Annotated in this window: 38 protein-coding genes (1 of these 38 only partly in view); 8 read left to right on the top strand and 30 right to left on the bottom strand. The window is 69.6% G+C overall.

What is annotated here, in order from left to right; all coding sequences use genetic code 11:
• Nucleotides 1–162: 162 nt before the first annotated feature.
• The 10 genes from ACFU9P_RS14420 to ACFU9P_RS14375 form a co-directional block, all read right to left on the bottom strand.
• On the bottom strand, nucleotides 163–1,455 hold the full coding sequence (locus ACFU9P_RS14420; protein WP_376387005.1) for an Ig-like domain repeat protein: 1,293 nt from the start codon (nucleotides 1,453–1,455) through the stop codon (nucleotides 163–165).
• Nucleotides 1,452–3,581 carry a hypothetical protein gene (locus ACFU9P_RS14415; protein WP_376387007.1) on the bottom strand — a complete coding sequence of 710 codons (2,130 nt, stop codon included), beginning with the start codon at nucleotides 3,579–3,581 and terminating at the stop codon, nucleotides 1,452–1,454. The genes ACFU9P_RS14420 and ACFU9P_RS14415 overlap by 4 nt, the downstream gene beginning before the upstream one ends.
• Before the next feature lie 161 nt (nucleotides 3,582–3,742).
• Nucleotides 3,743–5,317: an Ig-like domain-containing protein gene (locus tag ACFU9P_RS14410; RefSeq protein WP_384080266.1), complete on the bottom strand. Its 1,575-nt coding sequence runs from the start codon at nucleotides 5,315–5,317 to the stop codon at nucleotides 3,743–3,745.
• A 44-nt stretch (nucleotides 5,318–5,361) separates the two neighbouring features.
• The gene (locus ACFU9P_RS14405; RefSeq protein ID WP_376382210.1) at nucleotides 5,362–6,354 is read right to left on the bottom strand and encodes a hypothetical protein; all 993 of its coding nucleotides are present in this window, start codon (nucleotides 6,352–6,354) and stop codon (nucleotides 5,362–5,364) included.
• Between the two features lie 132 nt (nucleotides 6,355–6,486).
• Complete coding sequence (locus ACFU9P_RS14400; protein WP_384080263.1) at nucleotides 6,487–9,081, bottom strand: hypothetical protein; 2,595 nt, start codon at nucleotides 9,079–9,081, stop codon at nucleotides 6,487–6,489.
• Nucleotides 9,078–10,865 (bottom strand): phosphate ABC transporter substrate-binding protein PstS, encoded by a 1,788-nt coding sequence (locus ACFU9P_RS14395; protein ID WP_384080260.1) that lies wholly within the window; start codon nucleotides 10,863–10,865, stop codon nucleotides 9,078–9,080. The genes ACFU9P_RS14400 and ACFU9P_RS14395 overlap by 4 nt, the downstream gene beginning before the upstream one ends.
• A gap of 114 nt (nucleotides 10,866–10,979) precedes the next feature.
• A complete protein-coding gene (gene pstA, locus ACFU9P_RS14390) occupies nucleotides 10,980–12,332 on the bottom strand; it encodes a phosphate ABC transporter permease PstA (protein WP_376382204.1) in 1,353 nt (450 codons plus the stop codon).
• 1 nt (nucleotide 12,333) lies between these two features.
• The gene (gene pstC, locus ACFU9P_RS14385; RefSeq protein ID WP_384080257.1) at nucleotides 12,334–13,353 is read right to left on the bottom strand and encodes a phosphate ABC transporter permease subunit PstC; all 1,020 of its coding nucleotides are present in this window, start codon (nucleotides 13,351–13,353) and stop codon (nucleotides 12,334–12,336) included.
• Nucleotides 13,350–13,820 carry a hypothetical protein gene (locus ACFU9P_RS14380; RefSeq protein WP_376382201.1) on the bottom strand — a complete coding sequence of 157 codons (471 nt, stop codon included), beginning with the start codon at nucleotides 13,818–13,820 and terminating at the stop codon, nucleotides 13,350–13,352. The genes pstC and ACFU9P_RS14380 overlap by 4 nt, the downstream gene beginning before the upstream one ends.
• A gap of 377 nt (nucleotides 13,821–14,197) precedes the next feature.
• The gene (locus ACFU9P_RS14375; protein WP_384080252.1) at nucleotides 14,198–16,918 is read right to left on the bottom strand and encodes a carbohydrate-binding protein; all 2,721 of its coding nucleotides are present in this window, start codon (nucleotides 16,916–16,918) and stop codon (nucleotides 14,198–14,200) included.
• Between the two features lie 223 nt (nucleotides 16,919–17,141).
• On the opposite strand from ACFU9P_RS14375, the gene ACFU9P_RS14370 reads away from it, so the two are divergent.
• Nucleotides 17,142–17,711: an AAA family ATPase gene (locus tag ACFU9P_RS14370; protein WP_384080249.1), complete on the top strand. Its 570-nt coding sequence runs from the start codon at nucleotides 17,142–17,144 to the stop codon at nucleotides 17,709–17,711.
• A gap of 73 nt (nucleotides 17,712–17,784) precedes the next feature.
• Here the strand turns inward: ACFU9P_RS14370 and ACFU9P_RS14365 are convergent, their stop codons facing one another.
• From ACFU9P_RS14365 to ACFU9P_RS14350, 4 genes are all read right to left on the bottom strand, one after another.
• On the bottom strand, nucleotides 17,785–19,410 hold the full coding sequence (locus tag ACFU9P_RS14365) for a hypothetical protein (protein WP_384080246.1): 1,626 nt from the start codon (nucleotides 19,408–19,410) through the stop codon (nucleotides 17,785–17,787).
• Nucleotides 19,407–21,254, bottom strand: a complete 1,848-nt coding sequence (locus ACFU9P_RS14360) for a flavin-containing monooxygenase (protein ID WP_384080244.1) — start codon at nucleotides 21,252–21,254, stop codon at nucleotides 19,407–19,409. The genes ACFU9P_RS14365 and ACFU9P_RS14360 overlap by 4 nt, the downstream gene beginning before the upstream one ends.
• A 177-nt stretch (nucleotides 21,255–21,431) precedes the next feature.
• The gene (locus tag ACFU9P_RS14355; protein WP_384080241.1) at nucleotides 21,432–22,157 is read right to left on the bottom strand and encodes a response regulator transcription factor; all 726 of its coding nucleotides are present in this window, start codon (nucleotides 22,155–22,157) and stop codon (nucleotides 21,432–21,434) included.
• A 110-nt stretch (nucleotides 22,158–22,267) separates the two neighbouring features.
• Nucleotides 22,268–22,801: a MarR family winged helix-turn-helix transcriptional regulator gene (locus ACFU9P_RS14350; RefSeq protein WP_384080238.1), complete on the bottom strand. Its 534-nt coding sequence runs from the start codon at nucleotides 22,799–22,801 to the stop codon at nucleotides 22,268–22,270.
• Nucleotides 22,802–22,961: 160 nt separating this feature from the next.
• On the opposite strand from ACFU9P_RS14350, the gene ACFU9P_RS14345 reads away from it, so the two are divergent.
• Nucleotides 22,962–23,741 carry an SDR family NAD(P)-dependent oxidoreductase gene (locus ACFU9P_RS14345; RefSeq protein ID WP_384080234.1) on the top strand — a complete coding sequence of 260 codons (780 nt, stop codon included), beginning with the start codon at nucleotides 22,962–22,964 and terminating at the stop codon, nucleotides 23,739–23,741.
• A gap of 112 nt (nucleotides 23,742–23,853) precedes the next feature.
• Complete coding sequence (locus ACFU9P_RS14340) at nucleotides 23,854–24,309, top strand: MarR family winged helix-turn-helix transcriptional regulator (RefSeq protein ID WP_376382190.1); 456 nt, start codon at nucleotides 23,854–23,856, stop codon at nucleotides 24,307–24,309.
• 181 nt (nucleotides 24,310–24,490) lie between these two features.
• Here ACFU9P_RS14340 and ACFU9P_RS14335 read toward each other — a convergent pair whose 3' ends face one another.
• Nucleotides 24,491–25,924, bottom strand: coding sequence for an aldehyde dehydrogenase (locus ACFU9P_RS14335; protein WP_384080230.1), 1,434 nt, complete (start codon nucleotides 25,922–25,924; stop codon nucleotides 24,491–24,493).
• A gap of 195 nt (nucleotides 25,925–26,119) precedes the next feature.
• Nucleotides 26,120–26,710 (bottom strand): TetR family transcriptional regulator, encoded by a 591-nt coding sequence (locus tag ACFU9P_RS14330; protein ID WP_376382186.1) that lies wholly within the window; start codon nucleotides 26,708–26,710, stop codon nucleotides 26,120–26,122.
• A 131-nt stretch (nucleotides 26,711–26,841) separates the two neighbouring features.
• On the opposite strand from ACFU9P_RS14330, the gene ACFU9P_RS14325 reads away from it, so the two are divergent.
• Complete coding sequence (locus tag ACFU9P_RS14325; RefSeq protein WP_384080226.1) at nucleotides 26,842–27,531, top strand: NAD-dependent epimerase/dehydratase family protein; 690 nt, start codon at nucleotides 26,842–26,844, stop codon at nucleotides 27,529–27,531.
• Between the two features lie 61 nt (nucleotides 27,532–27,592).
• Here ACFU9P_RS14325 and ACFU9P_RS14320 read toward each other — a convergent pair whose 3' ends face one another.
• The 5 genes from ACFU9P_RS14320 to ACFU9P_RS14300 all read right to left on the bottom strand — a co-directional run bounded on the left by ACFU9P_RS14320 (nucleotide 27,593) and on the right by ACFU9P_RS14300 (nucleotide 34,809).
• A complete protein-coding gene (locus tag ACFU9P_RS14320; RefSeq protein ID WP_384080223.1) occupies nucleotides 27,593–28,672 on the bottom strand; it encodes a C40 family peptidase in 1,080 nt (359 codons plus the stop codon).
• Nucleotides 28,673–28,700: 28 nt separating this feature from the next.
• Nucleotides 28,701–29,183 carry a poly-gamma-glutamate biosynthesis protein PgsC/CapC gene (locus ACFU9P_RS14315; protein ID WP_376382180.1) on the bottom strand — a complete coding sequence of 161 codons (483 nt, stop codon included), beginning with the start codon at nucleotides 29,181–29,183 and terminating at the stop codon, nucleotides 28,701–28,703.
• On the bottom strand, nucleotides 29,180–30,991 hold the full coding sequence (gene pgsB / locus ACFU9P_RS14310; RefSeq protein ID WP_384080220.1) for a poly-gamma-glutamate synthase PgsB: 1,812 nt from the start codon (nucleotides 30,989–30,991) through the stop codon (nucleotides 29,180–29,182). Before pgsB ends, ACFU9P_RS14315 begins: the two co-directional genes overlap by 4 nt.
• 6 nt (nucleotides 30,992–30,997) lie before the next feature.
• Complete coding sequence (locus ACFU9P_RS14305) at nucleotides 30,998–33,295, bottom strand: HAMP domain-containing protein (RefSeq protein WP_384080217.1); 2,298 nt, start codon at nucleotides 33,293–33,295, stop codon at nucleotides 30,998–31,000.
• A gap of 317 nt (nucleotides 33,296–33,612) precedes the next feature.
• Complete coding sequence (locus ACFU9P_RS14300; protein ID WP_384080214.1) at nucleotides 33,613–34,809, bottom strand: CapA family protein; 1,197 nt, start codon at nucleotides 34,807–34,809, stop codon at nucleotides 33,613–33,615.
• 137 nt (nucleotides 34,810–34,946) lie between these two features.
• Here ACFU9P_RS14300 and ACFU9P_RS14295 point away from each other — a divergent pair, with 137 nt between their 5' ends.
• Complete coding sequence (locus ACFU9P_RS14295; RefSeq protein WP_384080212.1) at nucleotides 34,947–35,915, top strand: hypothetical protein; 969 nt, start codon at nucleotides 34,947–34,949, stop codon at nucleotides 35,913–35,915.
• 29 nt (nucleotides 35,916–35,944) lie between these two features.
• Here ACFU9P_RS14295 and ACFU9P_RS14290 read toward each other — a convergent pair whose 3' ends face one another.
• Nucleotides 35,945–37,561 (bottom strand): phosphodiester glycosidase family protein, encoded by a 1,617-nt coding sequence (locus tag ACFU9P_RS14290; RefSeq protein WP_384080209.1) that lies wholly within the window; start codon nucleotides 37,559–37,561, stop codon nucleotides 35,945–35,947.
• 268 nt (nucleotides 37,562–37,829) lie between these two features.
• Between ACFU9P_RS14290 and bla the strand changes: the two genes are divergently transcribed.
• Nucleotides 37,830–38,813: a class A beta-lactamase gene (bla, locus tag ACFU9P_RS14285; protein WP_384080206.1), complete on the top strand. Its 984-nt coding sequence runs from the start codon at nucleotides 37,830–37,832 to the stop codon at nucleotides 38,811–38,813.
• A 10-nt stretch (nucleotides 38,814–38,823) separates the two neighbouring features.
• Here bla and cmcH read toward each other — a convergent pair whose 3' ends face one another.
• The 4 genes from cmcH to ACFU9P_RS14265 all read right to left on the bottom strand — a co-directional run bounded on the left by cmcH (nucleotide 38,824) and on the right by ACFU9P_RS14265 (nucleotide 43,076).
• A complete protein-coding gene (gene cmcH / locus ACFU9P_RS14280) occupies nucleotides 38,824–40,389 on the bottom strand; it encodes a 3'-hydroxymethylcephem-O-carbamoyltransferase (RefSeq protein ID WP_384080203.1) in 1,566 nt (521 codons plus the stop codon).
• A gap of 72 nt (nucleotides 40,390–40,461) precedes the next feature.
• Nucleotides 40,462–41,400: a 2OG-Fe(II) oxygenase family protein gene (locus tag ACFU9P_RS14275; RefSeq protein ID WP_384080200.1), complete on the bottom strand. Its 939-nt coding sequence runs from the start codon at nucleotides 41,398–41,400 to the stop codon at nucleotides 40,462–40,464.
• A 74-nt stretch (nucleotides 41,401–41,474) separates the two neighbouring features.
• Nucleotides 41,475–42,356: a CmcJ/NvfI family oxidoreductase gene (locus ACFU9P_RS14270; protein WP_384080197.1), complete on the bottom strand. Its 882-nt coding sequence runs from the start codon at nucleotides 42,354–42,356 to the stop codon at nucleotides 41,475–41,477.
• A 9-nt stretch (nucleotides 42,357–42,365) separates the two neighbouring features.
• The gene (locus tag ACFU9P_RS14265; RefSeq protein WP_384080194.1) at nucleotides 42,366–43,076 is read right to left on the bottom strand and encodes a CmcI family methyltransferase; all 711 of its coding nucleotides are present in this window, start codon (nucleotides 43,074–43,076) and stop codon (nucleotides 42,366–42,368) included.
• A gap of 240 nt (nucleotides 43,077–43,316) precedes the next feature.
• Here ACFU9P_RS14265 and ACFU9P_RS14260 point away from each other — a divergent pair, with 240 nt between their 5' ends.
• Nucleotides 43,317–44,519: an aminotransferase class V-fold PLP-dependent enzyme gene (locus ACFU9P_RS14260; protein ID WP_384080191.1), complete on the top strand. Its 1,203-nt coding sequence runs from the start codon at nucleotides 43,317–43,319 to the stop codon at nucleotides 44,517–44,519.
• A gap of 37 nt (nucleotides 44,520–44,556) precedes the next feature.
• Here the strand turns inward: ACFU9P_RS14260 and ACFU9P_RS14255 are convergent, their stop codons facing one another.
• The 3 genes from ACFU9P_RS14255 to ACFU9P_RS14245 form a co-directional block, all read right to left on the bottom strand.
• Nucleotides 44,557–45,435, bottom strand: a complete 879-nt coding sequence (locus tag ACFU9P_RS14255) for a BTAD domain-containing putative transcriptional regulator (protein WP_384080188.1) — start codon at nucleotides 45,433–45,435, stop codon at nucleotides 44,557–44,559.
• 228 nt (nucleotides 45,436–45,663) lie between these two features.
• A complete protein-coding gene (locus ACFU9P_RS14250) occupies nucleotides 45,664–47,310 on the bottom strand; it encodes a penicillin-binding transpeptidase domain-containing protein (protein WP_376382154.1) in 1,647 nt (548 codons plus the stop codon).
• A gap of 340 nt (nucleotides 47,311–47,650) precedes the next feature.
• On the bottom strand, nucleotides 47,651–49,135 hold the full coding sequence (locus tag ACFU9P_RS14245; protein WP_384080183.1) for a peptidoglycan D,D-transpeptidase FtsI family protein: 1,485 nt from the start codon (nucleotides 49,133–49,135) through the stop codon (nucleotides 47,651–47,653).
• A 194-nt stretch (nucleotides 49,136–49,329) separates the two neighbouring features.
• On the opposite strand from ACFU9P_RS14245, the gene mrdA reads away from it, so the two are divergent.
• A complete protein-coding gene (mrdA, locus tag ACFU9P_RS14240) occupies nucleotides 49,330–51,402 on the top strand; it encodes a penicillin-binding protein 2 (protein ID WP_384080181.1) in 2,073 nt (690 codons plus the stop codon).
• A gap of 130 nt (nucleotides 51,403–51,532) precedes the next feature.
• Here mrdA and ACFU9P_RS14235 read toward each other — a convergent pair whose 3' ends face one another.
• On the bottom strand, nucleotides 51,533–51,671 hold the 3' portion of the coding sequence (locus ACFU9P_RS14235; RefSeq protein ID WP_384080178.1) for a D-alanyl-D-alanine carboxypeptidase. It continues 1,889 nt past the right edge of the window; 139 of the gene's 2,028 nt are visible here — the last part of the coding sequence; the start codon falls outside the window, past its right edge; the stop codon is at nucleotides 51,533–51,535.

Below are 51,671 nucleotides of genomic sequence, written 5' to 3'. Positions count from 1 at the left end.
GGGGGGGGGGGTGGGGGGGGGGAGGGAGGGGGGGGGGGGGGGGGGGGGGGAGGTGGGGGGGGGTGGGGGGGGGGGGAGGCGTGGGGTGGGTGGGGGGCGGGTGGGGTGTCGGGCTGGCCGGTGGGGCGCCGACCACGCGCTCCAGGGTGTCCTGGGTCACCGTCAGCTCACCGTCACTGACTTGCTGGTGGCGACACCGTTGGCGAATCCGGCGCGCTTGGCGGTGACCGTGAGGGAGAGCTTGTGGCCCTTGTCGGCCTTGACCGCCGTGTACGTGGACTTGGTGGCGCCGGAGATGGCCTTGCCGTCCCGCTTCCACACATAGGTGTACGACTGGGCCGCGGGGGTCCAGGTGCCGGCCTTGGCGGTGAGCTTCTTGCCGACCTTGGCGGTGCCGCTGATCGCCGGTGCGGTCGTCGCCCTCAGCGCGGGGCCGGTGGCGACGGTGACGGCGGGGCTGGTGGCGGTGGTGGTGCCGCCGCTGTTGACCCCGCTGGGCCGGCAGGAGAGCTTGTGCGTACGGTCCGCCGCCCCGAGGACCCGGGTCGCTCCGGTCGCGCCGGTGATCGCCTTGCCGTCGAGCAGCCACTGGTGGCGGACGGTGGTGGCGCCGGTGAACTTCACCGAGCAGGTCACCGTGGAGCCGACCCGGACCGTGCCGGTGATCTTCGGCGCGGTGGTGACCGTCGGCGGACGGAGCTTGACGGTGTACGGGACGACCGCGGACGACGAGGCGGTGTGGTTCGCCGGATTCGCGGGTGTGAACTGTGCCTTGAGGCTGTGCGCACCGGCCGCGAGGGCGGTGCTGGTGAGGGTCGCCGTACCGTTCGAGACCGTGACCGGCGGGCCGTACGGGGAGGTGCCGTCGTAGAAACGGACACTGCCCGGCGCCGTCGAGGGGACGATCTTGGCGGTGAACTTGACCGCCGAGCCCTGGACGGAGGAGCCGGCCGGGGACAGCGCGAGGGACGCCGTCGTCGCCACCGCGGGCGCGGTGCTCTGGTACGCCGTGTTCGAGGTGAACCAGATCGAGCCCTTGAAGTCGCCGTACGTGTCGGAGCCGAAGGCCCTGCGGCAGGTGACGGTGAACTCGTACCGGCCCTGGAGGGTCTTGAACCCGGCGGTGCTGGCGTAGTCCCGCATGGTCTCGGTCAGCGGCACCTCGTACCCCGAACCGGTGGTCGGGTAGATGGAGAGGGGCGAGTTGCCGACGACGTTCTGGCCCTCGGCGGGGAAGCCGGAGCCGGTCACCTTGACAATCAGGTAGTCCGCGGGCTCGGGGCAGGTGCCCGAGGTCTTCAGGGACATCGGTGTGACGTCGGTGCCGGTGGCCGGGGTCGCGGCGAGGGTGCCGAGCGTGTCGGCCTGTGCCGCGGGCGCGCCGAGCAGCACCGTGCCGCCGAGGGCGACGGCGGCGGCGCTGAGGAGCGCGGTCAGGGTCCTGCGGGCTGTCATCGCCGACCGCCGTTCGGGAAGGTGAGCAGTCCGCGGCGGCGGGCCCAGACGACGGCGGCGGTGCCGAGGGCGATCAGGGCCGCGGCGGCGACACCGAAGATGCCGGCCTGGGCGCCGGTGCTGGCGAGGGCGCCGCCCGTACCGCCGGAGGCGACCTCGGTGGAGACATCGGTCGAGCCGCCGGAACCGCTGTCCGCGCCGGCGTCGGCACCCGCGTCGGCACCCGCGTCCGCGCCGCCGTCGGTCGTACCGCCATCGGCCGAACCGCCATCGGCGCCGTCCGTGGTACCGGCGTCGGTGCCCGGGTCACCCGTGTCCGTCGGATCGGGCAGGCCGGTGTCGCTCGGGTCGGGAGCGGGCTCGCTCGGGTCCGCGCTGTCGCTCGGGGTCACGGAGCCGGACGGCGTCGGGTCGGCGCTCTCCGAGGGGTCGGGCGAGGTCGACGGGTCGGAGGGGCCGGCCGGGTCGGTGTTCTGGTACGTGGTGTTGGAGGTGAACCAGATGGAGCCGGTGAAGTCGCCGTACGTGGTCTCGCCGAAGGCCTTGCGGCAGGTGAGGGTGAACTCGTACCGGCCTTCGAGGGTCTGGAACCCGGCGATGTTCGCGTAGTCGCGCATCGTCGAGGTCAGCGGCACCTCGTACCCCGCGCCCGGGGCGACCGGGTAGATGCTGACCTGCGAGTTGCCGACGACGTTCTGGCCCTCGGCGGGGAAGCCCTTGCCGCCGACCTTCACGATCAGGTAGTCGGCCTCTTCGGGGCAGACCTCGGAGGCCGTCAGGTTCACACCCGAGGTGTCGGTGCCGGTGGCCGGGGTGACCTTGAGCGTGCCGGCCGGGTCGGCGGCCTGCGCGCCGGGCGCGCCGAGCAGCAGCAGGCCGCCCGCGGCGGCCAGGAGGGAAGCGGTGGCGCCGGCGGCTGCCGGACCGGATATGCGCTTGGAAAGCATGGAGGTCTTCTCTTTCTTGGACACGGACGTGGGTACGGAAGGGGTGGACGCGTGGGGCGCGGACGCGGTGGAGCGCGCGGTACGGGTACGGCGCCGGCGGCGCAGCGTGAGCCAGACCGCGGCGCAGACGGCGAGGACCAGCAGCAGCGCGAGCAGCGCCCAGGGCACGGTCCAGAAACCGGCGGACCGGTTGGCGCTGGGCAGCGCGGGATCGATGTCGCCGCCGACCGCGACCGGGTCGACGGTCACCGTGGCCGTCGAGCGCATGGCGGGGAACACCCCGCGCACGGTGGCGGTGACGGTGAGGGCGTTGCCCGGCAGCAGTTCCTTGATGTCATGGACGCCGGGTGCGCGCACCGGGCCGCTGAGGGCGTTGCGTACGCGTACGGTCTGCCGCGCCCCGAGCCGTACGTTCCCGGTGTTGCGCACGGTGTAGGTGATCGTGGCCGAGCCGCTGCCGAAGGGGTTCGCCGTCCCGTGGTAAGTGGCGTTCAGGTTCTCCACGGTGAGCTGGGGCTTCAGCTCCCCGGCCACCCTGATGTGGACGCGCGCCCCGACGCGCTGCTCGACCGCGACCCGGTCGCCTTCGGCGCCGGACCCGCCGGAGGAGAGCGCGGCGACGATGCCCGCGGCGTGATCACCGGGCCCGGCGCCGCGCGGAACGGTCAGGGTGAACGGCACGATGGCACGCCCCCGGGCGGGCACGACCACACTGCTCTTACCCGTCTTGACCCAGGTCCCGGCGTCCTTGGACGGGCGCCCCGCGGCCAGCAGATCGAACCCGCCGTCGGCGGTGTTGAACGCGTCGCTCGCGTAGACCTTCAGCTTCAGCGGCCGGGTGCCGTAGTTGAGGACGGCGATATGGTCGCGGACCACTGCGCCGGGCGTCGCGCTGTACGAGTAACCGCTGCGCCGGTCCGGCTTCTTGGGGCCCGAGGGCTGCACCCCGAAGGTGGTGCGGCCGCCCTTGTCGCGCACCGGGCCCGAGGCATGGGCGGCGGGGCCCGCGGTGAGGACGAGCAGGCAGGCGAGTACGCCGGCGAGCAGCGCGGTCACGAGGAAGCGGGCCTGGACAGCGCGAGCCCGGCCGAGGCGGACCCGCGCGATACGGGCCTGGCCGAAGCGGGCCGGCGTGGCCGGCAGAGCCGGCAGGGTGCGGGCCTGGAGGGAGCTGGTCATGTCGGGGCGTCCGATCGGGGCCGTTCTTCAGGGTTGTTGGAAGTGCGTGGCAAACAGGCGTTGGCCTGGAACCGCGCCGGTGGGGGGGGGGGGGGGGGGGAACCCCCCCCCCCCCCCACCTCACGCGACCGCGGGGTGCGCGATCAGCGCGATCGGCACGGTCAGATGGCCGTCAGGGTGAGCGTGGCGGTGTAGGTGCCGGCCACCGTGGACGTCGGGACGTTGAGGCTGAGGTCGGCACCGAGGTGCGAGGTGCCCAGGCCCTTGCCGTTGGCGAGGGTGCGGGACGACTTCAGCCCGGCCGTGCCGCTGTCCGCGGGCTCGGCGCCGGCGGCGGCGTCGACCTTCGCGCCCGCCGTGACGGTCTGGGCGGAGACCTTGTCGATGACGTTCGGCGTCCAGCCCAGGTTCTGGCCGTTGATGGCGTGGGTCGCGCCGTCGGAGAAGTCGGTCACCTGGCCGCTGACGGTCCACCCCGGGTTACCGGCGCGGGTGTCGGTCAGGGTGACCGGGTTGAGCGCGCCGGCCGTCGTCAGCAGCTCGCCATTGGCGTCGAGCTTCGGCGAGGGCAGGACGACATGCGGGTCCTCGACGCTGATGACCAGCGCACCGGCCTCGACGGTCGTGGTGATGTCCTCGGAGGTGGACACCCCCGCGAACGCGCCGACGGTGAACGGGACATTGCCCGAGTCGGAGGCGAGGTAGGCGGCACTGTTCTGCGGCACGAAGGTCGCGGTGAACGAGTGGTCGCCGGGGGCCAGGCTGCTGGTGGTCAGCGTGGCCTGGCCGCCCGCCACCGGGACGGTGCCGAGGGTCGTGGGCGTACCGCCGACGGTGTCGGTGAACTTCACCGAACCCGCCGCGCCCGCGGGCGTGACGGTGGCGGAGAGAGTGACCGGGCTAAACTGCTCGGCGGAGTCCGCCGGGGACACGGCCAGCGCGGTCGTGGTGGGCTTGGCGGCCGCGGCGTTCACCTGGTGGGTGACGGCCGCGGAGACCGAGCCGTTGTACGAGGTGCTCGCCGGCGTGAACTCGGCGGTGAGCGAGTGGCTGCCCGCCGCCAGGTTCGTCGTGGTCAGCGTGGCCGCACCGGCGGCGACGGTGACCGGGCTGCCCAGCGCGGTGGCGCCGTCACGGAACTGGACGGTGCCGCCGGCGCCCGCCGGGGTGACGGTGGCGGTCAGGGTGACCGCGTCGCCCTGCTCGGTGGAGCCGGACGGGGAGACCGCGAGCGCGGTCGTGGTGTCCGTCTTCACGTCCGGGTCGTTGGTCTGGTACGCCGTGTTGGACGTGAACCAGACCGAGCCCGTGAAGTCACCGAGGCTGGTGCCGTTGAAGGCGGTGCGGCAGGTGACCGTGAAGGTGTACTTGCCCTGGAGGGTGCTGAATCCGGCGATGTTCGCGTAGTCGCGCATCGTCGAGGTCAGCGGGATGACCATCCCGCCCTCGGGGGTGGTGTTGTACGTCTCGATCGGCGCGTTGCCGACCACGTTCTGGCCGTCGGCCGGGAAGCCCGAGCCCTTGACCGAAGCGATGACGTACGAGGCGGTGTCCGGGCAGGCGCCCGAGGTGGTGAAGCCCATGCCGGTCTCGTCGGTGCCGGTCGCGGGGGTGATGGCGAGCGTACCGATCTCGGCGGCCTGGGCGGCCGGAGCGGCGATCACGCCGGCCCCGATCGCCACGGTGGCGGCCGCGAGAACCGCGGACAGCGCACGGCGGGGTCTGTGGAGGAACACGGTGTCAGATCTCCTTCGTAGGGGTGCGGGGTACCGGTTCCGGATCAGGGGGTCTGCTTGCTGGTGTCACCGCAGTTCGGGTTCGCGGCGAACCCGTAGGTGTTGATGACACCGGTCTGCTGGCAGATGAGGGAGTTCGAGCCGGCGAAGACGGTGCTCCAGGGAGCCGTACCGATCTTGCTGGTCGGGATCACGTTGTAGACGTCACGCTTGACACCGAAGTCGTTGTTGAGCGTGACGGACGACTTGCCGTCGATGGAGCCGAGGATGGCGCGGCCACGCACGTCGGCCACGGTCTGCGAGCTCTGCGCGATGTACTGCGCGATGGAGAACGGCACGATGGACTTGTCGTCCAGCACGCGGCCGTCGTGCTCCTGGACCGGGGAGCCGTTCTTGGTGTCCTTGATGCAGGGGTACACACCGGCGACGACATCCGCGTCGACGATGCCGACCTGGGACTCCCAGAAGCTACGGGTGCCCGAGCCGGCCTGCGGCAGCAGGACGGTCAGGTTGTAGTTGGGGCCGTTCCCCACGAAGGCGGGGTCACAGTGGTAGATCGCCTTGAGGTCGTTCAGGGTGAGCTTGCGCGGCAGCACGCTGGAGGGCGTGATGGCGTACGAGACACCGTCGACCGCGAACGGGACATAGGTGAGGCCGGGGTTGGCCGCGCCCAGGCTCAGGCTCGACGACCGCGCGAAGTCCAGGCAGTTGTCCTGGGCCTGGAGCGAGTTCAGCAGCGCGGTACGGCCGGCGCCGGAACCGTTCGGGCGGTTCATGGTGCACTTGTTGTTGACCGCGGGGTCCTTCGTGGTGATGGTCGCACCACCCACGGCGTTGTACGAGCCGATCACCTTGGTGCCATTGATGGTGACGACCTGGGACAGACCGTTCATCACATCCTGGGTGGTGTCGGAACCCACACCGGAGAGCTGGCGGTAGGTCGGCGTACCACTCGGCTCGGCGGAAGCGACAGTGCCGACGGTGCCCGCGATCAGCAGCGCGCCCGCCATAGCCATCAGGATCTTCTTCTTTTTCACCTTCGTGTACCCCTCAGATAGGCTTGCGCCTGGTGATGAAACCGCGATCGCTCGCGGGTGGCCGGGTTCCGGCCGTTCCGGAACATCCGGCTGCCGGCCGGGGGCGGTGGCTGCCGCCCCCGGCCGGTCGTCTCAGGTGGTGTCGTCCTCCCGCCTCAGAGATCTGATTCCGGCCGCGACGACCGGTGCCAGCCTCGGCAGGAGCGGGCCGCCGACAGCGGCCGCGATCCCGGTGATGAGCACGATCAGGACGACATAGCGCACCGCGCCCAGGGCCCAGGGCGGGGTCAGCGGTGAACTCGCCTCCGCTCCGGCCGACTTGGGCGGTGCGGTGGAGGCGCCGGTCGCGCCGGGACTCGGGGAGCCCGAGGGCGCCGCGCTCGGCGCCCCCTCGCCCGGGGCTCCGCCGCCCGCCGGCACGCCGGCGCCTCCCGTACCGGAAGCGGCGCCGTCACCGCCGCCTGCCGCTCCCCCTCCCCCGCCCCCCGTGGTGGCGGGGTGGGTGGAGTTCTGGCCGCCCTCCTGGGGGGTCTTGCCCGCCTGGGCCCGGATGGTGGCGGCAGCCTGGAGGGCCTGGGTGCGCAGCGCCTTGGGCAGCGGCGCGTACCCCTCGGGCAGCGTGCCCGCCGCCACACCGGGCGTCTGTCCGCCGCCTGCGGCATAGGTCAGGAACTCCGCGTAGTCCTTGCCCTCCTCGGCGGTCAGCTGGGCCGGCGTGGTGGCCGCGTAGGTGAGCGAGGTCAGCGGGTAGGCGCCCTTGGCCTTGGTGGCGGGCACGGACTCGGCCACCCCCTTGACCGGGCCCGGCTTCATCGCCGCCTGGCCGGCCAGCAGCCCCGCGGTGGTGGGCGCGACATACTGCCCCGCTCCGTTGCGGAGCTGGGCGGGGATCAGTCCGTACCGCAGGGCCGTCGCGCTGTCGGCCACCGCGAGCATGGCCCGCTGGCCGGCCGGCTGCGCCGGGTCCTTCTTGTAGATGGGCGGGGACGCGGTGTTGTCCCAGGAGGTACGGGCCAGCGAATCGCCCCGGCCCGCGGAGCGGGCGGCCTCGTGCATGTCGTTCGCGTACGGGTGCTTGTCCTGGATGCAGAGCGGGCGCTCGGAGTGGTCGGGGAACTGCTGGCAGAACGGGTCGCTCTTGGGGAAGTTGTCCAGGGGCAGGTCGAGTTCGCGGTAGTGCGGATTGACCGTCATCCCGGAGTTGGCCGCGTCGCCGTACTTGCCGGCGTTGTCGGGCGTCCCGTTCAGGAACTCGCGCGCGGCGGGGTCCTGGTCGATCCATTCCCACAGCAGCCGGGCGGTGTCCGACACCGCTTGCGGTACGAGGATGTCGCCGAGCTTGCCGCCGAAGTCGAGCTGCGCGTACTCCGGGTTGAGCCGGGTGAACTCCGGGTCGCGGCCCAGGTTGAACGGGTTCTTCTCGGTGCTCGGCGCGAAGCGGGAGTTGCCGTCCTGGTACGACTCGGTGAGCAGCTTCGCCACCAGGCGCTGGCTGAGCTTGAGGGAGGTGAGCCTGCGGCCGTTGCGGGCCCTGACCTCCTCGGGCGCCGAGAAGGTGGACTGGCTCTCGATGAGGAAGCCGATGGTGAGCCCGGAGAGCGCGACCGGCGCGTACACCGGGGTCCCGCCCAACTGCATGTCCTCGGCGGTGGCCGGCCGGTTCAGGAACACCATGCCGGGGTTCTCGGAACCGAGCGTGCCCCGTGCGGAGTCGTCACCCACCGTGGCAAAGCGGAAGGCCGTCCTGCTGCCGGTCTGGCAGAGCGCGGGCTGCCAGCGGAGCACCGCCTCCTTGGACATCTCGGTGCCCAGGGTGGAGCGTTCGTCGGCGCCGAGCTCGCAGAACTGGCCGATCCGCTCGAAGCGCAGGGGGACGACCAGACGGTGGGCCCAGTTGCTCGCGGAGAGCGGCGACGACTGGAGGAGGCCACTGGGCTGGGTGGTGTAGGGGGTGCCGTCCACCTCGGTCCGGCCACGCGGTACGACCACCAGCCAGCAGCGGCGGCCCTCGTTCTGGGCGGAGCTGCCCGCAATGGGCTCCCCGCAGCCGAGGCCGGGGGCCTCCACGGCGGTCTGGGTTTCGAAGTAGACCTCGCCGGTGCCGTCGGGGTTGGTCCTGGCGTACGGGACCTCGTTGCTGGTGTTGGAGTCGAAGAAGTTGTTGGAGTTGCCGTGCGGCTCGGTCTCCCCGTCCACCGGTCGGAAGGCGACATAGGAGACACCGGTGTCCGACGGGGGCGGCAGGGTCTGCTTCTCGTCGCGGAGGTTGCCGTAGCTGAGCTGGCGGGTGTTGGTGTAGGCGCCCGCGGGCTGGTTGCCGGACCCGGCGCCCAGCTCCGAGGAGCCGCCGAACTGGCACTGCTCGGGGTCGGGCCCGGCCGCGTTGTCGCCCCAGCACTGCATGACCTGGAGATAGTCGGCGGCGTAGGCGGTGTCCGAGACGGTCGGCGCCCCGCCGGTCCAGGACACCTTGACGACCTGGTTGACCAGGTGCTGGGTCTGCTCGACCGTGACCTTGAGCCCGGCGAAGTCGCCCTTGCCGGTGACGGTCACCGGCGAGCGTCCCGCGGTGGGGTTGTCGGCCGCGCCCGCCGGGTCGGCGCCGCCGAAGAAGGCGCCCGCGCTCAGGGCGCAGCAGAGCGCGAGGACGGCAGAGGTGAGCGCGCGGGCGGCCTTCGTCCGGTGCCGTGAGGTGAGGGTGCCGCTCCTGCGGCCGGTGATTCTCATGACGTCCGCTTCCTCACCGTCAGATAGCGGGACAGCAGCGGAGGTCCGACCGTGACCACCACCAGCAGCAGGGCCGCCAGCACCATCAGCACGAGTCGCAGATTGCCGCCGAGCGTCCCCGAGGTGGAGACCGGTACGGCGAAGGCCTCGCCGCCCCCGCCCCCGCCGGCCCCGGCCACGTCCCCCGTGCCGCCGGTCTGGGCGCCCGCCGCGATCGGCTGGCCGGTGTCCGGGTCGATGGCCGTGCCCGCGCCGCCGCCGGTGGCCGCGCCGGCTGTCGTCGCGCCGCCGGTCGCACCGCCGGTCGCGCCCGCGCCCTGGGCGCCGGAGCCTCCCGTACCGCCGCCGCCCGTGGCCGTACCACCGGAGCCGCCGGTGTCACCGCCACCGCCCGTGGAGCCGCCCGAGCCGCCGCCCGAGGCCGAACCGCCCCCGCCGCCGCCCCGGGGGACGGTCGGCGTCCTGTCCCCGCCGGTGCCGGTGGAGCACTGGGTGGCACCCTTCCGGTCACAGGCCGGCGGGTACGGGGCGCTCTTGGCGAGGGTGTTGGACCCGTCGGCGGAGAAGGTCGGGTTGTGGCAGTTCTTGATGTTGATGTTCTCGACGTTGACGCCGGGGATCTTCCGTACCTGGGTGAGCCCCGCCTGCACCAGGTTCACCGGCAGCGGCGAGAAGCCGAGCTCGTCGACGTTCTGCTGCCCCTGGCAGAGGAAGTAGTAGGCGAACGCACCGAGTGTCTTGCCCTTGTTGGGGTTGAACTTGCCCTCGACCTTTGTCGGGATGATCATGTAGCTGTAGCTGGACAGCGGGTAGTTGCGCCGGTCCTTGCCGTTGTAGACGCCGTCGAGGATCTGGGTGAGGTACTCGGGCGAGGAAGTGTTGTTGTTGATCCGCGCGTTGAGCAGGGCGACGGCCACGTTCCTCGCTGTCGGCTCGGTGTAGTAGCCGGCCGCGTTGAGCACCTTGACCACCGGGAAGTGGGTGGTCTGGACGGCGTAGGAGTACTCGACATAGGTGATCGTGCCGATGTTGCCCTTCTCGGCGACATACCCCGAGACACCGTTGGACCCGGACTGGGCGACAAAGCCGCTGCCCGGCACCAGCGGGTAGTTGGAGGTGGTCCCGCAGGGGGTGCCTCGTCCGGCCTTGGCGCAGTAGCCGTTCCAGATGGACGGGTACTGCTTGGCCATCCAGGTGGTGAGCTGGGCCGTCGTGCCCGATCCGTCGGAGCGGACCACCGGGACGACCTTGCGGGCCGGGAGCGACGAGGCCAGGGACGGGTTGTCGGCCTTGATCGCCGGGTCGTTCCAGAACTTGATCTCACCGGTGAAGATCCTGGCGAGTGCCTCGCCCGACAGCCGCAGATTGGTGACCCGCTGGTTGCCGATCTTCAGGTTGTACATGAAGGACGTACCGCCGGCCACGATCGGCATGTACGCGTATTTCCTGGAGGGCGGCGAGTCGACGACCCCCGAGTCCTTGATGCCGTACGGGATCTCGGAGACGGCGTAGTCGGCGACGCCGTTGCGGAACTGGGTACGGCCGTCCGAGGAGCCGGTGCCGTTGTAGGTGACCGACATGCCGTACTGCCTGACGTTCGCCACCCACTGGTCGAGCGCGTTCTTGCTCCAGGTGGAGCCCGTGCCGGAGATCGGGACATAGGTCGCGGCGGTGGCGGGGACGGGCCGGACGAGACCCAGCAGCACGAGCGTCGCGAGGGCGACGGCCGCAAGGGCGGCGCGTATCGGTCTGCCGGGCAGCGGCGCCGGATGGGTTCCGGACATCGGGGGGCGACTCCTGTCGGTATGGCGGGGGCGGTGGTGGGGGGCTCGGCGGCTCGCCTGTACGGGGTACGGGGTGGCCGGCCCGGCGGGCGGAGGGGCCGGGGGTACGGAGGCTCAGTTGCTGAGTTCCTCCACCGGCCCGGGTGGTGGCCCGTCCGTATCCGTACGCCCTGCCGGCCCGGAGCCCGGCCGGGCCCGGCCGCTCATCCGCTCGGCGTCCCGGCGCGAGGCCAGGACCCTGCGGTGGGTCTGGCGCCGGGTCAGCTCGCCGGGGCCGCGCCCGCCGATGATCCTGGCGACGACGAAGAGCAGCAGGACCAGCCCCATGAGCAGGGCCGCCGTCCCGAAACCGCGGGCGATGAAGTTCGGCTCCGGGGACCGTACGAGTTCGAAGGTGGCCAGCGGCAGCGACACCTGGGGGCCGTGCAGCGGATTGAGGTTCATGTTGGTGGTGAACCCCGCGGTGAGCAGCACCGGGGAGGTCTCGCCGATCCCGCGCGCCGTGCCGAGGATGACAGCGGTGGTCAGGCCGGAGCGCGCGGTGGGCAGCACCACCGTCCACACCGTCCGCCACTGGCTGGCGCCCAGCGCGAGGGAGGCCTCGCGCAGTGAGCCGGGCACCAGCCGGATCACCACGTCGGAGGCGCGGATGATGATCGGCAGCATCATCACCGAGAGGGCCAGGGCCGCGGCGAGCCCGGACTTGTCCAGGCCGAGGATCAGGATGGCGGTGGCGTAGATGAACAGGCCGGCGACGATCGACGGCAGGGCGGTCATCGCCTCGACGATGGTCCGTACGAACCGGGCGTAGGCGCCCGGGACTTCGCTGAGGAAGACCGCGCAGGCCAGCCCCAGCGGCACGGTGATGACCAGGGAGATCGCCATGTGCTCGACCGTTCCGGCGATGGCGTGCAGCATGCCGCCGCTGGTGAGCGGCTGGACGGGTCCGGTGACGGACATGTCCTCGGTGAAGAAGTTCAGATGCGGCAGCGCGGACCGGCCGCGCCACAGGGTGTAGACGACGACGAACACGAGCGCGCCGACCACCAGCACGGCGAGGCTGTGGGTGATGACCGCCGCGACCCGGTCCCGTACCGCCATTCCGTTCTCCGAGAAGGAGACCAGGACGGCGTACAGGCCCACGAAGAACAGATAGGCGACCACCACGAAGCCGAGCGGCCCGTCGAACGGCGCGATCCGGGTGAACAGCACCACGGTCAGTCCGAGCGACCCGGCCAGGGCGCCGAGCAGCGCGCGGACGTCGTCCGCGCGCACGGTGGAGGTGGAGCGGCGGGCCTCGGGCCTGCCGGTGTCCTCCGGTGGTCCGGGGCGGACGGTGAGGGGGGCCAGGGGCTCGGGCACAGCGGTGGTCCGATTCGTTTCGTGCTTCGTCAGGTGCGGGGGCTGCGTCTGCGGCGCGTGCGTCCGCGGGTCGGGCTGGGGCGCCTGCGTGTACGGGGTCGTCATCTCAGGCCTCCGTCCCGGCGCCGGAGCGGCTGCGGGCCACGATCGAGGAGGCGACGAAGTTGACGACCAGTGTCATCAGGAACAGCGCGAGCCCGGCCGCCATCAGCGCGGACATGCCGAAGTCGCTGGCGGAGCCGTACCGCAGGGCGATCAGCGAGGAGACCGAGTTGGTGCCGTTCTCCAGGATCCGCGGCTGGATCACAAAGGCCGGCGAGATGATCATGTAGACCGCGATCGTCTCGCCCAGCGCCCGGCCGAGGCCGAGCATCGTGCCGCCGATGATGCCGCCGCGTCCGAAGGGCAGGACGACCGTCTTGATCACTCCCCACCGGGTCGCGCCGAGCGCGTACGCCCCCTCGCGTTCACCGACGGGCGCCTGGAAGAAGGTCTCGCGCATCACCGAGCAGGCGATCGGCGTGACCATCAGCGCCACCACGATCCCGGCGATGAAGGTCGAGGAGGTGTAGACGGTCATGGGCGCCAGCGGGTCGCCCGGGTCGGCGCCGTTCACCTTGAAGATCGGGATCCAGGAGAAGTAGGTGGAGATCCACCGCGAGAGCCCGACGATATGGGCCTGGAGGAAGAAGGCCCCCCAGAGCCCGTAGACCACGCTGGGCACCGCGGCCATCAGGTCGATCAGGCTGACCATGGTCCGGCGTACGCGCCGGGGCGCGTACTCGGTGATGTACAGCGCCGTGCCCATGGCGAGCGGCAGCGCGAAGGCGATGGCGACGAGCCCGATCAGCACGGTGCCGGTGAGGACGGCCGCGATGCCGAAGTGATGGGAGTCGGGCTCCCACGCCGAGGTGGTGATGAACGAGCCCTTCGCGACCCGCAGCGCCTCCCAGGCGCGGTAGCCCAGGAAGGTGCCGACGAGCAGCATGATGACGAGCACCACACCGCCGCTGCCCCGGGCGAGGCCGCGGAAGAGCTGGTCGGGCAGTCCGGCGGAGCGCTTGATCGGCCGCGGCTGGTCCTGCGCCCCTGGGGCGGGCGTGGGAACGGGTGCCGTGATCGTCATCGCGCACCCGCTCCGGCGGCCCGCGCCTTCGGGGAGTCCGGCTTCGCGGAGTCCGGCCGTACCCTCGGCGGCCGGTCGCCGGGCGGCTGCGGCTGGCGCCTGGCCGAGAGGGGGACCAGACCCGCCGCGAGGTGCGCCTCGGGGACGGCCTTCACAAAGTTCCCCAGGCTGTACTGGCATTCGCGCTGGCGCTGGTACGAGCGGCTGGAAACCGCGACCGCACGGCCGTCCAGGTCGAGCCGCCAGATCCACAGCCCGGCGGCCTCGGAGACCGTGATGACCGGCCGGGTCCTGGCCATCCCCGCGCGCAGGGCCTCGACGGCGGCGCGGCAGGCGGCCAGCCCGGGCTGGCTGTCACAGGCCTGGCCGAGACCGCGGTTGTTCGCGCCGAGGAGGCGCCACACCACCGAGACGGTGCCCGTCTCGGCGTCGGTTCTCGGTACGAACAGAAAGCGCGGGTGATTCATGGCCCAGCCCCCCTCCCGGCCGCCGTCCGGCGTCCGGCAGATATTGGCCGATTCCCATCATCGGCCGACCTGACCCTCACGGAGCGCGGAAGAGCGGCGGGCACGGATGAGTTAACACCGGACATCCGAAAAGGGAACGAGGTGTGCAGGGGCCGCACAAGAGAGGCGGTCCCGGGACGCCGGGCGGAGTCCGCCCACCGTACGGGCTGGGGAACGGGTGAGGGAACGGCCGGGGCCCGGCAAACCGCTGACGGTCTGCCGGGCCCCGACTGTCTTGATCCTTACGGTCCTGCGGGTGTCTTCCGCGGTGCTTCTACGGGTGATCGCCAGGGACGATCACCAGGGTTGATCATCAGGGGCGATCGCCAGGGTGATCGCTAGGGGGTGATGCGGAACGCGTCGATCATGCCGACCGCAGTGCTCCGGTTGACGACCCGGATGGTGTGCTGCCCCCGCGAGAGCCCCGTCTTCTGCCAGACGGTCTGCTGGACCTGCCGGGCGCCGGAGATTCTCAGATCCACCGTCGCCTGGAAGGCGTTGTCCAGATAGACGTCGACCGTCCCCATGTCCCCGTTGCGTTCGGAGAGGTACTGGATCCCGGTGCCGGTGAAGGTGTACTGCGCCGTCGCGCCCACCGTGTTGCTGTGGTGGGTGTCGTCGTTGTAGTCGCCGTAGCCCCGCCCGGTGGTGAGGTACCAGTTGCTGTCGTACGTCACCGAGGTGTTGTTCACCATCGGGTTGGGCGTCGAGCCGAGCCCGAGCGTGGAGTTGGTGCCGGCCAGGGACTTGGCGTCCTGGTTGGCCGTCCCGGTGAGCCGGGTCGAGGTGTACGAGCTGAGCGGCTTGGCGGTGCGCTCGATGACGTACACCGTATTGGCGGAGGTGCTCAGCGCGAATTCGGCGGCGCTGGTGGTGAGGACGGTCGCGTTGTCGGAGACGCGGCGGACCCGGACCTCCTGGGTCCCCCAGGGATTCACGACGCGGGTGCTGTTGCCGTACTGGCTCTTCAGCCCGACGTATTTGATCTCGCCGGCCTCGCGCTCCGAGCTGACCAGGAATCCGCCCTTGGCCAGCAGACTGAATTTGCCGACGAAGCTGGAGTCACCGGGCACGGCCGGGAAGACACGGATCTTGTCGTTGTACGACTGGAGCAGCGACTCGTTCATCGCCGAGAGGTGCACACCGAGGTACTCGAAGACACCGTTGGTGTTGGAGGTCAGGCCGTTCGGATAGTTCTGGTACTGGCGCAGCATGGTCTTCATGCCCTGGAACGTCTGGTCACCGAGCCCGAGCCGGGCCGCCTGGACCGCGTCGTTCGCCCAGACATTGCCGTACGGGAACGGCCGGGCGTTCCAGGTGTTGATGGCCTTCTGCTGGTCGGGGTAGCCGATTCCGGTACGGTCGTACGGCCAGATGATCTCGGCCGCGACATTCTCGTTGTTGCGGGTCTGGGAAATCGGCGGGGTGTGCGGCAGATACACATTGGAGTCCGCCGGGTACGCGATCAGATTGTCCACGACCCGCTGCCACTGCGGCCGGAGACCGGAGTCGAGCCCCAGCTCCGTGCTGACCTGGATGGCCAGCGGGAACACGGTGCGCACGGCGGCCAGGTCCGTGATCGCGTTCGGTACGTTCCAGTAGGTCTCGTGCGAATTGGAGGTCGCGACATAGTACTTGCCGGTGCCGCTGTCGTACGAGAGCTTCGCCGTGTAGAACTTGGCTACCTCACGCAGGAACGGATAGGCCGTGTTCCGCAGGTAGTTGTTGTCGTTGGTGTACTTGGCCTGGAGGTACATGTTGTACGCGGCTTCGGCGCCGGTCGACCAGATGTTCTTGGTGTAGTCGCTGTTGACCGTACCCCTGGCATTGCCGTCCCAGCCCATGGTCTCGGGCACCCAGAGGCCGTCGACGTTGTATCTGGTCTGGGTGTACGCCTTGAGGGCGTTGTAATTGCGGCTGTAGAGGCGGTTGAATCCCTCGAAGAGATCGGCGTGGTTGGAGGCCAGGAACGAGTTGTAGACGTCCCGTTGGTTCCAGAACCAGTACGAGTTGCTCCACTTCGTATTGTCCCCGGTGGCCCGGAAGGTACCGTTGATGAAGTGGAAGGGATAGTTGCCGTAACCGCCGGCGGCGATCATATAGGTGCTGAGGTAGTAGACGTTCTCCATGTAGTCCGCTTCACGGGACCCGTTGGAGTACTGCACGAACGACTTCTCCCAGAACGCGTGCCACCAGTTGCGGTAGTTGTTCAGGGTGTTCGTGTATCCGGTGTTCTTCACCGAGTTCAGCGCGTTCTTGGCCTGGGTCACGGAGTTGTTGTTCGGGGCGTTCAGCCGGCTGCTGGCGGTGAACCAGATCGTGTAGCTGTTGGTCGGCGTGATCGTCAGCCGTACCTTGCGCCCGTCGATGACCTGCGCGTTGTACGCCGCCCCCTCCACGGTCGCCGCGAGGGTGTACCCGAAGTTCTGCGGATCGGCCTGGCCCCGGCTCAGCCCGGCGCCCGTGGAGTCCGCGTAGGTGGACACGGTCTTCCAGGTGTCCAGGTTGGGCACGTCACCGCTGTTCCCGAGCCCGGCCACATCCCACAGGCTCAGATCGAGCGAGATGTTCGACACCCCGCTCCGGGTGTCCTCCACATGGATTCCCATCACCTCGGAGTTGGGCGACCCCATGACGGTGACGGTCCTGTTGTTGTCGTACTTGGTGGTGAGCGTCCCGTCGTACAGCGAGAGGCGCTGCTGGTATGTGGAGTACCCACTGTCCATCGCCGGCGTGGTGGCGAGATTCACCAGCCCGGCCCCGAACGCGGTCTGCTGCGAGGTGTCGACCCCGGACACCTGCATGGACAGCCCGTTGTTCTGCCACGCCATGGCCCCGATCTTCCCGTTCCCGACGGTCAGTCCGTAGTCGGGATTGGTGTTGGGCCGGTTGTAGACGATGTCGTGCTTGGACAGATAGCTCCCGTAGTCCACATTCAGCGCACCGGTCGCGTTGTTGAACGCGGCATCGGTGGTGGAAGCCACCGCCGGCCCACCGGCGAGACCGCCCAGCAGACAGACGGCGGCGAGGACGAATACGACTAGTCGGTTGGGTCTCATCGTGTGTCACTCCCACGAGTGGCGAGGCGGCGCCGGAAGGCGAAGGGGGGAACTTCAGATACGTGACGTACGCGATGGCGCGTTGATCCATGAAGCAGCAAGGTGACATGTTCGCAACACGCAGTGAACATCGGAGGTTTCCCCCCGTCAAGCCTCTCGACACAACTATCGGCGCCCAGCACCCACACATTGATCGGACCACCGGCCATGCGAAGATTCGGCCATGGCATCCCCGACCCTGATCACGGTGAGCGGCCCGCCGGGCACGGGCAAGACGACGCTCGCGCACGGGATCGCCCGGTCGCTCGGCTGCCCGGCGGTCTGCCGCGATGAGATCAAGGAGGGGATGGCGCACTCCACCCCGGGTTTCGAGGCCGCCACCGACGACCCCCTGTCCTGGCGGACCCTCACGGTGTTCTTCGACGTGCTGCGGACCTTGCTGGGAGCCGGAGTGACCGTGGTCGCGGAAGCGGCCTTCCAGGACAGGCTGTGGCGGCCGAACCTGGAGCCCTTGGCCGGGATCGCGGACATCCGCGTGATCCGCTGCACTGTGGACAGCGCCGTCGCCCATCACCGGATCGCCCGCCGGGCCGACGGGAACGCGCTCAGGGCGGCGCATGCCGATCGCGAGCTGCTGAAGGCCATCGCCGATGGCGGCCGGCCGCTGGAGTCGTGGGTGCCGATCTCGCTGAACGTACCGACGCTGGTCGTGGATACGAGCGACGGCTACGACCCGGCCATCGGGGAAATCGTGTCGTTCGCCGGACGGCCGGTGGCCGACCGTACCGGCTGAGAGCAGCGGCTGGCCGGCCGCAAGGGCGCAGAAGCTCTGCCGGAGCGGGCGGCCCCGGCAGAGCTTCGTTTGGTCAGGACAGGTGCAGGATGGTGCCTTCGCCGTTGGCTGAGAGGAGCAGGGTGCCCTCCGGGGTTATGGCCAGGCCCGCGAACTGGGCCGGTGGTGCCGGGATTCCGGGAGGTGGGGGCGGGGTGGGGCGGGTGATGCCCGGGGGGAGGCCCACCGGGAGGTTCTCCGCGTCCACGCGGCTCTCACCCGTGGTGAGGGAAATCGTCCGCAGGTGACGGTGTGTCACCTCCACCGTGAACAGTTCGTCGCCGCGGATGGCCAGGCCCTGGGGTGCGCCGAGGCCGTCCGCCACCGTCACCAGGGTTCCTTCGTCCAGGCGGAACACCGCCCCCGCGCGGTCGTCGCCGGCATAGCAGCGGCCCTCGTCGTCGAACGCCACGTCCACCGGGTGGCCGAGCCCCTCCGCGAGGACGCTGAAGGTGTCGTCGGAGCCGATCCGTACGATCCGGCCCGCGCCCGTCTCGGCGATCGCCAACGAGCCGTCCGGGGCGACCGCGATGCCGGTGGGGCCGGTCAGGCCGGTGGCCCGTACCCGCGAGGTCTTCGCCACGGGATCGTACGTACGCACCTCACCGACCTGCGTCGTCAGGTGCAGGACCTCGTCGTCCGCAACCACCCCGTGCACGAACGGCAGTATCTCCCGGGTGGTCACCGACCCCGAGCCGTCCGGGCTCGCCAGGCTGAAGTGGTCCGCCGCGTACACCGTGCCGCCGAGATCGACCGTCACCCCGAACGGCCCGTCGAACCCGCGCCGGACGATCTCCCGCGTCCGCCCGTCGGCATGCATCTCCGTGACCCCGCCGCTGGCGTAGCTGGAGACATACATCCGGTTCTCCTCGTCGAACGCCGCGTTGTCCAGCCCCGCGACCCCCGTCGTGACGACCGTCCGCGCACCGGAGCCGAGATCGATACGGGTCACGATCCCGGCCGGCCCGCGCGACAGCACCACCAGGACGCCGCCGCGGTCGAACCGTACCGCCACCGGGTCGTGCACATCCTTCGCGACCAGTTCGGGCACCCCGCCGTCCGGGGAGATCCGCCAGACCTCGTTGGCCATCATGTGCGGGTAGTACAGCAAGCCGTCCGGGCCGAGCTGCATCGCGTTGCCCCAGGCCAGCCCGTCCGTCAGCACCACCGGCTCGCCGCCGTCCGGGAACAGCTCCATCAGCCGGCCGTTGCCGCGCATCTCGTTGACGAAGAGGCGGTCGCCGACGCAGGTGATGCCGTTGGGGACCCGCACCGCGTCGGAGATCAGGGTGTACGCACCCGAAGGGCTCCGGCGCCACACCTTGCCGGGGGTCAGGTCGGCGATGTACATCGAACCGTCCGCCCCGAAGGCCAGATCGTCCGGCGCCTGCACCGGGCCGTCCAGCGCCACCACCACATCGACATCGCCCGAGACCGGATCCACCGCGCTGATCTGTCCGGCGATGAACTGCGCCACGTACAGCCGCCCGTCGGGGCCGAAGGTCACACCGTTCGAACCCCACAGGGGATTCGGCAGGTTGAGCCTGGCCGTGTCCCAGCGCTTGCTTGTGGCCTGCCACCGGCCGGTCTCGTCGTACCGGCTGGGTCGACTCACCGGCCCTCCCCGGCTCGTACCGCCGCCATCACCGAGCGCGTTCATTCGACGATCGCCTCGCTCATGTCCCCGTCCGTCCGCCAGCGCGTGATCAGCTCGTAGAACTCGATCGGCCCTCCCCCGTACGACTCGCTCTGCCCGGACGGCCTGCCCTCGTTGTTGTAGTAGCCGGGCGTGCACTCGGCGAGGAACCGCTGCGCGTTCCGCGCCTTCGCCCGGATCGTCGCGACCCACGCCGCCTGCGCCTCGGCCGTCGGCTCGACATAGCGGGCCTGCCGCTTGCGCGCCTCGGCCACGACCTCGGCGATATGCGTCGCCTGCTCGTCGAGAACGTGCACGAAGTTGACGGAGACGGCGTTCTGCAGGGCGCCGAGGTGGAAGAAGTTGGGGAACCCATGGCTGTAGAAGCCGTGGAGGGTCTTCGGGCCGTCCTTCCACGCCTCCGCCAGAGTGAGCCCGCCCCGGCCCCGGACGTCGAGTCCGGCCCGCTCGGCCGGCGGGACGCCGATGTCGAAGCCGGTCGCGAAGATCACGCAGTCGACCTCGTACGGGACACCGCCCACCACCACGGCGTTCTCGGTGATGCGCTCGACGCCCTGCCCGGCCGTGTCGACGAGCGTGACATTGGGGCGATTGAACGTGGGCAGATAGGTGTCGCTGAAGGTGGGCCGTTTGCACATGTAGCGGTACCAGGGCTTGAGCGCCTCGGCCGTCGCGCCGTCCTCGATGACCGCGTCCACCCGGGCGCGTATCTCGTTCATCTTGGTGAAGTCGGCCAGCTCGGCCAGCCGTCCCAGTTCCTCGGGCGGGACGTCCGGATCGCCTCCCCCCGGTACGAAGGTCTGGAGCAGCCGGGCGCTCGTCGTCCAGCCGTCCGCGACCAGGTCCTCCTCGGCTCCCCCGCCGGCCACATGCGCGAGGAAGTTGTCCCGGCGGCGGCGCTGCCAACCGGGAGTGACCGACGCGGCCCACTCCGGATCCGTGGGGCGGTTGGCGCGTACGTCGACCGAGGAGGGCGTGCGCTGGAAGACGTACAGATGCTGCGCGTCACGTCCGAGGTGCGGTACGCACTGGATGGCGGTCGCGCCGGTGCCGATGACGGCGACGCGCTTGTCGGCGAGCTTGTGCAGATTGCCGTCCGCGTCGCCGCCGGTGTAGCCGTAGTCCCAGCGGCTGGTGTGGAAGGTGTGGCCGCGGAAGTTCTCGATGCCCGGAATACCCGGGAGCTTCGGCCGGCTGAACGGCCCGCTGGAGACCACTACGTACCGCGCCGCCATCCGGTCGCCGCGGTCGGTACGGATGATCCACTCGTGGTCGGTCTCGTCCCAGTGGAGCCGCGTCACCTCGGTCCGGAAGCAGGCGTCGTCGTACAGCTCGAACTTCCGCCCGATCGCCTGCGCGTGCCGCCGGATCTCCTCGCCCGGCGCGTACTTCCAGCGGGGTATGTAGCCGACCTCTTCGAGCAGGGGCATATAGATGTACGACTCGATGTCGCACTGGACGCCCGGATACCGGTTCCAGTACCAGGTTCCGCCGAAGTCCCCGGCCTTCTCGATCACCCGGATCCGCTGCACGCCTGCCTGTCGCAGCCGCGCGCCGGCGATCAGGCCGCCGAAGCCGCCGCCGATGATCACGGCGTCGACGCGGTCGTCCAGGGGCTCGCGGCTGAAGTCCGTTTCGGTGTACGGGTCTTCGACGTAGTAGCCGAACGCGCCGGTGGTGCGCTGGTACTGCGCACTGCCGTCGGGACGGATACGGCGATCGCGCTCGGCCCGGTACCGGGCGCGGAGGGCGTCCGGATCGAAGCCGGGATCCCCGGGGGTTTCGTTGGCTTCGTTGGATTCGTTGGTGTCGGTGGTTTCGGGGGTTGAGGCGTGGGGGGTGGACATGCGTTCCTCTCTGCGGTTGCGGGAGGGAGCGTTGCGGGCTGTGCTCATGCAACCGGATCGGACTGACACCCCCCGGCCAGTTGCCTGACGGCAAGCTGACATGAGGAAGGTCACATGTCCGGGGGTACGGACGTGGGGTTACGGGGAGCGCGCATGCACAGGCGGTACGGCCCGGCCTCAGCGCCCCAGCCAGTAGCCGAAGCCCCGGCGGGTGTGGATCAGTCCGGGCTCGTCCCGGTCCTGGTCCACCTTGTGCCGGAGCCGGGAGACGAGTTTCTCGATCGCGTTGTCGGCACGGCTCTCGCCCCAGACATGCCGGCAGATCTGTTCCTTCGACAGGACCCGTTCCGCGTTGACCAGCAGATGGCGTAACAGCCGGTATTCCGCCGGGGTCAGATCGAGCGCCCGCCCGCCGCGCCTGGCCCGGCAGGTGGCGTCGTTCAGGACGAGATCCCCGTACCGTGGCGCCCGCTCCAGCCGTTCCGGGCCGCGGGCGCGCAGTAACACCTGTGCTCTGGCCAGGACTTCGGCGATCCGGAGCGGCTGGGTGACATAGTCGGCGAGACCCAGGCCCATTTCGGGGACGAGCCGGCCCAGGGATTCACAGGCGGTCAGGAACAGTACGGGCGGCCGGTCGGCGGGGGCGACACGCGGATATCCGGTGAAACCGTCCGACTCGGCCAGTCTCGTATCGATGACCACCAGATCGGACGGGTGCTCCGCGAACCGCACCACCGCCTCGGGGATGGTGCCCGCCGTGCCGACCTGATAGCCGGCCAGTTCCAGGGTGGTCGCGAGCAGTTCGGTCGTCCCGGGGTCGTCGACGACGACCAGGATGCGCTGCCCGTCCCCGCGAACCGGCGAAGGGATCCCACCGATGCTTCCGTTGATGCTTCCATGCATGGAAAGACCATTCGTGTGTGCCCGCTGGTGCCCGCTGCTCGCTGGTGCCCGCCGCCCGCTTGCGTCACTGCCCGGTGTCCGCCTGTGCCCGCCTGTGCCCGCTGCTGGATTCAGGCAGGGTGCGACGCGCCGCCGTCCCCCGGCACGGGCGTGGCTTCGAGGCCCTCTTCGTCAGCGTGGGTGATGAAGTCGTCGACCATCCGGTTGAACAGGGTGGCGAGCTGCCGCAGCTCCTCCGGTGACCAGGCGGCCAGGGCCACTTGCATCGCCCGGCAGCTCGCCTCGCGGATACGGTCGACCGTCGCCCGGCCGGACGGGGTGAGCTGGATGCGCTGCGCCCGGCGGTCGTCCGGGTCCGGTACGCGGATCACATAGCCGGCCTTCTCCAGGTGCTGCACCTGCCGGGTGATGTGCGAGGCCTCCACGCCCAGCCGCGCCGCCAGCTCGCCGGGGCGGAGCGGATCGGACTCGGCGATCTGCCGCAGGAGCGCCACGGCGGCCCGGTCCAGCGGCACTCCGGCCATGGCCATCAGACGGTCGTGCTGCCTGACCCGGCCGGTGAGATAGGCGATACGGGTGAGGGCGCGCTCGATCCCGGCCGTGTCCGGCGAGACGGGGGCGGCTGCCGGCGGCGGTGTGGACATACGCCCACTTTACCAGGCAGTTGCCTGACTCAAGCAATCTTGCCAGGCGGGCCCTCTGCTTGATTGACTCAATCAACTCAATCAGCCAGGCAGCTCAATCAGTCGGGCAACTCAAGCAGTCAGAGAAGCGCAGTCGCAGTCAGAGAACCAGGGAGCATCCATGAGCAGCAGCACCGGCCTTCGCACCGGCCTTCAGGGGCGCAGCGTCATCGTCACCGGAGCGGGATCGGGCATCGGCAGGGCCGCGGCCCTGCGGTTCGCCCAGGAAGGCGCGCGGGTCACGCTCGCGGATCTCAACCGCGAGACCGTCGAGCAGACCGTACGGGAGATGGAGACCGCGGGAGGCACCGCCCGGGCGGTCGTGGGCGATCTCGGCGACCAGGAGGTGGTGGACCGGGTCGTCGCCACGGCCGTGGACGCCTTCGGCGGCCTGGACGTCCTGGTGAACAACGCCGGGATCATGGACCGGATGTCGGCCCTCGCGGAGACCGACGACGCCGAGTGGGAGCGGGTGATACGGGTCAATCTGACGGCCCCGTTCCTGCTGACCCGGGCCGCCCTGCCGCACATGCTGGCCGCGGGCGGCGGCTCGATCGTCTTCACCGCGTCCGAGGCGAGCCTGCGCGGCAGCGCCGCCGGCGCCGCGTACACCGCCTCCAAGCACGGTGTCGTGGGGCTGACGAAGTCCCTCGCCGTGATGTACCGGAACGAGGGAATCCGCGCCAACGCCGTCGCCCCCGGCGCCACCGCGACCAATATCCGGGTCGACGCCCAGGGCCGGTCCCACGGCCCCGGCACCATCGGTCCGTATGTCGCCCTCGCCGGGAAGGTGGCCGCGGCCGAGGAGCAGGCCGCCGCCATCGTGTTCCTGGCCTCCGACGCCGCGAGCAACATCAACGGCGCGATCCTGCCCGTCGACAACGGGTGGTCCGCGATCTGAGCGACCGCGCCGCCGGTCAGCGGGCTTGACCGGTCAGCGGGCCCGGCCGATCAGCGGGGCCCGTACTGAAGCCGGTGTTCTCGGAGCCCGGGCTCTTGAGAGGATCGGAGGCATGGACAAGCCCACGCACTTGATCGAGTTCGAGACGATGGTGCTCGGGCGGCACCTCCTCCTCAACACTCCCCGGTCGCGGGGCAGCGACGGCCGGCTGGAGCGCAGCGCGTACATCCTGCTCAGCCGGATCCTGATGGAAGGCCCCATGTCCATCGGGCAGTTGAGCGACGCCTTCGGCCTGGACGCCTCCACCCTCAACCGGCAGACCGCCGCGATGCTGCGGGCCGGGCTGGTCGAGCGCATTCCGGATCCGGAGGGCGGTATCGCCCGTAAGTTCCGGGTCACCGCCGAGGGCGAGCGCCGCCTCGACACGCACCGCGCGGAGACCGTCCAGGGGCTGGAGAAGGTGGTGGCGGACTGGGCCCCGGAAGAGGTCTCGGCCTTCGCCGCATACCTCAAGCGCTTCAACACCAGTATCGAGAACCTCGACGGGCGGCCCTGGCCCCGGCCGTGAGCGGCGCCCGCGCGGCGTGAGCCGTGCCTTCGTGCCTTCGCCGCTTGGTGCGGGCGGGGTGGCGGTGTGCGGGCCGGGGCGGCGGCGTGCAGGGCGGGTGGCGGTGTGCGGGCCGGGGGCCTCGCCCGGGTCCCTCGCGCCGGCCCGCATCACCTCGTACCCGTATCGGATATCGGATACCTCAAACGCCGATGGTCTTGTACTCCAGATACGTCGCCAGCCCCGCGGTCCCGAATTCGCGGCCGATACCGCTGGCCTTGTAGCCGCCGAAGGGCGCGTCGAAGCCGAAGGACGCGCCGTTCACCAGGAAGGTGCCGGTGCGGATACGGCGGGCGATGGCCAGACCCCGCTCCGGGTCGGAGGTCCAGACGCCGCCGGAGAGACCGTACGGCGAGTCGTTGGCGATCCGGACCGCGTCGTCCTCGTCCTCGTACGCGATGACCACCAGGACCGGGCCGAATATCTCCTCCTGGGCGATGCGCATGGAGTTGTCGACGTCGGCGAAGACGGTCGGCCGCACGTAATTGCCCTGCTCAAGCCCCTCCGGGCTGCCCAGCCCGCCGACGACCAGGCGCGCGCCCTCGTCGATCCCGGACTGGATGTACGACTGGACGCGCTCCTTCTGCACCGCGGTGACCAGGGGGCCGATGAAGGTGCCGGGGTCGGCCGGGTCGCCGACCGTGACCTGCTCGGCGGCCGCCGCCACCAGGGCGAGCACCTCCTCGTAGCGGCTGCGCGGCACCAGGAGCCGGGTGTGCGCGGCGCAGGACTCGCCGTTGTTGCCGAAGGCGAGATACGGAACGGCCGGCGCGACCTGGGCGAGGTCGGCGTCGTCTAGGACGATTGAGGCCGACTTGCCGCCCAGCTCCAGGCTGACGCGCTTGAGCTGCTCGCCCGCGATGGAGGCGATCCTCCGGCCGGCGGCGGTGGAGCCGGTGAAGGCGATCTTGTCGACCCCGGGGTGGGCGATCAGGTACTCGCTGGTCTGCCGGTCGGCGGGCAGCACGCTGATGACGCCCTCGGGGAAGCCGGCCTCCTCGAAGATCCCGGCGAGCAGCAGCGCGTCCAGCGCGGTCTCGGGCGAGGCCTTCAGGATGACGGTGCAGCCGGCCAGCAGCGCGGGGATCACCTTGACCAGCGCGGACTGGTGGGGCGCGTTCCAGGGGATGACGGCGGCGACGACACCGACGGGCTCGCGGCGTACGAGCGCCTGGGCGCTACCCGGACTCCCGGCCTTCTCCTCCCAGGCCAGGGCCTCGGCGGCGCGCAGGAAGGCGTTGGTCTGCTCCTCCATCTGCGTCTGGAGGGAGGAGGTGAACCAGTAGGGGGTGCCGTTCTCGGCGGTGACAAGCGCGGCGATCTCGGCGGCGCGTGCGGCATGCAGCTCATTGAACCGGCGTACCGCGCTCTGGCGTTCCTTCGGGTCGAGGGTGGGCCAGGGGCCGTCGTCGAAGGCTTTACGGGCCGCCGCGACCGCCTTGTCCACATCGGCGGCGGAGGCCTGGGCGGACCGGCCGACCAGCGAGTGGTCGTGCGGGGAACGGATGTCGAGGAGGGGGCCGGAGGTCTGGGGGAGCCAGTGGCCGCCGATGAAGAGGTTCTCGTAGTCGGGCATGGGAGGGGTCCTTCCAGGCTGGATCTAACCGGTTAGTTAAAAGTAGCCCGGACGGACGGCCATTGCAAAGAGGGGTGAGATCGGTACGTGATCGCGCCATGACAACACGTGAGCGTCCGACACCACGCCGAACGGGATCGGCCGGTACGGGACGGGGCGGGTCGGGACGGGCGGTACGGGTCGGCGCCCGGCGGGTCAGCCCTGCGAATCCCGCTCGGCCCGCGGCGGCCGGATGAGACGGCCGACCGAGACCACGATCGAGTGCCGGTGGAGGGCGGTCAGCTCCGCGTCACCGGTCGCCCGGCCCTCCGGGGAGCCGTCGCTCCAGGCGGCGGACAGCACAAGGATCAGCGTGAGCAGGGCATGGGCGGGCATCCCGGCATCGACGAGGCCCGCGGACTGGGCGGCCGAGAGCTGCCGCAGCTTGTCCTGGGTCGCCCCGTACGCCACGGGCAGCACCTCCCCGCCCGGCCGCTCCAGCGCGTGCCAGCGGGCCAGCCGGATCAGATGCGGGTGGGCGGCGTAGAAGTCGAACAGGGCCCCGGCGTAACCCGGCAGGTCCTCGGCGTCGAAGGGCGCGGCCTCCAGCAGTTCCTCGATCGCGGCCTGGTAGACCGCGTCGAAGAGCTGCTCCTTGTTGCCGAAGTACACATAGATCAGGTTCTTGTTCGCCGACGCCGCCGCGGAGATACGGTCCACCCGGGCACCCGCGATCCCGTACGTGGCGAACTCCTGCGTCGCGGCCTGCAACAGGCGCGCCTTCGTGGCATCGGACTTCTTCACCATGCGTCCAATTTAGCCGCCTGACTAACCGGATCCTTATGCAGCCCGTGTACGCTGGCCTCCAAATCTAACCGATCAGTTAGATCAACGGTCAGTGGTCACTGGTCAGCGGCGAGAAGGACGAGGCGTACTGCGTGAAGGTTGTCATCTACGGCTCGTCCGGCATGGTCGGGCAAGGCGTCCTGCGGGCCTGCGTGCTGGACGAGGGCGTCAGCTCCGTACTCCTGGTGAGCCGCCGGCCCACCGGCCCGCATCCGGCGAAGGTCACCGAGATCGTGCACGACGACTTCACTGACTTCTCCGCGATCGAGAGCGAACTGGCGGGCGCGGACGCGTGTTTCTACTGTCTGGGGGTGTCGTCGGCGGGCCGCAGCGAGGCGGAGTACACCCGCATCACCTACGACTACACCCTGGCCGCGGCCCACTCCCTGGTACGGGTCAGCCCGGGCCTGGTCTTCATCTATGTCTCGGGCGAGGGCACCGACAGCGAACAGAAGGCACGGGCGGCCTGGGCACGCATCAAGGGCCGCACGGAGAACGACCTGGCCGCCCTGAACCTGCGCGCCCACATGTTCCGCCCCGGCTACATCCAACCCCGCCACGGCGCCCGCTCCCGCACCCCCCTCTACCGCCTGCTCTACGCCGCCACGTCCTGGCTGTACCCCGTACTCCACAGACTGGCCCCGACCCACACCACGACCACGGCCCACCTGGCCCAAGCCATGCTGACCGTAGCCCGCACCCCCGCCGAGTCCCCCCAAATCCTCACGAGCACCCAAATCAACACCCTGGCCACCCGAACCCCGCCCGCGGGCGCGTCGTGATGGCCGCGAGGCCCGGTCCCGATGCCGGGCCGGGCCTCGTACGCGCGTATGCGCCCAGGAGTCAGAGGCGTTTCGCGCTGCGGAGGGTGGCGGCGTAGTAGCCGTTGCCGTCGAGGCGGGAGGTGCCGCCCTTGTCGCCGATCGTGGGGCCGTTGGCCTCCTCGCGGCTGGATATGAAGATCTGGTGGCCGTCCGTGTCCGTGCCCAGGTACATGCCGGTGTGGTCCAGGCGGGACTTGGTGCGGGCGTCGAGTTTGAAGAAGACCAGGTCGCCGGGCTGGAGCACGCTGATGGACTTCGGGCGCTCGTAGCGCGGCTCGGGGCCCGACAGTTTGATGATGTCGACGCCCGCCTTCGAGCGCGCCATGCCGTTGGCCGTGCGCGGCAGGCCGTCGCCCGTGTCGTCGGACGCCATCAGCGGGTAGCGGCCGCGGTAGCCGAACACCGTGCGGATGAAGCCCGAGCAGTCGATCGAGCGGTAGCGCGCGGTCTGCGGCTCCTTGGTGGTGCCGTCGCGGAAGGTGTACGGGATGCCGAGGTAGTCGTAGAAGTCGGACTCTTCGAGGCGCAGGTCGTTGCCCTCGCTGCCGTCCGGGTTCAGCGGCCCGAAGCTGGCGTCGCCCGCGTACGGCACGCCTTCGTCGTCCTTCTTGACCGGCGCGCCCTCGACGTACTGGAACGCGAACGCGAAGAGGTCGTCCTCCTCGCTGCCGTAGTACTCCTTGAACCAGTCCTTGAACCACTGTTCCTTCTCGGCACCCTTCGTCCACGCCTCCGGCATCAGCCGTACCCAGTTCTCGGTGACCACCCGGGTCGAGGTGTTGGCCGGCTCGTCGAACGTACGGCTGGGACCGGTGAGGGTCGCCGTACGCGCGCCGTCGGTGAAGGAGGCGAGGATGTCGCCGTCGCCGCCGCGCAGCACCGAGCGGTCCGGGTTCTTCAGCCGCTCCCAGGTCTGCTCGCCGGCGGTGTTCCCGGCCCCGGACTTCAGGTTGGGGATGTCGGTGATGGCCTGGACGGCGGGCGCCTTGGCCTGCTCGTCCTTGCGGAGTTCGACGGTGAGGTACGCGCTGCCGGCCAGCAGCGCGATGACGGTCACGCCGTGCAGGACGGGGCGGCCGCGCTTGGACTTGGCACTCATGAGAACGGGACTCCCGTGGGTGGGCGGGTCAGGCGGACGGCAGGGCGCCGAGCAGGATGCCCGCGGTCAGGACGACATAGGCCGTGAGCGTGACCGTGCCGGTGGCGAGTATGGTCGCGCCCTTGGGCTGGCGTACGAGCTGGTACGCGATGAGGCCGGGCACGATGAAGCCGAGCGTCTGGTTCGCGTACATCAGCGGGAATTCGAGCGACAGCACGATCATCACGGTGCCCTGGAGCAGCACACCGATCAGGACGACCGCCGAGAACAGGCGCTTTCCGTAGAGGATCACAAAGCGCTGGACGAGCAGCGTGGTCACATACGTCAGTACGGTCACGCCGACGACCATGGCGGCGCGCTGGAGGTCCTCGACGAGGGTCAGCGCCAGCCAGCCGGGCGTGATCATGCCGCCCGGGGAGAGATTGGTCGTGAGGTAGCAGATCAGGGAGAACATCAGGCCCAGACCGATGCCGATCGCGGCGATCTCGGGGGTGAGGACTGCGGGGATCAACGGGGTTCTCCTGGGTTCTGCGGCGCGACGGAGTGCGGGGGGTTCGGGGGTGTGTTCGTGTTGTTCGTGTTCGGCTGCGCGTGCGGGTGCGGGTGCGTGGGGTTCTGCGGGTAGGGGTGCTCGGCCGGGTCGCCGGAACCGTTGCCGGGGACGCCCGAGGCGCCGGAATCGTCCTTCGCCGGCATCCGGGCCGGTTCGAACAGTCCGCGTTCCCGGGGCGGTCCGGCGGCCGGGCGCTGCTGGTAGCGCTGCTCGTACGCCTCGGGGTACTGCTGGTACGGGTCGAGCCGCGGCGCGTACCGGGGCAGCGCCAGCGTCTCGTCGTGGCGCGGATGCGGGTTCGGGTTCGGCTGCGCGTGCGGGTGCGGATCCGGCGTGGGTACCGGTCCGGCGGGCGCCGGAGCTGCGGGCAGCTCCCGGGCCGGTACGGGACCGGTGGATACGGGACCCGTGGGTACGACCGGGATGGCGACGGTGTCCGACACCTGGTCCCCCGCCGGACCCAGCGCCGGAAGCCGAGATTCCGCCTGCTGCACGGGCGGGACCCCCTGCCCCGGCGCGCTCCCCTGAGCCTGCCCCGGCCCCGCAACCCCGTCCGCCTCGGCTGCCTCGTCTTCGTACGCCGTCTCGTCCGGCGGCAGCTCCGCGAGGTGCTCCAGCAGCAGCTCACCCTGCCCGTGGATATTGCCGATCGCCACCAGCGACGAGTCCGGCCCGAGCATCCCCAGCAGCTCCCGCATGAACTCCTCGGGATCCCGCTTGTCACCGCCCAGATCCACCGCCCGCGACCGCCACTCCCCCGGAATCGCGTCGATCGCGCTCTTCGCCGGATGGCCGATCACAAAGACCTTCTCCGGCTGGAGTTCGGGGATGATCTCGCCCATCTGCCCGTTGCGCTCGACCCGGTCGGGGCGGCAGTTGATGACCACGTGCAGCGGACGGTTGATCGCGCCCAGGTCCAGCAGCTGGTTGATGTTCATCAGCGTCGACTCGGGGTCGTTCGCCGCGAAGACGTTCGCGAACCGCAGCCGCTTGCCGTCCGGCGTGAGGTAGCGCTCCACGGAGAGCACACCCGGGTCCGGCGGCGCGTCGTACATCCCCTGGAGCGCGGTCTCCCGCGCCACGCCCAGGAGTTCGGCGACCTTCAGCGCGATGGCCACGTTCTCCTTGAACGTGAACCAGCTGAAGCCCCGCAGCTCCTCGTCGGTGACCGTCTCCGGGTCCGCGTAGATCAGTTGGCAGTTACGGGCGTCGGCCTCCTCCTGGAGGATCGCGAACCGGTCCTTCTCCGCGGTGACACAGATCCCGTCCTCGGGCATCGAGCGGGACAGTGAGCGCGCCACGTCGTCGAGGGTCGGGCCCATCTCGGCGAGGTGGTCCTCCCGTACGTTGCAGAGCACGCCGATCGTGGACCGGATCAGCTTCGACTGGTTGATCTCCTGGAGCGCCGGCATGACGGCCATGCACTCGATCACCAGCGCGTCGGGGTTGTACGCGGCGGCGCGCCGTACGATCCCGATCTGCTCCACCACATTGGCGATGCCGAACTTGCGGTAGACGGGCTCCTCGGTCGCGTCCGGGTGGATGAACCGGGCCGCCGTGCCGGTGGTCTTGGCGACCGTGATCAGTTCGCCGCCGCGCAGCGCGCCCGCGCACAGCCGGGTGATGGAGGACTTGCCGCGGATCCCGTTGACCAGCACCCGGGTGGGGATGCGGTTCAGGTTGGCGAAGTGCCGTGCCTGCTCGACAAGTCCGGCGACCAGCAGGATCGTGCTGCATGCGAGCAGCACGAAGTAGAGGAAGAGCACGGTCGGTCAGATCCTTTCGGCGAGGGCCGTTGGCGCGGTGTCGCGTCTGCGCTGTTCCTGGAGTTGCTGGCGCAGGAGTTCCAGGGAGCGGGTGATGGCTCCGACCTCGTCGTGGTGGCGCGGGTAGAGGACGGTGCGGCGGTCTCCGTCGGCGAGTGTCTCGGCCTGGCGGGCCAGGGCGCGCAGGGGGCGTGCGACGACGATGTGGAGCCAGCCGAGGCAGGCGGCGGCCGCGGTGACGCCGAGGAGTCCGGCCAGGACGGTGCGGTTCTGGGCGCTGTATTCGGGGATGGCGAGGGCGGAGGCGGGCTGCCAGCTGACCACGGTCCAGCCCAGCGACTTCGCGGCCCCGCCGCCCGCGAACGGCGCCGCCGCCGCGAGCTGCACACCCTCGCCGTCGCGGAAGAGGACCCCGCTGGGGCGGGTGCTCAGGCCGGCCTTCTGGTTGGTGGCCTCGACCAGCGACTCCAGCCGGGCCGACGGCAGCTTCTCAAACGCCCGGTAACCCGTGTTCGAGCCCAGCACCCGCCGCTCGGCATCCACGATCCGCACCTGGCCGAGGCCGGGGCGCTTGAGGAGCGAGTTGAGGAAGTCGATACGGAACTGGCCCACCACCAGCGCGCCGTCGCGGCCGGGGAGTTCGGCGTATCCGGTGATCCGCGGCTCCTTCGACCCGTCCCCCAGGACGGCGATGGGCTCGTTGCCGGGGCGCTTGGCGCCGGGGTCCGCGGGGCTGTCGCCGGCCTGGGCGAGGACGGTGCCGTCGGGGGAGAGGACGTACAGGGAGCTGTAGCGGGGGTGCTCGGTCATGGTGCGTTCGAGGACGGTCGTCATGTCCCCGGCCCCGGTCTGGTCCCCGATGAGGGTGGCGACGGACAGCAGGTCGGCATAGCCCTCGTTCAGCGCACGCCGCACCCGGTCGGTCACCGTGTCGGTACGGTCCCGCTGATCACTCACCAGCTGCTGCGGCACAACGAGCGTGTCCCCCGCACGGTTCAGCACCAGCATCATCGGAGCCGACCAGATCAGCAGGAGAATGCCGCCGCCCGCCAGCAGCGCCCGGGTGCCCACGCGCCGGCCGCGCCGCCGCTTCCCGCCGCCCGTACCCGTACTCCCGTCAGGCGCGGGCGCGCCCAGAAGCTGGAGCCGGAGCTGTTCCAGCGCGTCACCGATCCGGCGCGCCTCACCGAACCGGGGCACGGTCACCGGACGGGTGAGATCGCCGCGGGTGAGGCGGCGGCTCTCCAGGAAGAGCCGGAGCAGCGGGCCCTGGACCGTACCGAGCAGCAGCGCCACGGCCAGCGCGCCGATGACGAGCAGCGCGCCGGCGGACCACAGACCGAACATCGGGTCGTTCACGCGACTGGTGTTCTCCGGGACGGTCACCAGGGTGACCACGGAGAGACCGAGGCTGGTGGCGTCGGTGCTGCCGCCCGCCTCGGGCGCGGCGAGCGTGGCGTACCCGGCGACCGGGCGCTCCCCGCTGATCAGCTTGGTGCCGGTCATGGACCCGCTGACCCCGAGGAAGCCGCCGGAGCCGGGTTCCTTGGTGGTGAGCGGGTTCTGTCCGGCCTTCTTGGCGGAGTCCTTCGCGAAGGTACGGAGCTGCTTCTTGGTCTGCTCGATCTCGCCCTTGACGGTGTCCGAATCATCCTCTTCGGGCGCCTGGAGGCCGTCGCTGCTGAGGACCGTACCGCCCGCGTCGACCACCGCGATCGCCCGGAACTTGCCGAGACTGACCCCGGGGACCTTCAGACTGTTCGAGGTGATCAGCAGCTGCTGCGGCCGGCCCTCCCAGGACAGCAGGGCGAAGGTCAGCAGCCGGGTCTCGCCGTTCTCCAGCCGGACCATCCGGGGCGCGAGCCCGTCCTCGTCGGAGAGTTTCTGCAGGTCGACGGCGAGGAGCGGTACGTTCTCGCCGCGCGCGGCCAGCAGTTTGCCCGACTTGATCTCGACGATCGCCGAACCGCGCCACTTCTGATAGACGTTGCCCAGTTTGTCCAGGACGGTGTCGGCGGAGACCGGGTCGCCCGCGTTGAACAGCGACGCGGTCCGTTCGAGGTCGGTGATCGATTCGTCCAGCGAAGCCCGGAGCGCGATCGCGCCGTCCTCGGCGAAGTGCTGCTGGGAGATCCGTACCGCCTTGGGCAGCGCTTCGGTCTTGCCGAATCCCAGGGCGGTGAGGCCGGCCAGCGCGAGCAGCAGTGCCGAGAGGACCGCGATCGGTGGGCGGATGCCGCCCAGGAGCGACATGTCGGCCCGCTTACGGACCTTGTGCCGCCGCTTCGCAGACGAAACGGCCATGGGTACCTCTCTCAGCATGGTGCGGCCGGCGCCGGAGCACGCGCGGGCGTGCGCGCGCCGACGCGGACGTGTGGGGGTGGAGCAGGTCCCGTACGGGGGTCGGGCCGTACGGAACGGACGCGGGACGGGCAGGGGCCCAAGAGGACGCTACCGACCGCGAAAAGATGACCGGCCGCGGGGTCGAATGGTTGTACACAATCGAACCGGTAAGCGGTGTGATCTGAATTACAGATGTTACGCACGGGACATGGGAAGCCTGCGACCGGGGCAAAGACCTCCGGCCGAAGCCCGGTTGAGCAGGCAGTTGGCAGGGCGGACTAGCCCGGCGGCTCCTCCAGGGGCGTCAGCCCGTCCTTCGCCGCGCCCCGGTTGAGCATCGTCCCTTGTGTACGGTCGAAGGCGAGCCGGTAACGGGCGAGTTGCTCCTCCGTGTACTTCTTCCCGTCCTGGGACTTCCCGTCCTCCAGCGCCCGCGCCACATCGACCAGCCGGTAGTCCGTCACCGCGCCCTCGGGCAGCTTGTCGGGCAGGGCGGGGTCCTCCGGAACCGGCGGGATATCGACAAAGGTCGGTACGTACTGTGCCTGTACATCCCACTTCGCACCGTGCTTTGTGAATGTGAACCAGCCGATGATTCCCTCCTCGGACTGGCCGCTGGGCACCTCGTGCCGGGCGACCTGATTGCCGAGGCCATAGGCGACCCAGGTCCCGTTGATCTTCTCCATCGGCTGGACGACATGGGCGTGATGCCCGATCACCAGGTCGATCCCGGTCTTCTCGGTGATGCGCTCGGCCAGCTCCATCTGCGAGGTGCTCGGCGCACTGTGGTGCTCACGCCCCCAGTGGATGCTCAGGATGACGACATCCGCGCCCGCCTTCCGTGCCCGCTTCTCGGCGTCGGCGATCGCGGTGAAGGAGGTCTTGTTGACCAGCCACGGCTTGTCCGGGGGCACCTGGTCGGACCCGAAGCCGAAGGCGAAGGAGATCTGTGCCACCTTCACCCCCTTCACCTCCGTGATCAGCGGCTTCAGCCACTCGGCCTCGCTCCGGGCCGAACCCGTGTGCCGCAGACCGACCGCGTCCAGGGTGTCCAGGGTCCGCTTCACCCCGGCGGCGCCGTGGTCGATCGAGTGGTTCGACGCCGTCGAGCAGGTGTCGTAACCGATGTCCTTGAGCGTGGTCGTGATCTCCGGCGGCACCTGGAAATTCGGGAACCCCTCGTACGGGCCGCCCTTCGGCGCGATCACCGGCTCCATATGGCAGATCGCCAGATCCGCCTTGCTGATGACGGGCTTCACCCCGGCCATCAGCGGGGCGAAGTCCAGCTCAGGACCGCCCGGGGTGGCCTTGCCGTCCTTGCGCGCCTGATCCGTCAGCGGTGGATGGATCAGTACGTCACCGGCCGCCGCGACCGTGAACGACGGACCTCCGCCCTTGGCGTCCGCGCCCGCGTCCCCGCCTCCGGAACCGAGTGCGGAACAGCCCGCGACGGCCGCGGCGAGGCAGACTGTCACGGCGGCACGGAAAGTGGCGCGGGGAGCCGTACGGGGAAACGTACGCGTACCGGTACGGCGTCCGCCGAGCGGAGAGAGAGGCGCGAGGGGTTGCTTCACAAAGGTATTTTGTACGCCATATGGAACGATCTTCGACCGTGAAGATAACAATCACGGCAAGCCTGCTGGTCGGAGCGTTGATAGTGGCCGCTGTGGTGATCGTCACTCCGCTCTGGGACCGGCACTCCGGCAGCCCTTCCCCGCCCGCCTCGGGTTCCGGCACCGAACTCGATCTGGGCCGGCGCATCGCGGACTTCGCCAAGGACACCGTCGCCGACGCCGGCTTCCGGCCGCCGAACCGCGCCGAGCGCGAGACCGTCGCGTCCGGGGTCGCGCTCTATCTCGACGGCAGGCGGGCCGAGGCCGAACGCAGGCTCGCCGAGGTCGACTTCGGCGTACGGATCCTCCGGGACAGCGAGCGGGGCCGCCGGTTCGCGGAGATCGCCGACCGCGCGGGCGAGGACACGCGCGGCTGGGGCCGGGTGTACATCCCGCTCGACGGGCCCGCGCGTTTCTCCGTACAGGTGCCGCACCCCGTGGCCGACGCCTACAGCGAGACCCTCGGCGCCGGCGTCCTGCGCACCACCCCCGGCGGGGTGCTCGTCATCGCGGGCGCCCACCGCACGGCGGGCGAGGGCAACGCCGCCGACATGGCGCACCGTACCGACACCGTCTTCCACGCGGTCTGCGCGGAACTCGTCGCCCGCCGTCTGCCCGGCATCCAGATCCACGGCTTCGCCGACACCACATCCCCGTCCCACGAGGCGGTCGTCTCCACCGGCGCCGGCGACCAGGCCCGCCCTCAGGCCATCACCCTGGCCCGCGCCCTGAAGACCGCCGGCTTCCGGGTCTGCCGCGCCTGGACCGCCAACTGCCCGCTGGCGGGCCGCACCAACAAGCAGGGCCGCCTGGCGGCGGACGCCGAAGTCCCCTTCATCCATGTGGAGTTCAGCCGCACGGTACGAACGGACCCGGCGCGCACGCGCGATGCGGTCGAGGCCATGAGCGCGGCGGTGGCGGACTGGCACACCACGCCGGACGGGCTGCTGAGCCCGTCCGGCGCTTGAGGACCAATCGGCAGCCGGTCCAGGTCCGGTCAGCCTCTGCGGGCCGGGAGGACCTGGATCGTGTCGCCGACCGCGCGCTCGCCCGTCGCGTCCGAGGTGATGTTGACCAGCTTGCCGCCGACCACCATCGCGCTGGAGCCGCCGCCGTCCAGGTTCAGTGCCTGCTTCGCGCCCAGGGAGCGCATGAAGCGCGCGGCCTCCCCGAGGGTGAAGCCCTCGCTGACACCCGGCTGGCGTCCGTCGACCGTGACCAGGAGCAGCCGTCCGCGGCCGTCGATACCGGCCATGGTGCGGGGCTGGCGTACGTTCGACCAGGCGAAGCCGAAGGAGAGGTCCAGCGGGTCGAGCGTGCCCTCCGTGGCGGCGTCGATGGCGATCCGGCCGTTCTGCACCAGCGTCGGGGCGGCGCTGACGATGCTGTCGTGGGCGCCGAGCTTGATCTGCCGTCCGGCGGAGTCGCGGATGACCTCCTGCACGGAGATCCGCTCGCCCTCGCGGGCATGGGCCGTCAGCCAGTCGGCCGCGCCGCCGATGCCCTGGAGTACGGAGCCGCCGGCCGGGACCGTACCGCCGCGCGAACCGGTGGAGACCACACGGTCCTTGGAGTCCAGCACGACCTGGGTGCCGGCGCCCTGGGGCAGGGCGGCACCGAACCTCGGCGTGAACTTCACCAGGTCGTCGGGCAGGGTGCAGGTCGTGTCGTGGCGGGCCAGTTCGGTGGGGACGGCGCCGGGGCGGCCGCAGTTGCGCACCTTTCCGGGGAGCCGGTTGATGCCCTGCACCGCGTACGAGGAGGACTTGGCCCGCGCGGTGACCGTGGTGGACAGATCGGTGATACGGGGGTGGCGCCCGCCGTCCGCCATGACCAGCGCGGCACGGGAGCCGACGGCCATCGACTCCAGCTCGCCGTCGTACGCGGAGATACCGGCCACCGTGCCCTGGACGCCGTCCGCGTCGGAGGTGATGAAGAAGCCGCCGTTGACGGCCAGCAGCGAACCGTTCTGCACGGCGACGGAGGAGGTCGTCTCGCGGTCCGCGACATTGCCGTCGTGGGTGCTCGCCACCGTGCCGCGGAACCGGGCCGGGTCGATGACCGCGACATGGATGCTCTCCCGGTCGGCCACCTGGCGGCCGTCGTAACCGGTCCACTCCACGGCCGTACGGAAACCGCCCGCCGCGACCGCCTGGTTGGCGCTCTGGGCCTCGGCCTGGGTGGCGTACGAGCCGACCCGTACCTGCCAGCCCATCGTGCCGCGCGGTGTGTCGGCGTACTCGTCCCAGACGACCCGCTCGGCACGCGGCTCGAACCCGGCGGCGCGGAGCTTCTCCTCGGTGGTGCCGGCCCAGGCGCGGTCGCCGAGCGGGGCCCAAGTGGCGGCGCCGGTCAGCCGGTTGACGGCCGGGGCCTGGACCGTGACCGTCCAGACCGGTGCGGCACCCTTGTTCTGGAGGACACCGCTGCGCACCTGGATGCCGGGCGCCACGGTGTCCGTCTTCCACTGCACGTGCTGGAAGGCGGAGGCCGGAACGGGGGCATGAGCCGAGGCGGGGGCGGAGACCGCGACGGCCTGTGCCGCCCCGGAGACGGTCAGCGTATTGACCCCCACCAGCGCGACGGCCGCCGCCAGCGCGGCTCGTGTCCGCACGGTCCGCCGGGCTCCACGCGGGTGCTTTCTGTCCTGACCGTCCATGATGTCCCCTAGCAGGTTGGCGCTGTACCGGAGGCCATCCCAGCCACGCACGGGGACCGGGACAAAAACGGACGGGGGCGCTCCGCGGAAGGCCCGATGAAGGCGCACGTGGCGCCCGCACACCACGACACCCCCGCACCACGCGGCCTTCCGGGCCGCACGCTTTGGGTATCTTTCGCCATGGGCTTGCTGTCCTCGCAAACCCACCAGCGGAAGGACGAATATGAAATTATCCCGACCGGGCATCAACCGACCTGGCGTCAACCGGCCGAGCATCAACCGCCGCGCTTTCCTGGGGGCGGCGGCGCTTTTGCCACTGGCCGGATGTACGAAGGACTCGACGCCCGATTCCCGTCCCTCGTCGCCCGCTTCCGCGCCCTCCGCCCGCTCCGCTCCTTCCGCCGCCTCCGCCGCTGTGCCGAATCGCCGCCACGACCGACTGATCGAGCTTGAACGGAAGTTCGACGCGCGCCTGGGGGTATATGCCCTCGCCACTGGCACCGGCGAAGGAATTGCCCATCGGGCAGATGAACGATTCGCGTTCTGCTCGACATTCAAGGGAGTGGCGGCGGCGGCGGTTCTGCATCACAACCCGCTGTCGCATCTGGATACCGTCATCAGGTACACCGATGACGACCTGATGAAGCACGCCCCCATCACCTCGCAGAATGTGGCGAATGGGATGACGATCCGTCAACTGTGTGATGCCGCGGTCCGCTACAGCGACGGTACGGCCGGCAATCTGCTGCTCCGCGACATCGGCGGTCCGGCCGGGCTCACGGCGTACACACGGACCTTGGGCGACTCGGTGACGCGGATAAACCGCACCGAGCCGGCGATCTCGGAAGCCATCCCGGGGGATCCCCGCGACACGACATCCCCCCGGGCATTCGGCACCAACTACCAGAAAATGGTGCTGGGGAACGCCCTCCCGGGCGACAAGCGCGCCTTTCTCCGTGATCTGCTGGAACGCAACACCACCGGCGCCGAACGCATCCGGGCCGGGGTGCCGCGGGGCTGGACCGTGGCCGACAAGACCGGGACCGGCAGTTACGGCACGCTCAACGACATGGCCGTCGTGTGGCCGCCGAAGTCCGCGCCGCCCCTCGTCATCGCGGTCATGTCCACCAAGGCCGGCAAAAACGCCGAATACGATCAGGCCCTTATCGCCGAGGCCGCCGCATACGCCGTGGAGACCCTCGCCTGAGGAACTCCTGTCAGGAACCCTCGATCCGCTGGTACCAGGTGTCGCCCACAACCATGTCCTGGATTCCTCGCGACTCGCAGTAGAGCACGAGATCGGACATCCGGTTGATGAACCCTTCTCCGTTGAAGTTCAGCGATGTGTTGCACAGGACGCCGATCCCCCGCTCGGCGGCGAACGCCGAAAGCAGCCGGTGCAATTGAGGGTTGCCCGAATCCCGTACGGTCTGGACCCGGGTCGAACCGTCCACATGCGTCACGGCGCGCAGGCCGCTGGACTCCCGTACATGCCGGAAATACAGCATGTACGGGTCCTCGAAGTCCTGGTGGAATGCCTTGCCCAGGTCCTCGACCCGGGCGCACGGCGCGATGGGCCGGTAGTCCTCGCGCTGCTTGATGGCGTTGAGCCGGTCTCGGGTGCCCGCGCCGAACGGCTCGGCCAGGATGGACCGGTTGCCCAGCGCGCGCGGCCCGATCTCCCACCGGCCCTGCACCCACGCCACGATCCGGCCGGTGGCCAGCGCCCCCGCCAGGACGTCATGGTCGAGTGGACGGGAGCGCCAGCGGGCGGGATCGGGCCGGGTGTCGCTGACGAAATCGAGTCCGCTGTACACGCTCCACTCGATATGAGGATCGCCGGTGAAGGTCGAGAGCGCGTCGATGGCGGTGCCCAGCGCCGAGCCGGAGTCATTGGTGCACGGAGCGACGAAGACCGAGGAGAAATGGCCGAGTTCGGCCCATTGGCTGTTCCAGTCGCAGTTCAGCCCGCAGCCCCCGGAAATGTAGAGCGGGCTGCCTTCCGGCATGTGTTCGCGTGCGACCTGGGCGAATGTCTCGAAGAGGCGCTCGGTCAGCAGCGCCGCGGCGGTCTTGCACTCGTCCGACTCGACGCCCGCGTTGTAGAGGACAGAGTCCCGATACTCGTCCTTGGGCGCCGGGTACATGGAGTCCTGCTTCAGGATCCGCTCGACGACATGCTTGATATCGGGGCTCGCCTCGCACGCGTCTCCGAATGCCGCCAGGGCCATCAGCTTTCCGGCGTCGTTGAGACGCGGTTTCCCTCCGGAGTCGGGGAAGGTCGGGTCGGCGAGCCCGAAGAGAAAGGAGTAGCGGGCACCGGGAGCCGTCATGACCGGTACCGTACGGATGATCCGCTGGCCGGCGTCGACAAGATAGAAGGCGCCGACGTCGCCCTCCCAGACAAGGACGGTCCGTACGGGGCTGGAATCGCGCGGGGCCATTCCCAGCGCCATGTAGATATGCGATCTCTCGTGCGTCGAAGTGAAGAACCGGACGTCTTTGCCGAAGAAGCGTGAAGTGGTGACGGTGGGCTCGTGCGTGCCCTCGTATCCGGCGCCGGTGTACGAGATCCGTGTCGGGCGCAGATCGCTCCAGCCGCCGAGTGCCACCACGTCCGGTATCGCGTCGAGTCGCTCCGCGATGTCCAGGATGGTCGTCGGCAGCAGGGGCGTGTACCGCGGGCGTGAGTCCTTCTCCGATTCGAGCGAGTAGAGCAACCGCCGATTGTCTATCGCGGCGACCGCGCCGTCATGACCCGGCTTCAACGCAACGACGAGCATTCCTGTCCTTCCCACGCATGGGGCCATCGTCGATGGCCGGGTGTGATCGGGTTCCGGTATCGGCGACGGCGCCTACGACTCCGTGGTCGCGTGCATCGTGATGTAGTTGGTCCCGATCCATTCCCCGAAGGTCGCGGTCTCGGCGTCGAGGCTGACATCGAGTCCGTACGTCCGGGCCTTCGGCACCGAGAACGTGAAGTCGGTCGAGGGGCGCAGGAAGAAGACGCTCGACATACGGTCGCTGCCCTCCCGCATCCCGGCGCCCGGGGCCCTGACATGATGCTGGGGTGCGGGCACCGCGCCCTGGGTGGCCAGCGGGGCGATGGCGCCGCAGAGCACGATGACGGCGTCCGGCACGGCCGGCAGGTCCACCATCGTGCCGCCGATCTCGGCCTGGAGGCTCACAAAGCCGTTGGCGCACGGGGTCTGGTGGATCAGGGTGATGATGGACAGGTCGTAGTGCGGCGCCATCCGCCGCGGCTCCCGCTCGGCGGCGCGGTGCTCGGGGACCTCGGGGAAGTAGCGCAGCCGCAGTACGGGATCGCAGTCCAGCAGCGTTTCCATGTCCCCGGCGTCGTACGTCCCGGTCGCGTTCAGGACGACCCGCGCGGCTTCCCGCGCCGCGGCGTAAAGGCTCGTGAAGTGGTCCGTCCAGACCGTCTCGAACCGCTGCGAGGGGAAGAGATTACCCGAGACGCCCATCGAGTACGACATCGAATAGTCGGTGTACGTCCCGGTGTTGGTCACCTGGGCCGTGCTTTCCGCTTCCAGGGCGGAGTAACCGCGGCGCATGGTCGGGATCTTGGTGGTCACGGCCTCCTTCTCCTCCGGGGTGCCGTGCTCGAAGAAGTCCATCGCCGTGTCCGCGGCCAGCCGGTGGTCCTTCTCCCGCACACCGTAGTCGGTGAGATAGAAGACCCCCATCTCCGTCACACACCTGCGGAACTTCTCCTGGTCGGCGCCCTTCCGCAATTCGGTGAGGCTGAAGACCGGTACCGTCGTGTCCGCCATGTCACCCGCTCCCTCTCGGCTTTCTGATCGGCTTTTATGATCCGGCTCTCCGGTGCGGCTTTCCTGCTCGGCGGTCAGCCATAAAAAAGTACGGCGCGCATTTCCAGAGAAGTCCGCAGATGCCCGGTGGCAGGCCCTTTCTCGTCGAAGAAGGCCGTGTGCGGGCAGAGACCGGCCACATCGGTCAGGTCGTCGCGTTCCCCGCGCTCCGCGCCCTCGCCGGCGAGGGCCAGGCCGCGGCTCGCACTGTCGTAACACTTGAAAAGGATCACTTCTTCGGGCGAGAGCGACCCCCAGTAGTACCAGCGGTGGCCGGGGTTGTGTCTCACGGAGTAGTTCTCGCGGTCCTTGAGCCATGCCGGAAAATGCAGCCGGGTCGGCACCAGATCGGCAGCGGGATCGAGCGACCGGTAGTCGCACAGGGCGAGCGGGAAATTGCGTACGGGCCCGGTCAGCGGTCGCCAGATATTGATGATCTGGAATCTGCGGAACGGACGCCCCGGCCCGGTGTGGTCCGCGGCGCGGGCCCGGGCGCTCTTCGGGCTCTGATCGACATGTACGCGCAGATGCGGCGACTGGTGCGAGGCGTCGTGGGGAGCGCCCGCGTCCTCCCGCCTCACGGTGGCGTCAAAGAACCGCACGTTGTCCGCGCCGGTGAGCGAGCGCAGCAGTTCCGCCGTCTCATGCCGGTACAGATCGAGGGACGCTTCGGAACTCTCCACCAGGGCCCGCTGGTCCACCCGCGTGGGCGACACGACCCTTTCGAACCCCATGCCGTCGAGTTCCGGCAGGACCGCGCCCTCGCGCAAGTCGGTGATGACCGTCTCGGTAGCGACCTTACGGAAGTTGAAGAGCACCTCGGGCGGCCGGGACAGGGCGTCGATGCACCAGTCGTCGTCCCGGCCGGCCGGTGTGAGCGGTGCGCTGTAGTACAGGAGACTCGATACGGTCGCCATGCCGTACGCCTACTCCTTCGTCGCCGACCGCCGGAAGACGCCGCGGTCCAATTGCGGGCTGGCATTGGCGTACACCATGTCCATGGTCAGCTCATCGCGGAAAGCCGCGAGGTACTCGGCCAGTAGCTTGGGGCTGTACCGGTGCCAGTAGGGAATCATGTCCTCGATAATGAAATAGTCGCCCTGTTCCAGAAGGTGGTCGACCGCCCATTTCATGATGTTGAACGTATTGCTGTGCGCGTCGTCGATGAAGACCAGCGGATGGGCCGCGTCGCGGAGCGGCTCAAATGTTTCCAGCGCGGCGCAGTCGGCTTCGTAAAGAGAGATGTTCGACTTCTCGGCGGGCGGGATCTGGCACCGCGACAGATCCCTGTCGATCCCGATGACTTCGCAGTCGATCCCCATGAGCCGGGTCAGATCACGGAACCAGACCAGCGAGCCACCGCTGTACACGCCCAGCTCGACGATGGTCCGTGGCCGCACCTCCCACAGCAGATCGTGGTAAGCCGCCTGCGTATCCGGGTCCTTGAGCATCCGCAGGCCCCGCCACTGGTAGCGGGCGAAGTCCGCGAACCCGAGATCGCGAGGCGCCTCGGCCCACTCGTCGAGCGGCCAGTCCCGCGGCCGTCCGTCAAGGACCGGAGGATGATAGACCGGATCTTCTCCGACCCCTCGGAATATGTTCAAATCCAGGAAGTCTTCACGAGAGTACTCGTCCACTGCGCTCTCCCTAGCCGGTCCAAAAGCTGCACGGCCATTCTGCCCCGCACTGCTCTTGAGGTGCTCTTCCGGCTCTCTCTGGGTTCTCTTCGTGTTGTTCTCCGCGATGTGCTTCACGGATTTCCCGCGACGGCAGAAAAGCATCTGTCCGGGATCGTACGGCGGCTGCTACTGTGCCTCACGTCGACCGAATGCCGGCGGGTCCCCTTTTCTCTTTCCGAATTCCCGGGAGATCACGACATGGCCGTTGCCGACTGGGACGAAGCCCGCGGCCGAATGCTGCTCGACCCCACCGCCGTCAATCTCAACACCGGTTCCGGCGGACCGTTGCCGCGCTCCACCTTCGAACGCGTCACCGGTCTGCGTACCCGTCTCGCCCACGCGCCCATGGACTTCCTGCTGCGTGAGGTTCCCCCGCTGTTGTGGACCGCACGGGAGCGCCTGGCCGGCTTCCTGGGGGCCGACCCGTACCGCCTGGTCCTCACCACCAATGTGACCGGGGCCGTCAATCTGGTGGCGTCCTCGCTGAACCTGGCCGCGCCGGGCGAGATCCTGCTGACCGACCACGAGTACACGCCGATGCGCTGGTGCTGGGAGCGAATGGCGCGGCGGCTGGGCCTGGAGCTGAGGACGTTCCGGCTGCCGGCTCTGCCCGCCCATCCCGGTGAGATCGTCGACGCCGCCGTCACCGCGATGAGCCCGCGGACCCGGCTGCTGTCCTTCAGCCATGTCACGGCGACGACCGGACTGGTCCTGCCCGCCAGGGAGTTGTGCGAACAGGCCCGTCGGCGCGGGATCGTGACCGTGGTGGACGGCGCGCACGCCCCCGCGTTCATCGGTCTCGGCCTGGCGGACATCCCGTACGACTTCTACGCGGGAAGCGGCCACAAGTGGCTCCTCGCGCCCACCGGCGTCGGCTTCCTGCACTTCGACGCACGGCACAAGGACACTCTCCGGCCCACGCAGGTGAGCTGGGCGTACGAGCCCCCGCCGGGCAGCGGGCCGCCGGACGGACGCGACCGGTTCGGCAGCACGCCCCGGCTGCGCAGACTGGAATGCGAGGGGACGCGGGACCTCTGCCCCTGGCTCGCGATACCGGAATCGATCGATTTCCAGGCGGAGTTGGGACACGACCGGATCCGTACGCGCCGACGCGAACTCGCGGACTACGCCCGCCAACGCCTCATCGGCTGGCAGGGGCTGGAGCCCGCCACCCCCGAACCGGCGGCGCTGTCCGGCGGAATGGTCGCGTTCCGGCTGCCCGGGAAATCCGGAGCCGGGACACTGCGCCAACGGCTCTGGGAGCGCTTCCGGATCGAGGCAGCGGTGTCCGAGCGCCCGGACGGACCGCTGCTCCGGGTCTCGGTGAACTTCTACACCACCGAATCCGAGATCGACCGCCTGGCGGAAGCGCTCAAGGAGCTGCTGTACGAGGAGAGCTGAGCGCGCCGGACACCGGTGCCGGACACGAGCGCGGCCCTCAGGCGCTGGGACGACATCGTCTGCGCCCCGCCGCGTCGCTCCCGTACGGGGAAAGCACCTGCGGCTCCGCCCCTGCGGGCACCGTCACCTCGCGCGGGGTGCCGGCGCGCAGGGCGTTCTCGTCCTGGCGGAGGATCGCCTGCATCACGCGTGTCATCCGCTCCCCCGGGCTGATCCCGATCTGCTCGCGCAGGATGTCCTTCGCCCGGTGGAAGACCTGGATCGCGTCGGCCTGGCGGCCCTCGGCGTAGTAGGCCTTCATGAGGCAGACGTACAGGTCCTCGCGGAAGGGGTCGCGCTCGACCAGTTCCGACAGCCTGGCGATCGCGTCGTTGTAGCGCCCGAGACCGATGTCGATCAGGGCCCGCAGTTCGACCGCAGCCCGCCGCTCCTCCTCCAGGGTCTCCCCCTTCAGCCGCAGTCTGCTGGAGGTGACATCGGCGAAGGCCGGTCCTTTCCACAGGGCCAGCGCCGCGTCGAGCCGCTCGGACGCCTCCCGGTGCTGTCCGCGCGCGTACAGGTCCCGTACGACACGTACCGCCTCCCGGAACACGAACAGATCGATGCACTGCGGCGGCACCCGCAGCTCGTAGCCGTGGTCGTGCGAGCCGAGGGCGTCGCGGGCGAGCCCTGCCTGCACCAGGGCGGTACGGATCATCCAGGCCGAGGTCTGGAGCTGCCCGGAGACGGTCGGGGGCGGCTCGCCGTCCCACGAGTCCTCGATGATCGCTTCCTTCGAGGTGAACTGCCCCGGCCGCAGCGCCAGGGAAGCGAGGAATCTCCGCTGCCGCTGCCCTCTGATGGGTATCGGCACGGCGTCCTTCACCGGAGTCACCGGGCCGAGAAGCCTGATCGTCACGTCGTTCCAGGTGTCCATGGCTGATCCCCTTGTGAATGAACCACGCCCTCGCCCTTGTGGGGCGGACATGGCATCGGCATATTCCCTGTCGGCATCCGTGCTTGTGTGCGGTCGCGCCGGTCATGTCACGCCTGGCGCCCCGGTGGGGGCGCGGCGCCGGTGCCGGCGCGAGTCGGAGGAACGTGCGGTCGAGGACCGGCAGTCGGGGGCAGTGGGCGGTACGGGAGTCCCGGCGCCGCCGTCGGATCAGGACCCGAGGAGGTTCTCCAGGAACTTCGCCGCGACGGGACCCGCGTCGGAGCCGCCCGACCCGCCGTCCTCCAGCAGGACCGCCCACGCGAGGTTCCGGTCCCCCTGGTAGCCGATCATCCAGGCGTGCGTACGCGGAGGGCTCTCCGTACCGAACTCGGCCGTGCCCGTCTTCGCGTGCGGCTCGCCGGGGATGCCCTGGAGCGCCCGGCCGGCCCCCTCGGTGACGGTCGCGCGCATCATGCCGCGCAGCGCCTCGACGACTCCGGCGTCCAGCCGGGCAGGCGCCTCGTACCGCTTCTTCACGGCGTCGGGCACCAGGACGGGCTGCTGGAAGGCGCCCGCCTTCACCGTGGCCGCGATCGAGGCCATCACCAGCGGCGAGGCCTGCACCCTGGCCTGCCCGATGGTGGCGGCGGCCTTGTCGTTGTCGCTGGTGGCGACCGGGACGCTGCCGTCGTACGTGGCGGTGCCCACGTCCCAGGTGCCGCCGATGCCGAACTCCTGCGCGGTGTCGTGCAGGGCCGACTCGGACAGCCTGGCGCGGGAGTTGACGAAGAAGGTGTTGCAGGAGCGGGCGAAGCTGTCCCGGAAGGTCGACCCCGCGGGCAGGACGAACTGGTCCTGGTTCTCGAAGCGTTGCCCGTTGACCTCGGCGAACTTCGGGCAGTCCGCGCGGTCCGACGGCTTCATCCCCTGTTTCAGCAGGGCCGCGGCCGTCACCACCTTGAAGGTGGAACCGGGCGGATAGCGGCCCTCCAGCGCGCGGTTCATGCCGGAGGGCCTGTTCGCCGCGGCCAGGACATGGCCGCTGGACGGGTCGACGGCGACGATCGCCGCGGTCTTCTCCAGCCCGGTCAGGGCGTCGGCGGCGGCTTCCTGGACCGCCGGATCGATGGTCGTACGGACCGGCCTGCCCTCGCTCCCCCGGCCGGTGAGCTTCTTCACCACGCGGAGGGACTGGCGGTCCACGACCACGACCGCCCTCGACGGGCCCGGTCCCGCGAGCTGTTTGTCGTAGCGCGCCTCAAGACCCGAGATCCCCTTGCCGGTCCCCTCGTCGACCATGCCGACGAGGGAGGCGGACCGCAGTTCGTCACCGTTCCTGTCGAGGACGGCGGCGCGGTCCCGTGTCTGGAGGGCGAGGGTCTGCCCGGGAACCAGATCCGGATGGGTCGTCTCCGTATGGAATTCGACCTTCCATTTCTCCCCGCTCCGGACGACCTTCGCCTTGGAGTCCCACCCGTAGTCACCGGCACCGGGAACGGCCATCTTCACGGAAAAGGGAATTTCCACTTCCCCTTCCGTTTTCCGCTCGCCGGTACGGGCGCTGATCTCGGTCCTGGACGGTTTGAGGTTTGTCATCAGGGATTTGATCAATGACTCGGCGTTGGCCGGGGTGTCCGTCAGCAGACCGGCCCGCCGGGCGTCACTCGCCTCCCACGCGGCGAGGAACTTCTCGAACTCCTCCGTCGCGGCCACCACCTGCGGGTCCGCGTCCTCACCGGCAACCAGGCTGACGTAACCCCAGTAACCGATCCCCGCGGTCACGGCCAGCACGGTGACCGCCGAGACGACCGTCCGGCCGGGGGATCGGCGCCTGGGGTACGGCGAGTTATCGCCATAGCTGTCGGAATGCATCATGAGGCCCAGGTTATGCGTGTCTGCTCTTCCGCCGCTCCCCCGCGTACGGCGTTCGGGACGACGCGGGAGCGAAAACCGGAACAACGGATAAGAAGGGCAGCCGGCCGAAGGCGCAGGTAAAGGGAGAATAAAGGGGGGTTCTGGGGATGAACCTATGAGACAAGGTTGGCGTGAATCATTCGCTCTCCGCGACTCTCTGCCGCTAAGGCCGGACTAGACCACTGGAGGAATTCCCTCCCGAGTGGCCTTCTTTCGGGAGGGAACCGGATTGAATTGGCTCGATCCCGTCGAGCCCGGTCCTCATCCCGTCGCGTCCGGCTCATGTCTCATCGCGTCCGGCTCACTGCTCCAGAACGGCCTTCATCACATTCCGCGCGATGGGGCCGCCCAGGCTGCCGCCCGAGATGTCCTCGCGCGAGATATCCATGTCGGTGGGATCGATGAAGACGGCCACGGCGACGGACGCGCCGTCGGACTTCTTGCCGTACGAGACGAACCAGCCGTACGGGACCTGCTCGTTCACATCCACACCGCGCTGCGCCGTCCCGGTCTTGCCGCCCACCGTGATGCCGTCGATCAGGGCCTTCTGGGCGCTGCCCTCCTTGGCGGTGTGCTCCATCATCTCCCGCACCCTCCCGGCCGTGGCGGAGGAGACGGGCTCGCTCATGACCCGGGGCTCGTTCTTCTCCAGGGTGCTCAGATCCGGGGACCGCAGCTCGTCGACGATGTACGGCTGCATCAGCTTGCCGTCGTTGACCAGCGCGGCGGTCACCATGGCCATCTGCATCGGGGTGCTGGTGAGACTGCCCTGGCCCATACCGGTCAGCGCCGTACCGGGCTTGTCCAGGTCCTGCGGATACAGGCTCGCGGTGGCCCGCAGGTCACCGAAGACATCCGAGTAGACGTCCTTGTTGAAGCCGAACTTCTCGGCCGTCTCGCGCATCCTGTCCTGCCCCAGCTTGACCGCCGCGTCGAGGAAGACGTTGTTGCAGGAGTACTGCATGGCGGTCTTCAGCGACGCCTTGTTGCAGACCGCGTTACCGGCCTCGCTGCCGATCTCGTTGGTCGACTGCGGCAGGGGGTACGGCGACACCGCGTCCGAAGCGGCGTCGATGTCCGTCACCACACCGTGCTCCAGCGCCGCTGCCGCGGTGAGGATCTTGAAGGTGGAGCCGGGCGGGAAAATCTCGCGCAGCGCGCGATTGGCCAGCGGCTTGCCCTTGTTGTCGTCGAGCGCCTGGAACGTGTCGCCTTCCTTGAAGGTGTTCCCGGCGAAGGACCCGGGGTCGTACGAAGGGGTCGAGACAAGGGCGAGCACCTTGCCCGTACGCGGGTCGAGCGCCACGACCGAGCCACGGGCACCGAGATCGGTGAGTCCCTTGTACCCGGCCTCCTGCGCCTTGGGATCGATGGTGGTGATCACATCTCCGCCGCGCCGTTCCTTTCCGGTGATGATGTCCGAGAAGCGCTGGAACGCGAGCCGGTCGTCCTGGCCGCTGAGCACGCTGTCGTACGTCTTCTCCAGCAGGGACATGCCCATGGTCTGCGAGGCGTATCCGGTGACCGGCGCGTACATGGGGCCGTTCTTGTAGGTGCGCTTGAACTTGAATTCCGCGCCGTCGACCTCCGCCGAGCCGGTGACCGACGCGCCGCCCACGACGATGTCACCACGCGGTACCGCGAACTGTTTGATCTGTACGCGTCGATTCTTGTCGTCGTTGGCGAGTTCCTCGGCCTTCACATACTGGAGCCAGTTGGCCCGGATCAGCAGCGCGAGCATCAGAAGTCCGCAGAAGACGGCTATGTGCCTCAGCGGCCTGTTCATATCGCACTCTCTCCAGTGGCCGGAATGCATACCGTCAACTGGCGGTCATCCATGGCTGCTTGCTGTTGTGACGGAGTCAACTGTCTTTGTGACGGAGCCAACAGAGTTATTCGGGCGCGGGGCGTAGGGTAAAGCACCATACGCGGCAGCTTAGTTGATATCCATTTCGGCGACGGCACGGCAGGGGACAGCGTGTGAGCAATATTCCGGAGACGGGCCGGACCCCACGGGTCCAGCTCCGGCTCGTCGTCATCCAGACACTTGTCGTCTCGCTGCTTCTCACCCTCGGCGGCCGGCTGTGGTACATCCAGATCCGCGAGAGCGACGCCTACGCCGAGGAGGCGTCCGGCAACCATGTGCAGCGGGTCGTCCAGCCGGCCGTACGCGGCTCGATCCTGGACGCGCGCGGAGTGCCGCTCGCCGACAACGAGACCCGGCTCGTCGTCTCCGCCTCCCGCACCGAGCTGCTGACGATGGAGGACGACGGCAAGGCGGTCCTCACCCGGCTCGCCGGCGTCCTTTCCATGAAGCCCAAGGACGTCATGGACAAGGTCCGGCTGTGTGACGCCGAGACACCGCAGCCGTGCTGGAACGGCTCGCCGTACCAGCCGATCCTGATCACCGACGAGGCCACCGCCCAGCAGGCCCTCCAGATACGCGAGCGCGCCGAGGACTTCCCCGGCATCGTCACCGAGCCGGCGGCCGTGCGCCGCTACCCCGGCCCGGGCGGGGCCGAGACCGCGCAGGTGCTCGGCTATCTCTCGCCCGTCACCGACGAGGAGGTCCGGCGCGCCCAGGACACCGACTCGCCGTATCTCCGCTCCGACCAGGTGGGACGGAGTGGTCTGGAGCGCCAGTACGACAAGGAGCTGCGCGGCAGGGCCGGTGTCACCCGCTACGAGGTCGACAATCTCGGCCGGGTCCTCGGCGAGAGCGAGAGCGAACCGGCCGAGCCCGGCTCGCATCTCGTCACCAGCATCGACTCCCGCGTCCAGCGCGTCGCCGAGTACGAACTGAACGAGGCGATGAAGGACGCCCGCAAGGAGTGGGACCGTAACACCGACGAGTACTACAAGGCGGACTCCGGCGCGGTCGTGGTCATGGAGTCGAAGACCGGCCGTGTCGTCGCCATGGCGTCCAACCCGTCGTACGACCCGAACGCCTGGGTCGGCGGAATCTCCGCCGAGGACTACGAGCAGCTCACCGGCGAGGCCGCCAACAACCCGCTGCTGAACCGCGCGACCCAGGGCCAGTCGGCGCCCGGCTCGATCTTCAAGGTCATCCCGACCACGGCCGCGGTCAACGCGGGCTATTCGTTCGACGGACCGTACGACTGCTCCAGCTCGTACACCATCGGCGGCCGGGCCTTCGGGAACTTCGAGGCCAGGGCGTACGGCCCGATCAGCCTCGGCCGGGCGCTGGAAGTCTCCTGCGACACCGTGTTCTACCGGCTGGCGCACGAGGAGTGGCTCAAGGACGGCGGTGTCACACCGAAGAAGGACGCCGACGACTGGTTCTACAAGACGGCCCATCAGTTCGGCCTCGGCAAACCCACCGGAATCGATCTGCCGGACGAGGTCGGCGGCCGGGTCCCGGACCGCCAGTGGAAGCAGGAGTACTGGGAGGCCAACAAGGACACCTGGTGCGCGCAGGGGAAGAAGAACGGCAGTTACACCGAGCGGATCGCGTACGAGAACTGCCTGGAAGGCAACCGGCTGCGCGCCGGTGACTCCGTCAACTACTCCATCGGGCAGGGCGACACCCTCGTCACCCCCATCCAGATGGCCACGATCTACGCGGCCATCTCGAACGGCGGCACTCTCTACACGCCCTCCGTCGGCAAGGCGGTCGTCAGCGCCGACGGCAGGAACGTACGGGAGATCGAGCCCGAGTCGCACGGCGAACTGCCCATGACGAAGAAGACGCGCGACGAGATCGACGAGGCGCTGGCGGGGGTCGCCACGCGCGGCACGGCCGACTGGCGGTTCGCGGGCTGGCCGCAGGACGAGATCCCGATGCACGCCAAGACGAGTACGGCCGAGGTGTACGGCAAGCAGACTACCTCGTGGTTCGCCACGTACACCGAGGAGTACACGATCGTGATGACGATCTCCCAGGGCGGTACGGGCTCGGGAGCGTCGGCGCCGGCCGTGCGCAAGATCTACAACGCGCTGTACGGGATCTCCGAGGACGGCACGATCGACCGGCGGAAGGCGCTGCTGCCGGAGCCGCAGAAGGGTCTGCCGAAGATCACGCCGCACGGCTAGGACGGCTTGGCCGCACGGCTGGGGCGACTGGCCGGGCCGCAGTGGTCCGGGGCCGTCCCGTGGTCCGGGGCCCGCTTTCGCGTGAGCCCCGGACCGTACGTACGTGCGTGCTTGCGTGCGTCCCCAGGACCTACAGCCGGGTCAGCTTCGCGCCGAAGGACGGCTCGGGGAGGTCGGCCTTGAGGGCCACCGGTATCTTCCGCGCGCCGGGGCCAGTACCCACGGTCAGCTCGCTGACCACCGTCCCGGCCTTCGCCGTAAGGGAGATG

Source organism: Streptomyces sp. NPDC057617, assembly GCF_042800555.1.
Classification (GTDB): Bacteria; Actinomycetota; Actinomycetes; order Streptomycetales; family Streptomycetaceae; genus Streptomyces.
This window is presented reverse-complemented; position numbering and strand designations above follow the sequence as displayed.

Bases quoted from the DNA above. Each gene is read 5' to 3' on its own strand.
- ACFU9P_RS14420 (WP_376387005.1), bottom strand. From the start codon at position 1,455: ATGACAGCCCGCAGGACCCTGACCGCGCTCCTCAGCGCCGCCGCCGTC.
- ACFU9P_RS14415 (WP_376387007.1), bottom strand. From the start codon at position 3,581: ATGACCAGCTCCCTCCAGGCCCGCACCCTGCCGGCTCTGCCGGCCACG.
- ACFU9P_RS14400 (WP_384080263.1), bottom strand. From the start codon at position 9,081: ATGAGAATCACCGGCCGCAGGAGCGGCACCCTCACCTCACGGCACCGG.
- ACFU9P_RS14395 (WP_384080260.1), bottom strand. From the start codon at position 10,865: ATGTCCGGAACCCATCCGGCGCCGCTGCCCGGCAGACCGATACGCGCC.
- pstA (WP_376382204.1), bottom strand. From the start codon at position 12,332: ATGACGACCCCGTACACGCAGGCGCCCCAGCCCGACCCGCGGACGCAC.
- pstC (WP_384080257.1), bottom strand. From the start codon at position 13,353: ATGACGATCACGGCACCCGTTCCCACGCCCGCCCCAGGGGCGCAGGAC.
- ACFU9P_RS14380 (WP_376382201.1), bottom strand. From the start codon at position 13,820: ATGAATCACCCGCGCTTTCTGTTCGTACCGAGAACCGACGCCGAGACG.
- ACFU9P_RS14375 (WP_384080252.1), bottom strand. From the start codon at position 16,918: ATGAGACCCAACCGACTAGTCGTATTCGTCCTCGCCGCCGTCTGTCTG.
- ACFU9P_RS14370 (WP_384080249.1), top strand. From the start codon at position 17,142: ATGGCATCCCCGACCCTGATCACGGTGAGCGGCCCGCCGGGCACGGGC.
- ACFU9P_RS14365 (WP_384080246.1), bottom strand. From the start codon at position 19,410: ATGAACGCGCTCGGTGATGGCGGCGGTACGAGCCGGGGAGGGCCGGTG.
- ACFU9P_RS14360 (WP_384080244.1), bottom strand. From the start codon at position 21,254: ATGTCCACCCCCCACGCCTCAACCCCCGAAACCACCGACACCAACGAA.
- ACFU9P_RS14355 (WP_384080241.1), bottom strand. From the start codon at position 22,157: ATGCATGGAAGCATCAACGGAAGCATCGGTGGGATCCCTTCGCCGGTT.
- ACFU9P_RS14350 (WP_384080238.1), bottom strand. From the start codon at position 22,801: ATGTCCACACCGCCGCCGGCAGCCGCCCCCGTCTCGCCGGACACGGCC.
- ACFU9P_RS14345 (WP_384080234.1), top strand. From the start codon at position 22,962: ATGAGCAGCAGCACCGGCCTTCGCACCGGCCTTCAGGGGCGCAGCGTC.
- ACFU9P_RS14340 (WP_376382190.1), top strand. From the start codon at position 23,854: ATGGACAAGCCCACGCACTTGATCGAGTTCGAGACGATGGTGCTCGGG.
- ACFU9P_RS14335 (WP_384080230.1), bottom strand. From the start codon at position 25,924: ATGCCCGACTACGAGAACCTCTTCATCGGCGGCCACTGGCTCCCCCAG.
- ACFU9P_RS14330 (WP_376382186.1), bottom strand. From the start codon at position 26,710: ATGGTGAAGAAGTCCGATGCCACGAAGGCGCGCCTGTTGCAGGCCGCG.
- ACFU9P_RS14320 (WP_384080223.1), bottom strand. From the start codon at position 28,672: ATGAGTGCCAAGTCCAAGCGCGGCCGCCCCGTCCTGCACGGCGTGACC.
- ACFU9P_RS14305 (WP_384080217.1), bottom strand. From the start codon at position 33,295: ATGGCCGTTTCGTCTGCGAAGCGGCGGCACAAGGTCCGTAAGCGGGCC.
- bla (WP_384080206.1), top strand. From the start codon at position 37,830: ATGAAATTATCCCGACCGGGCATCAACCGACCTGGCGTCAACCGGCCG.
- cmcH (WP_384080203.1), bottom strand. From the start codon at position 40,389: ATGCTCGTCGTTGCGTTGAAGCCGGGTCATGACGGCGCGGTCGCCGCG.
- ACFU9P_RS14275 (WP_384080200.1), bottom strand. From the start codon at position 41,400: ATGGCGGACACGACGGTACCGGTCTTCAGCCTCACCGAATTGCGGAAG.
- ACFU9P_RS14270 (WP_384080197.1), bottom strand. From the start codon at position 42,356: ATGGCGACCGTATCGAGTCTCCTGTACTACAGCGCACCGCTCACACCG.
- ACFU9P_RS14260 (WP_384080191.1), top strand. From the start codon at position 43,317: ATGGCCGTTGCCGACTGGGACGAAGCCCGCGGCCGAATGCTGCTCGAC.
- ACFU9P_RS14255 (WP_384080188.1), bottom strand. From the start codon at position 45,435: ATGGACACCTGGAACGACGTGACGATCAGGCTTCTCGGCCCGGTGACT.
- ACFU9P_RS14250 (WP_376382154.1), bottom strand. From the start codon at position 47,310: ATGATGCATTCCGACAGCTATGGCGATAACTCGCCGTACCCCAGGCGC.
- ACFU9P_RS14245 (WP_384080183.1), bottom strand. From the start codon at position 49,135: ATGAACAGGCCGCTGAGGCACATAGCCGTCTTCTGCGGACTTCTGATG.